At 60.1% G+C, this 56,397-nt stretch carries 59 protein-coding genes and 1 pseudogene (2 of these 60 running past the window's edge); 32 read left to right on the forward strand and 28 right to left on the reverse strand.

The features are described from left to right. Positions 1-56 carry the 5' portion of an alternative ribosome rescue aminoacyl-tRNA hydrolase ArfB gene (gene arfB / locus QOM08_RS21725; protein ID WP_047226974.1) on the reverse strand. Its footprint begins 358 nt before the window's first position, so only the first 56 of its 414 coding nucleotides appear in the window; the start codon lies at positions 54-56; its stop codon lies off the left edge, out of view. A 222-nt stretch (positions 57-278) separates the two neighbouring features. After that, positions 279-1,700, reverse strand: a complete 1,422-nt coding sequence (locus tag QOM08_RS21730; RefSeq protein WP_139049335.1) for an amino acid permease — start codon at positions 1,698-1,700, stop codon at positions 279-281. Between the two features lie 647 nt (positions 1,701-2,347). Here QOM08_RS21730 and QOM08_RS21735 point away from each other — a divergent pair. Together QOM08_RS21735 and QOM08_RS21740 are read left to right on the forward strand one after the other, a co-directional pair. Continuing rightward, the gene (locus QOM08_RS21735) at positions 2,348-2,485 is read left to right on the forward strand and encodes a hypothetical protein (protein ID WP_003178782.1); all 138 of its coding nucleotides are present in this window, start codon (positions 2,348-2,350) and stop codon (positions 2,483-2,485) included. A 90-nt stretch (positions 2,486-2,575) separates the two neighbouring features. After that, positions 2,576-3,541, forward strand: a complete 966-nt coding sequence (locus tag QOM08_RS21740) for a leucyl aminopeptidase (protein ID WP_107321996.1) — start codon at positions 2,576-2,578, stop codon at positions 3,539-3,541. Between the two features lie 220 nt (positions 3,542-3,761). Here QOM08_RS21740 and rluB read toward each other — a convergent pair whose 3' ends face one another. From rluB to QOM08_RS21770, 6 genes are all read right to left on the reverse strand, one after another. Further along, on the reverse strand, positions 3,762-4,997 hold the full coding sequence (gene rluB, locus QOM08_RS21745; protein WP_316912115.1) for a 23S rRNA pseudouridine(2605) synthase RluB: 1,236 nt from the start codon (positions 4,995-4,997) through the stop codon (positions 3,762-3,764). A gap of 142 nt (positions 4,998-5,139) precedes the next feature. Continuing rightward, positions 5,140-5,331 (reverse strand): DUF1289 domain-containing protein, encoded by a 192-nt coding sequence (locus QOM08_RS21750; RefSeq protein ID WP_047226978.1) that lies wholly within the window; start codon positions 5,329-5,331, stop codon positions 5,140-5,142. Positions 5,332-5,466: 135 nt separating this feature from the next. Beyond that, the gene (gene scpB, locus QOM08_RS21755; protein WP_316912116.1) at positions 5,467-6,426 is read right to left on the reverse strand and encodes an SMC-Scp complex subunit ScpB; all 960 of its coding nucleotides are present in this window, start codon (positions 6,424-6,426) and stop codon (positions 5,467-5,469) included. A gap of 11 nt (positions 6,427-6,437) precedes the next feature. Further along, positions 6,438-7,136, reverse strand: a complete 699-nt coding sequence (locus tag QOM08_RS21760; protein WP_160893268.1) for a segregation and condensation protein A — start codon at positions 7,134-7,136, stop codon at positions 6,438-6,440. Between the two features lie 132 nt (positions 7,137-7,268). After that, a complete protein-coding gene (locus QOM08_RS21765) occupies positions 7,269-7,898 on the reverse strand; it encodes an L-threonylcarbamoyladenylate synthase (RefSeq protein WP_047226981.1) in 630 nt (209 codons plus the stop codon). A gap of 13 nt (positions 7,899-7,911) precedes the next feature. Continuing rightward, positions 7,912-8,775, reverse strand: a complete 864-nt coding sequence (locus tag QOM08_RS21770; protein ID WP_139049332.1) for a PHP domain-containing protein — start codon at positions 8,773-8,775, stop codon at positions 7,912-7,914. 87 nt (positions 8,776-8,862) lie between these two features. Between QOM08_RS21770 and QOM08_RS21775 the strand changes: the two genes are divergently transcribed. From QOM08_RS21775 to QOM08_RS21825, 11 genes are all read left to right on the forward strand, one after another. Further along, entirely contained in the window at positions 8,863-9,459 is a 597-nt protein-coding gene (locus tag QOM08_RS21775) for a septation protein A (RefSeq protein ID WP_047227122.1), read from the forward strand. A gap of 1 nt (position 9,460) precedes the next feature. After that, positions 9,461-9,760, forward strand: coding sequence for a YciI family protein (locus QOM08_RS21780; protein WP_107321994.1), 300 nt, complete (start codon positions 9,461-9,463; stop codon positions 9,758-9,760). Positions 9,761-9,867: 107 nt separating this feature from the next. Continuing rightward, positions 9,868-10,278 carry a translation initiation factor 2 gene (locus QOM08_RS21785; protein WP_047226984.1) on the forward strand — a complete coding sequence of 137 codons (411 nt, stop codon included), beginning with the start codon at positions 9,868-9,870 and terminating at the stop codon, positions 10,276-10,278. A gap of 7 nt (positions 10,279-10,285) precedes the next feature. Beyond that, the gene (locus QOM08_RS21790) at positions 10,286-10,963 is read left to right on the forward strand and encodes a response regulator transcription factor (RefSeq protein ID WP_047226985.1); all 678 of its coding nucleotides are present in this window, start codon (positions 10,286-10,288) and stop codon (positions 10,961-10,963) included. 253 nt (positions 10,964-11,216) lie between these two features. Next, on the forward strand, positions 11,217-11,663 hold the full coding sequence (locus QOM08_RS21795) for a Spy/CpxP family protein refolding chaperone (RefSeq protein WP_047226986.1): 447 nt from the start codon (positions 11,217-11,219) through the stop codon (positions 11,661-11,663). A gap of 67 nt (positions 11,664-11,730) precedes the next feature. Then, entirely contained in the window at positions 11,731-13,071 is a 1,341-nt protein-coding gene (locus tag QOM08_RS21800; protein WP_139049330.1) for a sensor histidine kinase, read from the forward strand. Between the two features lie 202 nt (positions 13,072-13,273). Beyond that, positions 13,274-14,701 carry a di-heme oxidoredictase family protein gene (locus QOM08_RS21805; protein WP_410479095.1) on the forward strand — a complete coding sequence of 476 codons (1,428 nt, stop codon included), beginning with the start codon at positions 13,274-13,276 and terminating at the stop codon, positions 14,699-14,701. A gap of 29 nt (positions 14,702-14,730) precedes the next feature. Then, positions 14,731-15,795, forward strand: coding sequence for an imelysin family protein (locus QOM08_RS21810; RefSeq protein ID WP_047226990.1), 1,065 nt, complete (start codon positions 14,731-14,733; stop codon positions 15,793-15,795). Positions 15,796-15,797: 2 nt separating this feature from the next. Beyond that, positions 15,798-16,895, forward strand: a complete 1,098-nt coding sequence (locus tag QOM08_RS21815) for a DUF1513 domain-containing protein (protein WP_047226991.1) — start codon at positions 15,798-15,800, stop codon at positions 16,893-16,895. Positions 16,896-17,028: 133 nt separating this feature from the next. Further along, a complete protein-coding gene (locus tag QOM08_RS21820; protein ID WP_047226992.1) occupies positions 17,029-18,177 on the forward strand; it encodes an efflux RND transporter periplasmic adaptor subunit in 1,149 nt (382 codons plus the stop codon). A gap of 13 nt (positions 18,178-18,190) precedes the next feature. Next, a complete protein-coding gene (locus QOM08_RS21825; protein WP_316912117.1) occupies positions 18,191-21,217 on the forward strand; it encodes a multidrug efflux RND transporter permease subunit in 3,027 nt (1,008 codons plus the stop codon). Positions 21,218-21,313: 96 nt separating this feature from the next. Here the strand turns inward: QOM08_RS21825 and QOM08_RS21830 are convergent, their stop codons facing one another. The 5 genes from QOM08_RS21830 to colR form a co-directional block, all read right to left on the reverse strand. Continuing rightward, positions 21,314-21,541, reverse strand: a complete 228-nt coding sequence (locus QOM08_RS21830; protein ID WP_076383717.1) for a hypothetical protein — start codon at positions 21,539-21,541, stop codon at positions 21,314-21,316. Between the two features lie 2 nt (positions 21,542-21,543). Continuing rightward, positions 21,544-22,248 (reverse strand): lipopolysaccharide kinase InaA family protein, encoded by a 705-nt coding sequence (locus QOM08_RS21835; RefSeq protein WP_188251993.1) that lies wholly within the window; start codon positions 22,246-22,248, stop codon positions 21,544-21,546. Between the two features lie 4 nt (positions 22,249-22,252). After that, positions 22,253-22,921: a class I SAM-dependent methyltransferase gene (locus QOM08_RS21840; RefSeq protein ID WP_139049326.1), complete on the reverse strand. Its 669-nt coding sequence runs from the start codon at positions 22,919-22,921 to the stop codon at positions 22,253-22,255. A 141-nt stretch (positions 22,922-23,062) separates the two neighbouring features. Further along, positions 23,063-24,340, reverse strand: coding sequence for a sensor histidine kinase (locus QOM08_RS21845; RefSeq protein ID WP_139049325.1), 1,278 nt, complete (start codon positions 24,338-24,340; stop codon positions 23,063-23,065). Beyond that, positions 24,330-25,013: a two-component system response regulator ColR gene (gene colR, locus QOM08_RS21850; RefSeq protein WP_047226998.1), complete on the reverse strand. Its 684-nt coding sequence runs from the start codon at positions 25,011-25,013 to the stop codon at positions 24,330-24,332. The genes QOM08_RS21845 and colR overlap by 11 nt, the downstream gene beginning before the upstream one ends. A 238-nt stretch (positions 25,014-25,251) precedes the next feature. Here colR and QOM08_RS21855 point away from each other — a divergent pair, with 238 nt between their 5' ends. Continuing rightward, complete coding sequence (locus tag QOM08_RS21855; RefSeq protein WP_139049324.1) at positions 25,252-25,992, forward strand: phosphatase PAP2 family protein; 741 nt, start codon at positions 25,252-25,254, stop codon at positions 25,990-25,992. Between the two features lie 201 nt (positions 25,993-26,193). Here QOM08_RS21855 and groL read toward each other — a convergent pair whose 3' ends face one another. From groL to QOM08_RS21875, 4 genes are all read right to left on the reverse strand, one after another. Then, a complete protein-coding gene (gene groL, locus QOM08_RS21860; RefSeq protein WP_047227000.1) occupies positions 26,194-27,837 on the reverse strand; it encodes a chaperonin GroEL in 1,644 nt (547 codons plus the stop codon). Positions 27,838-27,887: 50 nt separating this feature from the next. Continuing rightward, positions 27,888-28,181, reverse strand: coding sequence for a co-chaperone GroES (locus QOM08_RS21865; RefSeq protein ID WP_047227001.1), 294 nt, complete (start codon positions 28,179-28,181; stop codon positions 27,888-27,890). A gap of 244 nt (positions 28,182-28,425) precedes the next feature. Beyond that, entirely contained in the window at positions 28,426-28,902 is a 477-nt protein-coding gene (locus QOM08_RS21870; RefSeq protein ID WP_092393136.1) for an FxsA family protein, read from the reverse strand. Between the two features lie 66 nt (positions 28,903-28,968). Continuing rightward, positions 28,969-29,700 (reverse strand): HugZ family protein, encoded by a 732-nt coding sequence (locus tag QOM08_RS21875; RefSeq protein ID WP_076383714.1) that lies wholly within the window; start codon positions 29,698-29,700, stop codon positions 28,969-28,971. A gap of 163 nt (positions 29,701-29,863) precedes the next feature. Between QOM08_RS21875 and QOM08_RS21880 the strand changes: the two genes are divergently transcribed. After that, on the forward strand, positions 29,864-30,622 hold the full coding sequence (locus tag QOM08_RS21880; RefSeq protein WP_047227004.1) for an SDR family oxidoreductase: 759 nt from the start codon (positions 29,864-29,866) through the stop codon (positions 30,620-30,622). 128 nt (positions 30,623-30,750) lie between these two features. Here the strand turns inward: QOM08_RS21880 and apbC are convergent, their stop codons facing one another. Continuing rightward, positions 30,751-31,845 (reverse strand): iron-sulfur cluster carrier protein ApbC, encoded by a 1,095-nt coding sequence (gene apbC, locus QOM08_RS21885; RefSeq protein WP_107321989.1) that lies wholly within the window; start codon positions 31,843-31,845, stop codon positions 30,751-30,753. A 329-nt stretch (positions 31,846-32,174) separates the two neighbouring features. Between apbC and metG the strand changes: the two genes are divergently transcribed. From metG to QOM08_RS21925, 8 genes are all read left to right on the forward strand, one after another. Continuing rightward, entirely contained in the window at positions 32,175-34,220 is a 2,046-nt protein-coding gene (metG, locus tag QOM08_RS21890) for a methionine--tRNA ligase (protein ID WP_047227006.1), read from the forward strand. A gap of 129 nt (positions 34,221-34,349) precedes the next feature. Beyond that, the gene (locus tag QOM08_RS21895) at positions 34,350-34,922 is read left to right on the forward strand and encodes an electron transport complex protein RnfA (protein WP_316912119.1); all 573 of its coding nucleotides are present in this window, start codon (positions 34,350-34,352) and stop codon (positions 34,920-34,922) included. Then, entirely contained in the window at positions 34,919-35,926 is a 1,008-nt protein-coding gene (gene rsxB / locus QOM08_RS21900) for an electron transport complex subunit RsxB (RefSeq protein WP_316912120.1), read from the forward strand. The genes QOM08_RS21895 and rsxB overlap by 4 nt, the downstream gene beginning before the upstream one ends. Next, a complete protein-coding gene (locus QOM08_RS21905) occupies positions 35,913-36,899 on the forward strand; it encodes an RnfABCDGE type electron transport complex subunit D (RefSeq protein WP_173406633.1) in 987 nt (328 codons plus the stop codon). Before rsxB ends, QOM08_RS21905 begins: the two co-directional genes overlap by 14 nt. Further along, on the forward strand, positions 36,896-37,507 hold the full coding sequence (locus QOM08_RS21910) for an RnfABCDGE type electron transport complex subunit G (RefSeq protein WP_173406632.1): 612 nt from the start codon (positions 36,896-36,898) through the stop codon (positions 37,505-37,507). Before QOM08_RS21905 ends, QOM08_RS21910 begins: the two co-directional genes overlap by 4 nt. Further along, positions 37,500-38,033 (forward strand): Rnf-Nqr domain containing protein, encoded by a 534-nt coding sequence (locus QOM08_RS21915; protein ID WP_316912121.1) that lies wholly within the window; start codon positions 37,500-37,502, stop codon positions 38,031-38,033. The genes QOM08_RS21910 and QOM08_RS21915 overlap by 8 nt, the downstream gene beginning before the upstream one ends. After that, positions 38,030-38,668: an endonuclease III gene (nth, locus tag QOM08_RS21920; protein WP_139049309.1), complete on the forward strand. Its 639-nt coding sequence runs from the start codon at positions 38,030-38,032 to the stop codon at positions 38,666-38,668. Before QOM08_RS21915 ends, nth begins: the two co-directional genes overlap by 4 nt. 107 nt (positions 38,669-38,775) lie before the next feature. Further along, positions 38,776-38,958, forward strand: a complete 183-nt coding sequence (locus QOM08_RS21925; protein WP_047227013.1) for a PA3496 family putative envelope integrity protein — start codon at positions 38,776-38,778, stop codon at positions 38,956-38,958. 56 nt (positions 38,959-39,014) lie between these two features. On the opposite strand, the gene QOM08_RS21930 is transcribed toward QOM08_RS21925, so the two are convergent. After that, positions 39,015-39,641 (reverse strand): response regulator transcription factor, encoded by a 627-nt coding sequence (locus QOM08_RS21930; RefSeq protein ID WP_047227014.1) that lies wholly within the window; start codon positions 39,639-39,641, stop codon positions 39,015-39,017. 468 nt (positions 39,642-40,109) lie between these two features. On the opposite strand from QOM08_RS21930, the pseudogene QOM08_RS21935 reads away from it, so the two are divergent. Continuing rightward, positions 40,110-40,367 (forward strand): annotated as a pseudogene (locus tag QOM08_RS21935) (hypothetical protein); the annotation flags it as partial. 244 nt (positions 40,368-40,611) lie between these two features. Here QOM08_RS21935 and QOM08_RS21940 read toward each other — a convergent pair. Together QOM08_RS21940 and QOM08_RS21945 are read right to left on the reverse strand one after the other, a co-directional pair. Then, complete coding sequence (locus QOM08_RS21940) at positions 40,612-41,829, reverse strand: argininosuccinate synthase (RefSeq protein WP_024779511.1); 1,218 nt, start codon at positions 41,827-41,829, stop codon at positions 40,612-40,614. Between the two features lie 127 nt (positions 41,830-41,956). Continuing rightward, positions 41,957-42,919: a flagellar protein MotY gene (locus QOM08_RS21945; protein WP_047227015.1), complete on the reverse strand. Its 963-nt coding sequence runs from the start codon at positions 42,917-42,919 to the stop codon at positions 41,957-41,959. A gap of 190 nt (positions 42,920-43,109) precedes the next feature. Here QOM08_RS21945 and pyrC point away from each other — a divergent pair, with 190 nt between their 5' ends. Both pyrC and rnt read left to right on the forward strand, forming a co-directional pair. Then, the gene (gene pyrC / locus QOM08_RS21950; RefSeq protein WP_047227016.1) at positions 43,110-44,156 is read left to right on the forward strand and encodes a dihydroorotase; all 1,047 of its coding nucleotides are present in this window, start codon (positions 43,110-43,112) and stop codon (positions 44,154-44,156) included. Then, positions 44,153-44,830 (forward strand): ribonuclease T, encoded by a 678-nt coding sequence (gene rnt, locus QOM08_RS21955; RefSeq protein ID WP_047227017.1) that lies wholly within the window; start codon positions 44,153-44,155, stop codon positions 44,828-44,830. Before pyrC ends, rnt begins: the two co-directional genes overlap by 4 nt. Positions 44,831-45,046: 216 nt before the next feature. On the opposite strand, the gene QOM08_RS21960 is transcribed toward rnt, so the two are convergent. Beyond that, positions 45,047-45,649 (reverse strand): peroxiredoxin, encoded by a 603-nt coding sequence (locus QOM08_RS21960; RefSeq protein ID WP_047227018.1) that lies wholly within the window; start codon positions 45,647-45,649, stop codon positions 45,047-45,049. A gap of 303 nt (positions 45,650-45,952) precedes the next feature. Here QOM08_RS21960 and QOM08_RS21965 point away from each other — a divergent pair, with 303 nt between their 5' ends. Further along, the gene (locus QOM08_RS21965) at positions 45,953-46,171 is read left to right on the forward strand and encodes a bacterioferritin-associated ferredoxin (protein WP_047227019.1); all 219 of its coding nucleotides are present in this window, start codon (positions 45,953-45,955) and stop codon (positions 46,169-46,171) included. 199 nt (positions 46,172-46,370) lie between these two features. After that, positions 46,371-46,844, forward strand: a complete 474-nt coding sequence (gene bfr / locus QOM08_RS21970) for a bacterioferritin (RefSeq protein WP_047227020.1) — start codon at positions 46,371-46,373, stop codon at positions 46,842-46,844. 196 nt (positions 46,845-47,040) lie between these two features. Here bfr and grxD read toward each other — a convergent pair whose 3' ends face one another. The 4 genes from grxD to QOM08_RS21990 all read right to left on the reverse strand — a co-directional run bounded on the left by grxD (position 47,041) and on the right by QOM08_RS21990 (position 50,183). Beyond that, complete coding sequence (gene grxD, locus QOM08_RS21975) at positions 47,041-47,382, reverse strand: Grx4 family monothiol glutaredoxin (RefSeq protein WP_316912122.1); 342 nt, start codon at positions 47,380-47,382, stop codon at positions 47,041-47,043. Between the two features lie 100 nt (positions 47,383-47,482). Then, the gene (locus tag QOM08_RS21980; RefSeq protein WP_316912123.1) at positions 47,483-49,591 is read right to left on the reverse strand and encodes a molybdopterin oxidoreductase family protein; all 2,109 of its coding nucleotides are present in this window, start codon (positions 49,589-49,591) and stop codon (positions 47,483-47,485) included. Between the two features lie 131 nt (positions 49,592-49,722). Beyond that, complete coding sequence (locus QOM08_RS21985) at positions 49,723-50,010, reverse strand: hypothetical protein (protein ID WP_047227023.1); 288 nt, start codon at positions 50,008-50,010, stop codon at positions 49,723-49,725. A 47-nt stretch (positions 50,011-50,057) separates the two neighbouring features. Further along, a complete protein-coding gene (locus QOM08_RS21990) occupies positions 50,058-50,183 on the reverse strand; it encodes a hypothetical protein (protein ID WP_257220644.1) in 126 nt (41 codons plus the stop codon). Between the two features lie 194 nt (positions 50,184-50,377). Here QOM08_RS21990 and argF point away from each other — a divergent pair, with 194 nt between their 5' ends. Together argF and QOM08_RS22000 are read left to right on the forward strand one after the other, a co-directional pair. Next, the gene (gene argF, locus QOM08_RS21995; protein WP_316912124.1) at positions 50,378-51,298 is read left to right on the forward strand and encodes an ornithine carbamoyltransferase; all 921 of its coding nucleotides are present in this window, start codon (positions 50,378-50,380) and stop codon (positions 51,296-51,298) included. Further along, the gene (locus QOM08_RS22000) at positions 51,295-52,404 is read left to right on the forward strand and encodes an ABC transporter ATP-binding protein (protein ID WP_047227025.1); all 1,110 of its coding nucleotides are present in this window, start codon (positions 51,295-51,297) and stop codon (positions 52,402-52,404) included. The genes argF and QOM08_RS22000 overlap by 4 nt, the downstream gene beginning before the upstream one ends. A gap of 105 nt (positions 52,405-52,509) precedes the next feature. Here the strand turns inward: QOM08_RS22000 and QOM08_RS22005 are convergent, their stop codons facing one another. Together QOM08_RS22005 and ybaK are read right to left on the reverse strand one after the other, a co-directional pair. Then, a complete protein-coding gene (locus QOM08_RS22005; RefSeq protein ID WP_047227026.1) occupies positions 52,510-53,319 on the reverse strand; it encodes a PhzF family phenazine biosynthesis protein in 810 nt (269 codons plus the stop codon). 171 nt (positions 53,320-53,490) lie between these two features. Further along, positions 53,491-53,961: a Cys-tRNA(Pro) deacylase gene (gene ybaK / locus QOM08_RS22010; RefSeq protein WP_076383708.1), complete on the reverse strand. Its 471-nt coding sequence runs from the start codon at positions 53,959-53,961 to the stop codon at positions 53,491-53,493. A gap of 320 nt (positions 53,962-54,281) precedes the next feature. Here ybaK and QOM08_RS22015 point away from each other — a divergent pair, with 320 nt between their 5' ends. Together QOM08_RS22015 and glpK are read left to right on the forward strand one after the other, a co-directional pair. Further along, positions 54,282-55,133 (forward strand): MIP/aquaporin family protein, encoded by an 852-nt coding sequence (locus tag QOM08_RS22015; protein WP_047227028.1) that lies wholly within the window; start codon positions 54,282-54,284, stop codon positions 55,131-55,133. A 75-nt stretch (positions 55,134-55,208) separates the two neighbouring features. Then, positions 55,209-56,397: the 5' portion of a glycerol kinase GlpK gene (glpK, locus tag QOM08_RS22020; protein WP_139049301.1), read on the forward strand. The gene runs 317 nt beyond the window's last position; the window shows 1,189 of its 1,506 coding nt (coding positions 1-1,189); its start codon is at positions 55,209-55,211; its stop codon lies beyond the right edge, outside the window.

Below are 56,397 nucleotides of genomic sequence, written 5' to 3' on the forward strand. Positions count from 1 at the left end.
GCCGTCAGCTCGATCTCGGCGTCCGGGATGTGCACAGTGTTGGAAATTGCCAGCATGGAAAAAGAGGTCCGGTATCAGGACCCACAGAATACCGCGAATCCCCAAGACAGCGACCAACCCTTGTGGGAGCGAGCCTGCTCGCGATGACGGTGGGTCAGCTTGCATCAATGCTGAATGTGCTGGCGCCATCGCGAGCAGGCTCGCTCCCACAGGGATCAGCATGAGTCTGAATACAACAAACCCGGCCAAGTGCCGGGTTTGTTGTATTTCAAGGATGCTTACTTGGCAGCAGCGGCCACAGCCATGTCCTGCCGGGCACTGCGCTTGTTCTTGATCAGGTAGCACACCCACATGAACACCACCCACACCGGAATCGCGTAGACCGATATCTGGATGCCGGGAATCAGCAGCATTACCCCAAGAATGAACACCACGAACGCCAGGCAGACATAGTTGCCGTACGGATACCACAGCGCCTTGAACAGCGGTTTCTGGCGGGTCTGGTTCATGTGCTGACGGAACTTGAAGTGCGAATAGCTGATCATCGCCCAGTTGATCACCAGGGTCGCGACCACCAGCGACATCAACAACTCCAGCGCATGCTGCGGGATCAGGTAGTTAAGCAGCACCGCCACCAGCGTGACCGCAGCAGAAGCCAGGATCGAACGCACCGGCACGCCACGCTTGTCGATCTTGGCCAGGGCCTTGGGCGCATCGCCCTGTTCGGCCATGCCCAGCAGCATGCGGCTGTTGCAGTAGGTGCCGCTGTTGTACACCGACAGCGCGGCGGTCAGCACTACGAAGTTGAGGATGTGCGCCGCCGTATTACTACCCAGCATCGAGAACACCTGCACGAACGGGCTGCCGCTATAGGCATCGCCGGAGGCATTGAGTGTGTTCAGCAGGCTGTCCCATGGGGTCAGGGACAACAGCACCACCAGGGCACCGATGTAGAAAATCAGGATCCGGTAGATCACCTGGTTGATGGCCTTGGGGATCACGGTTTTCGGTTTGTCGGCCTCGGCAGCGGTGAAGCCGAGCATTTCCAGGCCACCGAAGGAGAACATGATGATCGCCATCGCCATCACCAGACCGCTCACGCCGTTGGGGAAGAATCCACCGTGGGCCCACAGGTTGGTCACCGAAGCTTGTGGGCCACCGTGGCCGCTGACCAGCAGATAGCTGCCCAGGGCAATCATGCCGACAATTGCCACGACCTTGATGATCGCGAACCAGAACTCGGCCTCGCCAAAGACTTTGACGTTGGCCAGGTTGATGACGTTGATCAGGACGAAGAATGCTGCCGCCGAAGCCCAGGTCGGGATGTCCGGCGCCCAGTAGTGGATGTACTTGCCGACCGCGGTCAGCTCCGACATGCCCACCAGGATGTAGAGAATCCAGCAGTTCCAGCCCGACAGGAAGCCGGCGAAACCGCCCCAATACTTGTGGGCAAAGTGACTGAAGGAGCCGGCCACTGGCTCTTCGACAATCATCTCGCCCAACTGGCGCATGATCATGAAAGCAATGAAGCCGCAAATGGCGTAACCGAGGATCATCGACGGGCCGGCTGACTTCAGCACCCCCGCCGAGCCGAGGAACAGGCCTGTACCGATCGCGCCGCCGAGGGCGATCAGTTGAATGTGTCGATTTTTCAGGCCGCGTTTCAGCTCGCCTGAATGCGTATTTTCTACAACGGTCATGCGTCACCTATTTGTTTTTATCTGTGACGAAATCGAACCCGACACGCTCGTGGCGTGGCGGAGTGAACAAGGGGGATAACCTTGAAAATGCGTGGGTACGCGAAGGGTCACAGTAAAACGCGGCGCATTGTACACCGCTGCCCCACTGCGACCAGACACCTGCGCACCCCGTACTTCAGGTCTGCCGCGCATCTGACCCGTCCCGCCGGTTTGAAACAAGCGCTGCAAAGTGTCGGAAACCCCGTCAAACCGACCTTCTCGGCAGTTTTTTCTTACAGCACAGCCAAACGCCGGTACAGACCGATTTGATAGGCAAAAATCGTCAGCATTTCTTTACAAACCGTAACGCAAACTTTCCGTGTGGGAATTTTCTGTAAGCTGACTGCAAATTGACGGTAGCTAGCTACCTAAGCAAAAAACTACACAGCCAACTGTTTTTGAATAACTAATTTCTTCGGTAAAAATGGAATAAAAAGTTCAAACGAAAAAAATAAAATATTTTTTTGCATTCCAAAAAACCCTCGACTAGGTTTTCAGCGACTTGCCAAGGCGTCGTGCCGGCAGGTTTTGCGCAGCCGCTTCCGGTCAGTTCTCCATCGCGGAATCGACTTCGCAATTTTCCGTAAAAGTCATCTAGGAGATTCACTATGCAAGCACTGGACAAAGACTTGGAAACCGAACTGCAACTGGACGAATGGTTTGAAGCACCGACCCACGAAGCCGCAGTTGAAATGATGCAAGCCGACGCCGTTGTTCCGTTCGGCACGGCGATGTGGCCTCTGTAAGCATCGCCCGGCGGAGGCGATCCGGCCGGTCGGCTCCGCCACTTTGCAGATTTCAGGGAAGCCAAACACCACTGTCAGGGAAGAATAAGCATGGACACGCAACGAGCCATCTCACATTTCCTTTACTACCTTGAACATCATCCCGCCCTGGCCGGCATCCAGCCAGCCAAGGTGTTGCTCGGCCATACCGCCGACTACGAAGCACTGACCGGGGCCATTGCCGAACAGGCTGGCAGCGGTTCACCCTTCCGGTTCAGCACCATGCGCCTGGACCTTGAATCCACGGAGCGACTGTCCAAGGCGATTGCCGACAGCGATCTGTACATTTTCTTCTACGACTCTTCCACCCTGCCCAACCCACGCCCCGACGGCCCGGACTTTGTTCGCGCGCTGCAAGGCGTGATGGCGGACAACTGGAAGAAATCGCTGCTGTTCAAGGACTACGGCGACTATTTCTACGACACCTTCAGCGTGATTCCCCAGCGCATCGCCGGGCTCAACAGTCATCTGATCCGGCGCATGTCCCAAGCAACGACGTTGAGTTTTCAGGATGACCACGGTTCGTATTTCGATACGGCCCTCAACAGCGTCAAGAAATGGACCGACATCAACGGTGTTGGCAACTACGACCTGGCACCCGGCGAAATCGCTACCCACAGCGACACCATTAACGGTCAGGTGAAGTTCGTCGGCACTTTCCTGAGCACCATCCCGTTCGCCCGCAAATACGGCGTACTGCAATCGCCGCTGGAGTTGTGGATCGAAGACTCCACCATTCAGAAAATCGCCAGCGATGTGCCGGGCCTGGAACACGACTTCAATAAATACCTGGACGCCAACCCGTCCAACCGGCGTATCGAGGAACTGGGCATCGGCACCAACGAAGGGGTCAAGAGCCTCTATGCCCGCAATGCCGGTTTCGAGGAGCGCCATTGCGGCCTGCACCTGGGGCTGGGTGGCGGGGCCAAGGGCAGCCATCATCTGGATCTGATTTTCGAGAGCGGTGTGTTGGCGTTGGATAACGAGCCGATGTTTGATGGGCGGTTTGTGCTTTAGGTTGGGATTTCTGTAAGGCTGATGCCGCCATCGCGAGCAAGCTCGCTCCCACGGTTGAGCTTCAGCGAATGGAAGATCTGCGACCGACACCGTCCCAGTGTGGGAGCGAGCTTGCTCGCGATGGCGGACTATCTGTACCGCATCACTAAAACCAAGCCAAAAAGAACGCCAACCACAAGGGGTTGGCGTTTTTTCTTGCAGCTAGAACCTCACAACTGCCTCACTCCGGCTTACGACGCCCAAACCCCGGACGCTGCCCCGAACCCGCTGGGGCACCGCGACGTTTGCCCGATGGCGCGTCGCGGTCGACCAGGACGATGCCCGGGCGCTTTTTCGCTGCGGGTTTGGCCGGACGCTTGGTGTCGGCCGGGCGATCCGCCACCGGCGTACCACGACCGGCCGGAGCACCGCGACCTTCGTTGCGCTCGGTACGACCGTTGGCCGGGCGTGGCGTGCGCGGGCCGCGTTCGCCGTCCTGACGTGGCGCAGGCTTGCGGGCCGGGCGTTCGCCTTCGATCTGCGGCTCGCGCGACGGACGCGGACCTGCGGCCGGGCCATCAGCGGCAGGACGCAGCGTACGCACGCGCTCGGTCTTGCCCATCGGACGCGAGGATTTACGCTGCATGCGCTCCAGCTTGTCCTTGCTCTTGGCGGTCATCTGCGGCATCGCTACCGGCTTGAGGCCGACTTCGGCCGCCAGGATGTCGACTTCGTACTGGCTCATTTCGCGCCAGCGGCCCATCGGCAGGTCGGAGTTGAGGAACACCGGACCGAAACGCACGCGCTTGAGGCGGCTGACCACCAGCCCCTGGGATTCCCACAGGCGCCGTACTTCACGGTTGCGGCCTTCCATCACCACGCAGTGGTACCAATGGTTGAAGCCTTCACCACCGGGCGCCTGCTTGATGTCGGTGAAACGCGCCGGGCCGTCTTCCAGCACAACGCCGGCCTTCAGGCGCTCGATCATTTCGTCGTCGACTTCACCACGTACACGCACGGCGTATTCGCGGTCCATCTCGTAGGACGGGTGCATCAAGCGGTTGGCCAGCTCACCGTCGGTGGTGAACATCAGCAAACCGGTGGTGTTGATGTCCAGGCGACCGATGTTGATCCAGCGGCCTTCTTTCGGACGCGGCATTTTGTCGAACACGGTCGGACGGCCTTCCGGGTCGTCACGGGTGCAGATCTCGCCGTCGGGTTTGTTGTACATGATCACGCGGCGCACCGTTTCGGCGGCCTCTTCGCGCTTGATCACCTTGCCATCGATGGTGATGGCGTCATGCATGTCGACACGCAGGCCCAAGGTGGCATCTTTGCCGTTGACCTTGATCCGGCCCTGGGTGATCCAGGTTTCCACGTCGCGGCGCGAGCCGACGCCGATACGGGCGAGGACTTTTTGCAGTTTCTCGCCTGCTGGGCCGATTTCCTGGCTGTCGTTCTGGTCTTGGTCTTTCATTCTGGGCACCTCCCGGTGTGGTCGGGTCAGGCGTGGCCTGACACTTTGAAAACGGGTCTATGACGAAGGGATCGCCAAAGGGTCGCGAATCATACGCTCGTTAAGGCATTTGCGCATCAGAGACTAGCTGATCGACGAACCTTCAGCGTTTTTTCCGCCGACCGGTGGCGCCCAGTTTGATCAGGCGCAAGGCCGCTTCGGCCAACACCGTGCGCTTGTCATCCTTGTCGAGTTTCTTCCAGGCTTTGATCTCGCGCTTGCTGCGGCCACAGCCGATGCAGATGTCGTCGTCGAACTTGCAGAGGCTGATGCAGGGGTCTTTGGTGGAACTCATGGTGCACCGCATGACTTAATGTGGGAGCGAGCCTGCTCGCGATAGCGATTTCACCTTCAAAAATGATGTTGGCTGACAGACCGCCATCGCGAGCAGGCTCGCTCCCACAATGGGGCGGCGCTGCGTCAGCCGTGATCAATCGTCGAACTGGCGTCGTTCGTTTTCAATCGCTTCGGCCAGGGCGCGGGCCTCGGCTTCTTCATCGCTGAGCTCAGGCTCGGGTTCGCGTGGTTCGAGGGCGGCGACGGCGGCCAGCAGTTTTTCCCGGGCCGCGGCTACGCCAAGAATGTCTTCTTCTGGTTCGGGGTCAGGTTCGGCCTGAAGTTCAACTTCGCTGCCCGGTTGCGCGGGCTCATCCGTTTCGCCGTCAAGCTCCGTTGCCTCACGCAGCAGATCGTCGAAATCGGTCTTGAGCCCCTCTTCCATGGTGTCCAGTTCCAGCAACAACGAATGGAAACTGGTTTCTTCCTTGGGTTCCTCCGGCTCGGCGCTGGCGTCGGCCAGTTCCTGCAAGCTTTGGGGCACCGGGGCGTCGTCGAATTCCAGCATCGGCTCGGGTTCCAGCTCCCGCAGTTCGGCCAGCGGCGGCAGGTCGTCGAGGTTCTTGAGGTTGAAGTGATCGAGAAAGGCCTTGGTGGTGGCAAACATCGCCGGTTTACCCGGCACGTCGCGATAGCCAACGACCCGGATCCACTCGCGCTCAAGCAGCGTCTTGACGATGTGGCTGTTGACCGCCACGCCCCGCACATCTTCGATTTCACCTCGGGTGATCGGTTGGCGATAAGCGATCAATGCCATGGTTTCGAGCATGGCACGGGAATAGCGCTGAGGCCGCTCTTCCCACAGACGCCCGACCCAGGGCGAAAATTTCTCGCGGATCTGCAGGCGGTAGCCGGAAGCCACTTCCTTGAGTTCGAACGCCCGCCCCTCGCAGGACTTACCCAGGAGCGCCAGGGCTTTCTTGAACACGGCCGGCTCGGGCCGTTCACCTTCTTCGAAGAGTTCGAACAAGCGCTCCATCGATTGCGGTTTTCCCGAGGCCAACAGGAAAGCTTCAAGCAACGGCGCCAGCTCGCGGGGTTCAGTCAGATTCATTGATTTGCTCGTTATTCGGCTCGTGCCCGCACGTGGATCGCTGCGAACGGCTCATTCTGCACCAGCTCGACCAAGGATTCCTTGACCAATTCCAGGACCGCCATAAACGTCACCACCACGCCCAGCCGCCCTTCTTCGGCGGTGAACAGCTCGACGAAGGGCACAAAGCCGCCGCCCTTGAGCCGCTCCAGCACATCGCTCATGCGCTCGCGGGTGGACAGGGCTTCGCGGCTGACCTGGTGACTTTCAAACATGTCGCCCCGGCGCAGCACCTCGGCCATGGACATCAGCAACTCTTCGAGGCTGACATCCGGGAGCAATTTGCGCGCTCGCGCCTCGGGTGCATCGAGCTTGGGCACCACCACATCGCGCCCGACCCGGCTCAAGCCATCAATGCCTTCGGCCGCCACCTTGAAGCGTTCGTATTCCTGCAGGCGGCGGATCAGTTCGGCGCGCGGATCGTCTTCCTCCTCCTCGATTTCTGCCGAGCGTGGCAGCAGCATTCGCGACTTGATCTCGGCGAGCATGGCCGCCATCACCAGGTATTCGGCCGCCAGTTCCAGGCGCACCGACTGCATCAACTCGACGTAGCCCATGTACTGGCGGGTGATTTCCGCCACGGGGATGTCGAGGATGTTGATGTTCTGTTTACGGATCAGGTACAGCAGCAGGTCCAGCGGGCCTTCGAAGGCTTCAAGGAATACCTCCAGCGCATCCGGCGGAATGTACAGGTCCAGGGGCATTTCCATGACCGCCTGGCCATAGACCATGGCGAACGGCAGCTCTTGCTGAGCGCCGGCCTGGCTGTCGGCGCTCTCAACGGCGGTTTCCACTGCGGACACTCAGGCCTCGACCAGGAACGGGGCTGGATCGCCGCAACCGATACGCACCACTTGCGGCTCGCCATCGGCCAGGTTGATCACCGTGGACGCCTTCATCCCGCCGAAACCGCCGTCGATGATCAGGTCGACCTGATGCTCGAGCAATTGGCGCATCTCGTAAGGGTCATTCATCGGCTCCGTCTCGCCGGGCATGATCAAGGTCACGCTCATCAGCGGTTCACCCAGCTCGGCCAGCAACGCCAGGGCAATGGGGTGGCTGGGCACCCGCAGGCCGATGGTGCGTTTTTTCGGGTGCAGCAACAGCCGCGGGACTTCCCGGGTGGCGTTGAGAATAAAGGTGTAAGGCCCAGGGAGGTGGGCTTTGAGCAGGCGGAAGGTGCCGGTGTCGATCTTGGCGAACAGGCCCAACTGCGACAGGTCGCTGCAAATCAGCGCAAAGTTGTGCTTGTCATCCAGCTGACGCAGGCGTCTTACCCGCTCTACAGCGTTCTTGTCGCCGATCTGACAGCCGATGGCGTAGGAGGAATCGGTGGGATAGACCACCACACCACCGCCCCGAATGATTTCCACCGCCTGTTTGATCAGGCGCGCTTGCGGGTTTTCCGGATGAATCTGGAAAAATTGACTCACGTGTTCTACCTGTTCAGACGGTGGCGGTAACGGGATCATGTTTGAATCTACACCATAGTGGTGGCAGATCTTCCGGCAACGGGCGATATTCGCCTATCTCGGACCAGCCTCCAGGGCCATGAAAATCACTGCCGGCGGTCACCAGCAGGCCGAACTCACGGGCCAGAATCGCCAGGCTGCCGACCTGCTCGGCAGGCTGATGGCCATTGACCACCTCGATGGCGTGGCCCCCTGCTTGAATATAGTCGGCCACCAGGCGGCGGCGCTTGCTGCGGGTGAAATCATAGTGCCACGGATGCGCCAGGCTGACCCAGGCCCCGGCGGATCGCAGGGTTTGGACGGTCTCTTCCAGGGTCGGCCAGTGTTGCTTGACGTCCCCGAGCTTGCCGGCTCCCAGCCATTTGCGAAACGCTTCGGCGCGGTCCTTGACGAAACCTTCGCGCACCATCCAGTCCGCGAAGTGCGGACGGGCCGGGGCGTTGCCACTGTCGCCCAGTTCCTGCTGGATCTGCCGGGCGCCCTCAAGCGCACCAGGCATGCCCTTTAGCGCAAGCTTGCGGCTGATCTCTTCGGCACGCAGCCAGCGGCCGTCGTGCAGTTGCGCAATGGCCTGGACCAGTGACGGCGCATTTACATCAAAACCGTAACCCAGCACGTGAATAGTCGCGCCGCCCCAGGTGCAGGACAATTCGACCCCGTTGACCAGTTGCATGCCCAGCGTCGTCGCCGCGCTACGGGCCTCGTCGAGGCCTTCGAGGGTGTCATGATCGGTCAGGGCCAGGACTCGCACGCCGTGCTCGAACGCCCGCGCCACCAGAACCGCAGGCGCCAGGGCGCCATCGGAGGCCGTGCTATGGCAGTGCAAATCAACATTCACGAGAGTTTGTTACCTCAAATCAGCTGGCCCTATCGCGGCCAAGGATGTTTGTTATTATGCCGCCACATCCTGCTTCTGGCTGCCACTGTGAAACAATTCATCGACTTCATCCCGCTTCTGCTGTTTTTCATCGTCTACAAACTTGACCCACGGACCGTCGACATTGCCGGTCACTCCTTGACTGTAGGCGGTATCTACAGCGCCACCGCGATGCTGATCATCAGTTCGCTGGTGGTCTATGGCGCCCTGTTCGTGGCCCAACGCAAGCTGGAGAAAAGCCAGTGGCTGACCCTGATCGCCTGCCTCGTCTTCGGCAGCCTGACCCTGGCCTTCCACAGCGAAACTTTCCTTAAGTGGAAAGCCCCGGTGGTCAACTGGCTGTTCGCCCTGGCGTTCATCGGCAGTCACTTCGTCGGCGATCGCCTGCTGATCAAGCGCATCATGGGCCACGCCTTGAACCTGCCGGACGTCATCTGGACCCGGCTCAACATCGCCTGGATCGGCTTTTTCCTGTTCTGCGGCGCCGCCAACCTGTTCGTCGCGTTCACCTTCCAGAGCTACTGGGTCGACTTCAAGGTCTTCGGCAGCCTGGGCATGACGCTGCTGTTCCTGATTGGCCAGGGCATCTACCTGTCCCGTCATCTGCACGATGCCGATACCACCACGCCAAAAACCGAGGACTGACATGCTCTACGCAATCATTGCCACCGACGTCGCCAATTCCCTGGAAAAACGCCTGGCCGCCCGCCCTGAACACCTTGAGCGCCTGCAACAGCTCAAGGCCCAAGGCCGAATCGTGCTGGCGGGCCCGCACCCGGCGGTGGACAGCAACGACCCCGGCGCGGCGGGTTTCTCCGGCAGCCTGATCGTCGCCGAGTTCGATTCCCTGGCCGCGGCGCAAGCCTGGGCCGAAGCCGATCCGTTCGTGGCCGCCGGTGTCTACGCCAATGTCGTGGTCAAGCCGTTCAAGCAAGTCCTGCCTTAACATCCCGATGCGTGATGAGCCTTCGCGGCTCATTGCGCTCAATCGCTCATTGTTCTCGTTTACCTGCCGACAACCTGTCTAATCTCGATTGGAATTCAGGAGTTGCAATGCGCAAAGGTCCGCTGTGCCTGTTAGGGGTCATGTTGGTGATCGGGGCTCCCGCCCATGGGGAAGAAAGCACCGACGGCAGTCATTCGACGCCCTTGTCCTTGAGCGCAGGCAGTCAGATCACCGAATTGCAGCAACGCTTGAAAAACAGCGAACGCATGCGCGAGGAACTGACCCAGCAACTGCAAAACGCCAACAGCGAACGCGAGAGCGCGCTGGTGAGTCGATTGCGCCAGGAGAACCAGCGTCTGAAGCTGCAACTCAAGGAAGCCCAGGCCAGCCCCCTGCCACGCCTGCTGACCGATCAGCAGCAGTGGTTCGTCATTGGTGCCGGGGTAGCGCTATTGGCCCTGCTCTGCGGTATCTTTGCCAGCGGTGGACGTAGACAACGTCGGCAATGGCTAAATTGAGTGAGTCATGAGCGAGCTGTTACTGATTGATGATGACCAGGAGCTGTGTGAGCTCCTCGGCAGTTGGCTGGGTCAGGAAGGTTTTCTGGTCCGGGCCTGTCACGATGGCCATAGCGCCCGCAAGGCCTTGGCCGAAACCGCCCCGGCGGCGGTGGTGCTGGATGTGATGCTGCCCGACGGCAGCGGCCTGGAACTGCTCAAGCAGTTGCGCAACGATCATCCGGAGCTGCCGGTGCTGATGCTCTCGGCCCGTGGCGAACCGCTGGATCGCATCCTGGGCCTGGAACTGGGGGCCGACGATTACCTGGCAAAACCCTGCGATCCACGGGAACTGACCGCCCGCCTGCGCGCGGTCTTGCGCCGCAGTCATCCGACGGCGGTGTCCAGCCAGATCGAACTGGGCGACCTGACCTTCAGCCCGGTGCGAGGCGTGGTCAGCATCGATGAGCAGGAGCAGACCCTCACTGTTTCCGAAAGCCGCCTGCTCGAAGCGCTGCTCAAGCAGCCGGGCGAGCCACTGGACAAGCAGGAACTGGCGCAGATCGCCCTGGGACGCAAGCTGACCCTGTACGACCGTAGCCTCGATATGCATGTAAGCAACCTGCGCAAGAAAATCGGCCCGCACGCCGACGGTCGCCCACGCATCGTGGCTCTGCGTAGCCGGGGTTATTACTACAGCCTTTAAGCGCTGCGCCGCTGGGCTGTGGGCGCAAAGCATCGCTCGCGATGCAGGCGCCTTGGTTCCCTTAGAGACCGCGTTATCTTCATGGCGGGCAAGCCTTGCCCCCACAGGGCTTTGCGCTCGGTCCTGCAGATTTGTCAGGCCTGCATCAAAACGTCTTTACCCAAGCTTTACCCACCCCTGACCGCCGCTGACCTTGATCTGCGTAACCTGAACTCATCCGGAACTGACCGGGAACGAGACAAGGAGATACACCATGCGCAAGACCCTCATCGCTCTGATGTTCGCTGCTGCCCTGCCTACCGTCGCGATGGCCATGCCTGAAGGCGCCGGCCCGATGGGACCAATGGGCCCGATGGATGGCCCGCGTCATGGCGGCCAGATGCACGACAAAGGTCCGTACAGCCAATTGGACCTGAGCCGCGAACAACGCCAGCAGATCCGCAAGATCATGGGCGAACAGCGCCACGAGCGCCGCGAACTGGTAGAAAAGTACCTGGCCAAACTGTCGCCAGCCGATCAGAAAGCCATGAAAGATGAAATGGCCGCCCGGCACGAAAAAGTCGACGCCCAGATCCGTGGGTTGTTGAAGCCTGAGCAGCAAAAAGAGTTTGACGCCATTCAGAAGAAGCAGGCCGAGCGTCGGGCCGAGTGGGCCGAGTTCAAGGCCTGGAAAGCGCAACAACCGCAAAAGGCGCAATAATGCGCTGAAGCACCCCAGCCCAACGGCCAATCGCCGTTGGGCTTTCTTTGTTTTTCGAGGATTGATCGTGCGTTCACTGTTTTGGCGCATCCTGGCCAGTTTCTGGCTGGCCATCGCCCTGGTTGCAGGGCTTTCGATTCTGCTGGGCCACATGCTGAACCAGGACGCCTGGATCCTCAGCCGCCATCCGGGCCTCAACACCCTGGCCGAAGAGTGGACACAAACCTTCGAAAGCCAGGGCGAAGACGCCGCCGAGCAGATCCTGCAACAACGCAAGCATCAGTATCACATCAACGTCCAGGTGCTTAACGAGAGCGGTGCCCCAGTGGTACGCGGCACTTTCCCGCGTCGAGCACAGGCCTTCGAAGCGCGACAGAACGACAACGACCGACGCCTGCCCTGGCGGCGCTTGACCGACGAGTTCACCAGCGCCAAAACCGGCGACACTTACCTGTTCATCTACCGCATACCCCACCCCGAACTGGATGCCTGGCATCGCGGCAGCCTGCTCTGGCCTCTGAGTGCGCTGGGGATCGCGTTGGTGGTGCTGACGTTGTTCAGCCTGTTGGTGACCCTGTCCATTACCCGTCCGTTGAGCCGCCTGCGCGGTGCAGTGCATGATTTGGGGCAGACCACCTACCAGCAAAACAGCCTCGCCAAACTGGCCAATCGCCGGGATGAATTTGGTGTGCTGGCCACCGACTTCAACCGCATGGGCGCGCGCCTGCAAAGCCTGATCGCCAGCCAGCGCCAATTACTGCGGGATGTGTCCCACGAATTGCGCTCGCCCTTGGCCCGACTGCGCATTGCCCTGGCGCTGGCGGAACGGGCCAGCCCCGAGGAGCGGGAAAAGCTCTGGCCGCGCCTGACCCGCGAATGTGATCGCCTGGAAGCGCTGATCAGCGAAATCCTGGTGTTGGCCCGGGTCGATGCCGACAACGCCAGCGCTGAAGAGGTGGACCTCAACGATCTGCTGGTTACCCTGCAAAAAGACACACAGCTGGCCTCTCCAGAACAAAGCGTGCAATTGGACGTTGAACCGAACCTGACCCTCAAAGGTTGGCCGACCATGATTGAACGGGCCCTGGATAACCTGCTGCGCAACGCCCAGCGTTTCAATCCGGTCGGTCAACCGATCGAAGTCCGCGCGCTGCGCCAAGGAGAGCGGATCATGGTCAGCGTGCGCGATCACGGACCGGGGGTGGAGGCCGAACACCTGGGCCAGTTGGGCGAACCGTTCTACCGCGCCCCCGGCCAGACCGCCGCCGGCCATGGCCTGGGCCTGGCCATCGCCCGCCGCGCCGCCGAGCGTCATGGCGGCGCGCTGGTGTTGGCCAATCACCCCGAGGGCGGGTTCATCGCGAGTCTGGAACTGCCGTTGGTGCCGGGGGCGGTCGTTCAGCCCTAAGCCTGCGCATGGTGGGAGCAAGGCTTGCCCGCGATGGACGCGACGCGATGTTTCAGAAATCGACGCGCCTCTATCGCAAGCAAGCTTTGCTCCCACAGACCGAACTGCCCCCGCATCAAACCAAACGATAATTCCTCTTATTCAAACCCCTGCGCCCTGTTAGACTTTGCGCCCTCGTTTCACTCCTCTTCCAGGAAGTCCGATGCCGTCGTTGCCTCTTCGCTTATGCGCTCTGTTCATGGCCCTGGGCCTGAGTGCCTGCGATGACGCCCCGCGTTTTACCCAGGCCGAACCCGGCGAAGCCCGGTCCGGTGGCGCTGCGACGGTACGCAAGAGTGATCAGAACGCCTTTTCCCTGCCCTCGGCCAACCTGCCACCTTCGCGGCGCGTGGACTTCGCCGTGGGCAACAGTTTTTTCCGTAGCCCCTGGGTGATCGCGCCCTCGACCACCACCGCACGGGACGGTCTGGGGCCATTGTTCAATACCAACGCCTGCCAGAACTGTCACGTCAAGGACGGTCGCGGCCATCCGCCGGCACCGGACGCGGCCAGCGCGGTGTCGATGCTGGTGCGCCTGTCGATTCCCGATGCCCCGGCCTACGCCAAGGTCATTGAACAACTGGGGGTGGTGCCGGAGCCGACCTATGGCGGGCAATTGCAGGACATGTCCGTGCCCGGCGTTGTCCCCGAAGGCAAGGTGCGGGTCGATTACACGCCAGTCCCGGTGCGCTTCGACGACGGCACCGTCGTAGAACTGCGCAAGCCGCAACTGCAGATCACCCAACTGGGCTATGGCCCGATGCACCCCGACACACGCTTTTCGGCCCGCGTCGCACCGCCGATGATCGGCCTGGGGCTGCTCGAAGCGATTCCCGATGAAGCTATCCTGGCCAACGCCCAAGCCCAGGCGCGGGAGAACAACGGTATCGTCGGCCGGCCGAACCAGGTCTGGGACGATGTCCAGCAAAAGACCGTATTGGGGCGTTTCGGCTGGAAGGCCGGCCAGCCGAACCTCAATCAGCAGAACGTCCACGCCTTTTCCGGTGACATGGGCCTGACGACAAGCCTGCGCCCCTTCGACGATTGCACCCAGGCCCAGGTCGACTGCAAGCGCGCCCCGAACGGCAACGGCGCCGATGGCGAGCCGGAAGTCAGCGACAACATTCTGCGCCTGGTGCTGTTCTACAGCCGCAACCTCGCCGTACCGGCCCGGCGCGAGGTGAACTCGCCCCAGGTGCTGGCCGGCAAGAATCTGTTTTTCCAGGCCGGCTGCCAGTCGTGCCACACCCCGAAGTACACCACGTCCGCCAACGCTGCCGAACCGGAACTGGCGAATCAGGTCATTCGCCCCTACACCGATCTGCTGTTGCACGACATGGGCGAAGGCCTGGCCGACAACCGCAGCGAATTCAAGGCCAGCGGCCGTGACTGGCGGACCCCACCGCTGTGGGGCATCGGTCTGACCGAAGCCGTCGGTGGTCACACCCAGTTCTTGCACGACGGTCGCGCGCGCAACCTGCTCGAAGCCGTGCTATGGCATGGCGGCGAAGCGCAAGCGGCGCAGCGACAAGTTCTAGCGTTCAATGCCGAGCAACGCACTGCGTTGCTGGCGTTCCTGAATTCCCTTTAATCGCATTCTCCGAAAAACGGGAGCCCGACATGTTCCGTCCCAAGCTGTTGTTTACCAGCCTCGCCGCCATCGTCCTCGGCGCATGCTCGCCCCAGGATCCGCAAGCGGTCACCTCAGCGGCCATCGCCAAGCAAGTGATCCTGCCCACCTACAGCCGCTGGGTCGAGGCTGACCGGCAACTGGCAACCAGCGCCCTGGCCTTCTGCCAGGGCAAGGAAAACCTGGAGACCGCCCGCGCCGACTTTCTCAAGGCACAAAAAGCCTGGGCCGAGTTGCAACCACTGCTGATCGGCCCGTTGGCCGAGGGCAATCGCGCCTGGCAGGTGCAGTTCTGGCCGGACAAGAAAAACCTGGTGGGCCGTCAGGTCGAGCAACTGGTCAATAACCAGCCGCAGATCGACGTTGCCGGTCTGGCCAAGTCCAGCGTTGTGGTCCAAGGCCTCTCCGCCTATGAGTACCTGCTGTTCGACGCCAGGATCGACATGGCCGACAGCGCGCAAAAAGCCAAGTACTGCCCGCTGCTGATCGCCATTGGCGAACGTCAGAAGCAATTGGCCGAAGATATCCTGTCGCGCTGGAATACCAACGACGGCATGCTCGCCCAGATGAGCAAGTTTCCGAACGAGCGCTACGCCGATTCCCACGAAGCGATCGCCGATTTGCTGCGGGTCCAGGTCACTGCCCTGGACACCTTGAAGAAGAAACTTGGCACGCCGATGGGCCGCCAGAGCAAGGGCGTACCACAACCGTTCCAGGCCGATGCCTGGCGCAGCCAGTCGTCGCTGCAAGGCCTGCAAGCCAGCCTGAGCGCGGCCAGGACCGTCTGGGTCGGCGTGGATAACAAGGGCCTGCGCAGCCTGTTGCCAAGCGAACAGAAACCCTTGGCCGACAAGATCGACGCGGCCTACGACACCTCGTTGAAACTGTTCGCCGACAGCCAGCGCTCGCTGGTCGAAATGCTCGCTGACGACGCCGGACGCCAGCAACTCAACGAACTGTACGACAGCCTCAACGTTGTCCATCGCCTGCACGAAGGCGAATTGGCCAAGGCGCTGGGCATTCAATTGGGCTTCAATGCCAACGACGGTGACTGATCATGTTTCGACGTCAGGCTCTGGCACTGGGCAGCCTGCTGCTCGGCGCCGTTACCCTGGGCGGCTGGACGCTGTTCAAGCAACAGGACAAGCATCCGCTCCTGCTTTCGGCACGGGACGATAGCGACGGCAAGCACTACGCCGTGGGCTATCGACTGGACGGCAGCCGGGTGTTCGCCACCCAGGTCAAGCAGCGCTGCCACGACATCATTGACCATCCGACAAAACCGATTGCGCTGTTCGTCGCTCGTCGCCCAGGCACCGAAAGCTACCTGATCGACCTGCGCGACGGTTCGCTGCTGCAGACCCTCACCTCGTTGCCGAACCGGCATTTTTATGGGCACGCGGTGATTCATAAAAGCGGCGAATGGCTGTACGCCACCGAGAACGACACGACCGATCCAGGCCGCGGCCTGCTGGGCGTGTACCGTTTTGAAGGCGAACGGTTGGTGCACAGCGGCGAACTGTCGACTCACGGCATCGGCCCTCATCAAGTGTCATGGATGCCCGACGGCGAAACGCTGGTGGTCGCCAACGGCGGCATCCGCACCGAGGCCGAAAGCCGCGTCGAGATGAACCTCAATGCCATGGAGCCGAGCCTGGTACTGATGCAGCGCGATGGCACACTGCTGAGCAAGGAAACCCTCGCCCAATCGATGAACAGCGTGCGCCACATGGGCATCGCCAGCGACGGCACCATCGTTTGCGGCCAGCAATTCATGGGCGATGCCCACGAATCCTCCGAGCTGCTGGCAATCAAGCGTCCGGGCCAGCCGTTCCAGGCATTCCCGGTGGCCGAGCATCAATTGCAGGCCATGGGTCATTACACCGCCAGCGTTGCCGTACACAGCGACCTGCGCCTGGTGGCCCTGACAGCGCCCCGTGGCAACCGCTTTTTTATCTGGGACCTGGACAGCGGCGAAGTACGCCTGGATGCGCCTCTGCCGGACTGCGCCGGTGTGGGTGCGGTGGCCGACGGTTTCGTCGTGACATCGGGTCAGGGCCGTTGCCGCTTTTACGATTGCCGGCAGGCACAACTGGTTGCAAAACCACTGGATCTGCCCGCAGGGCTCTGGGACAACCATTTGCATTTGATCTGACAAGCGGGCGGCGGGCCTTCAGGAAAAATCCTTACACATTACCGATGAACATCGTTTTGAATCGGTCGCGTACTCGGAGTAATGTGCCCGCCTGTCTGTATTTTCTCTCGGCTTATTTCCAAGGAAGTGGAACATGCTGCGACGCCGCATGCTGATCATGTTGGGTGTTGTCCTGCTGGTGGTATTGCTACTGGCCGGCTACAAGGGTTTCTCCGTTTACCAGCAGATCCAGATGTTTTCTGCCCCCAAACCGCCGGTCAGCGTCGCCGTGGCCACGGCTGTCGAGCAGCCTTGGCAAACCCGCCTGCCCACCGTCGGCAGCCTCACCGCACTGCAAGGCGTAGACCTGAGCCTGGAAATTGCCGGGACGGTGCAGAAGGTGCAGTTCCAGTCGGGGCAAAAGGTCAAGGCCGGCCAGCCACTGGTGCAACTGGACAGTGACGTCGAAAGCGCGCTGCTGGAAACCGCCGTGGCCGACCTTAACCTGTCGCAACTGGATTTTGGCCGGGGTCGGCAACTGGTGGGCAGCCAGGCGATCTCCAAGGGCGAATTCGACCGGCTCGCGGCGCAGTTGAAAAAGAACCAGGCCACGGTCAACCAGCTCAAGGCTTCGCTGGCCAAGAAACACATCGTTGCGCCGTTCAGCGGCACCATCGGCATTCGCCAGGTGGACGTCGGCGACTATCTGGCCAGCGGCACGGTGATCGCCACCCTGCAGGACCTGAGCAGCCTGTATGTGGATTTCTACCTCCCCGAGCAAGCGGTACCCAAGCTCGCGGTGGGCCAGGCAGTCAACGTCAGTGTCTCGGCCTATCCCGGCCAGACCTTCGTCGGCGCCATCAGCGCGATCAACCCCAAGATCGAAGACAGCACTCGCAACGTGCTGGTACGCGCTACCCTGGGCAACCCCGACGGCAGGCTGTTGCCCGGCATGTTCGCCAGCCTGCAGGTGATCTTGCCGGACAAGGCCAACGCCATCGTCGTGCCGGAAAGCGCCGTGACCTACACCCTCTACGGCAACTCCATGTACGTCGTGACGCAGAAGAAAGCCGACGACGGCACCGTCGAGAAAGATGACAAGGGCCAGCCGATCCTGATCGCCGAACGGCGATTCGTCGAAACCGGTGAGCGACGCGACGGGCTCGTGCTGGTTTCCAAAGGCGTGCAGAGCGGCGAACAGGTCGTGATCGCCGGCCAGATCAAACTGGATAACGGCACGCCCATCGCCATCAGCGACGACAAGACCCTGACCGAACAGAACAGCCCGCCCCCTGCGGACTGATCAAGGAACCCTCATGGCTTTTACTGATCCGTTCATCCGCCGTCCGGTGCTCGCCACCGTGGTCAGCCTGTTGATCGTGCTGCTGGGTTTCCAGGCCTGGAGCAAGCTGCCCCTGCGCCAGTACCCGCAGATGGAGAACGCCCTGATCACGGTGACCACCGCCTACCCCGGGGCCAACGCCGAGACCATCCAGGGCTATATCACCCAGCCGATGCAACAGAGTCTGGCCAGCGCCGAGGGCATCGACTACATGACCTCGGTCAGCCGTCAGAATTTCTCGGTGATATCGGTCTACGCCCGCATCGGCTCCAACAGCGACCGGCTTTTTACCGAGCTGCTGGCCAAGGCCAACGAGGTCAAGAACCAACTGCCCCAGGACGCTGAAGATCCGGTGCTCAGCCGCGAGGCCGCCGATGCCTCGGCACTGATGTACATCAGTTTTTTCAGTAAGGAACTGAACAACCCGCAGATCACCGACTACCTGTCACGGGTGGTCCAGCCCAAGCTGGCGACATTGCCGGGCATGGCCGAAGCGGAGATCCTCGGCAACCAGGTCTTCGCCATGCGCCTGTGGCTGGATCCGGTCAAGCTGGCCGGTTTCGGCCTCACCGCCGCCGACGTGACCGATGCCGTGCGCCAGTACAACTTCCTCTCGGCCGCCGGTGAGGTGAAAGGCGAATACGTGGTCACCAGTATCAACGCCAACACCGAACTCAAGTCCGCCGAGGCCTTCGCGGCGATTCCGCTCAAGACCGATGGCGACAGCCGCGTGCTGTTGCGCGATGTGGCCCGGGTGGAGATGGGCGCCGAGAACTACGACACCATCAGTTCCTTCGGTGGCACGCCCTCGGTGTACATCGGCATCAAGGCCACCCCCGGCGCGAACCCGCTGGACGTGATCAAGGAAGTGCGCAGGATCATGCCGGATCTGGAGGCCCAACTGCCGGCCAACCTCAAGGCCGAGATCGCCTACGACGCCACCCTGTTCATCCAGGCTTCCATCGACGAGGTGGTCAAAACCCTCTTCGAGGCGGTGCTGATTGTCATCGTCGTGGTGTTCCTGTTCTTGGGCGCCCTGCGTTCGGTGGCCATCCCGGTGGTGACCATCCCGCTGTCGATGATTGGCGTGATGTTCTTCATGCAGTTGATGGGCTACTCGATGAATCTGCTGACCCTGCTCGCCATGGTGCTGGCAATTGGTCTGGTGGTGGACGACGCGATCGTGGTGGTGGAAAACATCCACCGGCACATCGAGGAAGGCAAAAGCCCATTCGACGCTGCAATTGAAGGTGCCCGGGAGATCGCTATGCCGGTGATCTCGATGACCATCGCGCTGGCGGCGGTGTACGCGCCGATCGGTCTGCTGGAGGGGCTCACGGGGGCGCTGTTCAAGGAGTTCGCGCTGACGCTCGCCGGCGCGGTGGTCATTTCCGGGATCGTCGCACTGACCCTCTCGCCCATGATGTGCGCCATGCTGCTGCGTCACGAAGAGAACCCCTCGGGACTGGCGCATAGACTGGACGTGGTTTTCGAACGTCTTAAAAACCGCTACCAGCGCATGCTTCACGGCATGCTCAATACCCGGCCTGTGGTGTTGGTGTTCGCGGTGATCGTGCTGCTGCTGATTCCGGTGCTGATCATGTTCACCAAGTCCGAGCTGGCCCCCGATGAAGACCAGGGCATCATCTTCATGATGGCCAATGCCCCGCAGCCGACCAACCTCGACTACCTGAACAGCTACACCGATCATTTCATCACCATCTTCAAGGAGTTCCCGGAGTACTACTCCTCGTTCCAGATCAACGGATACAACGGCGTGCAATCGGGCATCGGCGGCTTCCTGCTCAAACCCTGGAACGAACGCAGCCGCACCCAGATGGAAATCCTGCCTGAAGTCCAGGCCAAGCTGGAGAACATCCCCGGCCTGCAAATATTCGGTTTCAACCTGCCCTCCCTGCCTGGCACCGGCGAAGGCTTGCCATTTGCGTTCGTCATCAACTCGCCCAAGGACTACGCAACGCTGTTGCAGATTGCCGAGCGGGTCAAAAAGCGCGCACTGGAATCCGGCAAGTTCGCTTTCATGGACGTTGACCTGGCTTTCGACAAACCCGAAGTCGTCGTGGACATCGATCGTGCCAAGGCCGCCCAGATGGGCGTCTCGATGCAAGACCTGGGCGGCACACTCGCCACCCTGCTGGGTGAAGCCGAGATCAACCGTTTTACCATCGAAGGGCGCAGCTACAAGGTCATCGCCCAGGTCGAACGGCCGTTCCGGGACAATCCGGACTGGTTGAACAACTACTACGTAAAAAATACCCAGGGTGAATTGCTGCCGCTGTCGACGTTGATCAAAGTCAGCGATCGGGCGCGACCACGGCAGTTGAATCAGTTCCAGCAACTCAACGCGGTGACGATCTCGGGTTTTCCCATCGTGAGTATGGGCGAGGCCATCGAGACGGTCCGCCAGATTGCCCAAGAAGAGGCTCCGGTAGGGTTCGCTTTCGACTACGCAGGGGCGTCGCGACAGTTCGTTCAGGAAGGCAGCGCGCTGTGGGTCACCTTTGCCCTGGCGCTGGCGATCATCTTCCTGGTGTTGGCCGCCCAGTTCGAAAGCTTCCGGGACCCGCTGGTGATTCTGGTGACGGTACCGCTGTCGATTTGCGGCGCCTTGATTCCGCTGTTCCTCGGCTGGTCGAGCATGAACATTTACACCCAGGTAGGACTGGTGACGCTGATCGGCCTGATCAGCAAGCACGGGATCCTGATCGTTGAGTTCACCAACCAGCTGCGCAGGGAACAGGGGCTAACCCCACGGGAGGCCGTGGAGCAAGCCGCATCGATTCGTTTGCGTCCCGTACTGATGACCACCGCGGCGACGGTATTTGGCATGGTGCCATTGATCCTCGCTACCGGGGCCGGGGCGGTGAGCCGCTTCGACATCGGCTTGGTGATCGCCACCGGGATGTCGATTGGCACGTTGTTCACACTGTTCGTATTGCCCTGCGTGTATACGTTGCTGGCCAAGCCGGACAAAACCTAACGCGCGACCACTGGCCCTGTAGGCGCTGCCGAAGGCTGCAATCGCCAAAAACAAAGGCCTCGCATATGCGAGGCCTTTGTTTGGGCTCTCTGTCCATCAACTCTGGGGCCTCATGCCTTGGGAAAGACTGAACATGAACAGCAACAGATCGTCGTCCGGCCGGATCGCCTCGCTGGCCTTGGCCACACGTGGCAAAGGGCAGTGCGCGTCCGGGTGGGAAGCACTGAGGATCTGCGAACGGGGCTGCTCCCATACCGCCACCGCCATAGAAGTAACTGCCAGGGCTCCTACGAGAAATAAACCTCTAGCAATTTCTAATTTCATCGCTATAAACCTTTGATAGCGCTGCCAAACGCCGCTTTGTAAAAGTAGACGAGTTTTTCCCATTCTGAATCGCTGAACGACGAATGGCGTCGCAGTTGTTTCATGTCATGGGACGCTGCGGTCCAGGAAGTCAGACGTTGACGGGACTTTTCCAAATCCAGCAAGGCCACTTCGGCTCGAGCGGACTCACCCTCTCCAGTCACGCGCACAAATACATGCTTGATATAGAGGCAGCCATGCTGCCAACGCCCCTTATGCATGCGAGCCAGGTTCTCTGCCAATGCCTGGAGAATTCGGTCATGCCCCGCTTCGCCATGACGCTCGCGCCCGCCTGCGGCATACCAGTGATCCAACTCCACGAAACCGTCCAGCGCATGAGTCACAAGCAGCGCACGCCACTTGTGAATCGGGTCCCGCTGTGCGCCACAGAAGATGACCTTTGGAACACTGACGTCGAGTCGGCTCAATGCCAGCAGGGCATCTTGCTCACGTAACACGGTTGGGCGGCCAAACGGATGCAACCAGCTACGGTAAATATGCCCTGTCTGACGCTTGGCATAGAGCAGATCGCCGCCGTTGTTGATCCGCTGCACTCCGCTTTCACCACCACGACGCACATTGGGTTGTTCCACCCATTCACCCTGCTGATTCCAGAAGTGTTCGAAGCCGCAGCGGGGGACCGCAGTTGTCTCTACTGCCACAACCATGCTGTTACCTCTTGCGTAATACATAAACTCGCCACATGGCATAGAGCGGCAGGAAGTCCAGTCGTTCCTGAATGCGGAAACCAGCCTGTCGAAATTCACCCTCGACTGTAGCGGCCGGTAACACAAATCGATTCTGGTAGCCTTTCTGCCCACGCGTGTGCTCCAGACGCTTACGTCTCCAGGCCTTGAAATTTCCATCGACCCACAATGAAACGATCACGCTATCACGAGTGACACGTTCGAATTCCCGCAGAATCGCCAGTCGATGCGCAGGTTCACCGATGTGGTGGAGCAGGCGCATGCAAAAAATGCTGTCGACGGCGTTATCAGGCAAGGCAATGTCGAACGCAGAAGCGTGCAAGGGTTGTACCCGTTTTACGACATCGGCGGGTTGAGCGTTCAACGCAGTCTTGAGCATGGCTGTGGAATTGTCCGCACCGATGATCACCCGGTTCGGTTTTTCGGCCAGCACAGGCCATAAACGCCCGGCACCACACGGCAAGTCCAGCACCAGGCCAGGGTCACCTGCCAACGCCAAAGCCATGCGTGCCAGTTGTTCATCACGGCGGTGGGAAAGACGCCGGCTCAGACCGGCCTGGTGTTTATGCAGGTATTGGTGGGCGTGCTTTTCGTCATATTTTTCGGAAAAGTCGAGCTTGATAGGGTTGGACATTGACGGGAGCCTCCATGAGGTAATGGCTCCCACGTTAGGGATGGACATGTGCACGCCAAGTCATCCCTTTGTGAAAACTTCATCATGCAGGCACTCGAGGGTTTTCAGGATATGTCCAACATGCAGGCCTTAGCGCCGTGCTCAGTTGCGAGGATGCAACTCAACCTCAAAATGACAGCCATTGGGCTCCATGGTGCTGAGGCTCACGGTCCAGCCCTGGTTCTCGCAAATCCGCTGGACCAATGAAAGCCCCAACCCAAGCCCTTCGCCGCGCTTTTCGTTACCTCGCACGAACGGTTCGAACATCGCCTCGCGTTTTTCTTCGGGAATGCCCACGCCACTGTCCTCGACCACGAAGCCGGTCGGGGACAGCGTGAGGCGAATGAAGCCCTGATCGGTGTAGTGCAAGGCGTTGCGCAGCAAGTTGCCCATGACGGCGGTCAGGAACGTGGCGTTATACGGGGTGTCGGCGGTTTGCCCCGGCTCGAAGATCAGGGTCAGGCCCTTGGCTTCGATCGGCGCACGCCACAGCCCAACGAGGTCCTCGGCCACCTGCCCTAGCGTCAACCGGGGCGACATGCCGCTGTCTTCGCGCTGGGTCCTGGCGAGCATCAGGAAGGTTTGCACCAGCTCGCGCATTTCTTCACTGGCCCGACTGATCCGCTCGACCTGTTTGCGACCGCGCTGATCCAGGGCCGGGTTCTCCAGCAACAGCTCACAGGAGCTGGCCAGGACCATCAACGGCGTGCGTAGCTCATGGCTTACGTCGCTGGTGAACAACCGTTCACGCGTCAGGGCCTGGCGCAGTCGCCCCAGCGTAGCGTCGAACGCCACGGCCAGTTCTCCCACTTCATCGGCGGCATAGTCAGGGGCGAGCGGCGGGGCCAGCCCGAGTAGCTGGTCGCGATGGCGCACTTGCCGGGCCAGACGCACGACCGGCGCCATCACCCGGCGAGCCAGGACCCAACCCAGGAACACCGCCAGTGCCAGGCTGAGCACGAAGCCCACCAGCACCACGGCGAACAGCACCCGTTCGCGCTCTTCGAAATCGCTCTGGTCCTGCAGCAGCACGTAGTGTCGACCGTCAACAATCTCGACCATGGCGTGATACGACAATTGCGCGCGAAAGACCTCGTGGAAACCACGATCCAGGTGACGCAGATCCTTGGGCAAATCGAAGTCACCCGGGCCGCCACTGAAATAGAACAACTGATCAGGTTCCGGACGATGACTCCAGTCCGAAACGCTGTCCATCAGCAGCAGGCGTTGCAGGTCACCCCCAAGCCCGGCGGAAATCAGCCTTTCTTCCACCAAGTGAACCGTCGCCACGATGCCCATGGCGAATGCCCCGGCGACCAACGCGCTCATCAGCGCAAAGGCGATGATGATCCGTTGGGCAAGGCTCTGCTTAAACTCCATCTCGGCCCTCGGCCAGGCGATAACCCACGCCATGCACGGTGTGCAACAGCGGTTTGTCGAACGGTTTGTCGATCACCTGACGTAATTGGTGAACATGGCTGCGCAGACTGTCGCTGTCCGGGCAATCATCGCCCCACAAGGCTTCTTCGAGGATTTCCCGGCGCAGCACGTGGGGGCTTTTCTGCATCAAGACCGCCAGCAGCTTCAGGCCTACCGGGTTGAGCTTCAGCAGTTTGCCTTCGCGGGTGACTTCCAGGGTATCGAGGTCGTAACTCAGGTCACCGACCTGCAAGGCGCGCCGCCCGCCGCCCTGGGCCCGACGCATGACCGCTTCGATCCGCGCCGCCAGCTCCGACAAGGCAAAAGGTTTGACCAGGTAATCATCGGCGCCGGACTTGAACCCTTGCAGGCGATCGTCCAGTTGATCCCGGGCGGTGAGCATGATCACCGGTGTATCACGTCGGGCGTCCTCGCGCAGGCGCTTGCACAAGGTGTAGCCGTCGATGCCCGGCAGCATGATGTCGAGCACGATCAGGTCATAGTGCTCGGTCGCGGCCAGGTGTAACCCCGACAAACCATCCTGGGCACAATCGACGGTATAGCCTTTGAGCCCCAGGTAATCGGCCAGATTGGCCAGGATGTCACGGTTGTCTTCAACCAACAGAATTCGCATGGGCATCTCCTCTGCGCACGTGGACGGTCATCGTGGCCCGCGCAGCTTAAGGCCAAGTGTGAATCACGGCTAGGGTTGTATCGGCGGTCGTAGCGAGCAAGCCCGCTCTCGCAAGGGTCGCGCGTGGATTGCCCGGACATTGACGAGTTTTTCACCCGGCATTCACGCCTCGCCCACGGTGCCCGGACCAGACTGCGCGCAACGCGCTGCTCAAGAACACTCCACCAAAGGTACTGCCATGGTTTCCACCACCACCCGTCCCGCCTCCAGGCCACTGAACTTCCGGGTAGCCCTGGGCCTGCCCGCTGCAATCGCGGTGATCCTGGTGCTGCTGGAACTGACCACGCTGGACATGGATCTGGCCAGGCTGTTCTACGACCCAGCCGACGGGTTCATCGGTCGGCACAGTTTTTTTCTGGAAGACATTCTGCATGACCGGGCCAAACAGGTGGTCATCGCGTTTTCTGTGCTGTCGATTCTCGGGTTCATCTGCACGTTCTTCCTCACCCGACTCAAACCGTTCAAACGCGAACTGGGCTGCCTGGTGCTCTCCCTGGCGCTGGCAACTTCTTTCGTCACGCCGATGAAAGCCGTAACGGCAGTACAATGCCCCTGGAGCCTGAAGGAGTTCGGAGGCAAGCAAACCTACAGCGAACTGCTGAGCCCGCGCCCGGCAACTGACAAACCCGGCCGATGCTGGCCCGGCGGTCACGCTGCCACCGGGTTTACGCTGTTCGCGTTGTTCTTCGTACTGCGCGACCGCCGCCCTCGCCTGGCCCGCCTGGCCTTCATATTCGCTGCCTCCCTGGGAACGCTGTTCTCCGTGAGCCGCATGATGCAAGGGGCGCACTTCTTTTCCCATAATGCGTGGACAGCGGTGTTCTGTTGGCTGATTTGCCTGGGGTGTTATTACTACGTGCTGTACCGGCCGGCCTCTACAGCGAAGCGAGCGGCGACAACCCAACCCGTCAATGCTTGAACACCAATCTGAATGTGGGAGCGAGCCTGCTCGCGATAGCGTCGGATCAGCAACATTGAGGGTGACTGTTACACCGCTATCGCGAGCAGGCTCGCTCCCACAGGGATTGGTGCAATTTCAATGAGCGGGGTAAACCCGAGGCATTAAAAAACCCCGCCTGCTTTCGCAGACGGGGTTTTTCAGTACAGGGGTAAGGCTGGCTTACATCATGCCGCCCATGCCACCCATGCCGCCCATGTCTGGCATACCGCCGCCAGCTGGAGCGTCTTCCTTGATTTCAGCGATCATCGCCTCGGTGGTGATCATCAGGCTGGCAATCGACGAAGCCGCTTGCAGAGCCGAACGAGTCACTTTGGCTGGGTCCAGGATACCCATTTCGATCATGTCGCCGTATTCGCCGGTCGCAGCGTTGTAACCGTAGTTACCCGAACCCTGCTTGACCTTGTCGACCACAACGCTTGGCTCGTCGCCGGAGTTGGCAACGATCTGGCGCAGCGGTGCTTCAACAGCGCGACGCAGCAACTGGATGCCCACGTTCTGGTCATCGTTATCGCCTTTGAGCTCGCTGATGGCCTGCAGGGCACGAACCAGTGCCACGCCGCCGCCAGGTACCACGCCTTCTTCGACGGCTGCGCGGGTTGCGTGCAGGGCGTCTTCAACGCGGGCTTTCTTCTCTTTCATTTCAACTTCGGAACCGGCGCCAACCTTGATCACTGCAACGCCGCCCGACAGCTTGGCCAGACGCTCTTGCAGTTTTTCACGGTCGTAGTCGGACGAAGTGTCGGCCACTTGTGCGCGGATCTGAGTAACGCGAGCCTGGATATCAGCCTCGACGCCAGCGCCGTCGATCACGGTGGTGTTTTCCTTGGACAGGATTACGCGCTTGGCGTTACCCAGGTGCTCCAGGGTGGTGCTTTCCAGGCTCAGGCCGATCTCTTCGGAGATAACGGTACCGCCGGTCAGTACGGCGATGTCCTGCAGCATGGCCTTGCGACGGTCGCCGAAGCCAGGTGCCTTGACGGCAGCGACTTTAACGATACCGCGCATGTTGTTCACAACCAGAGTCGCCAGGGCTTCGCCTTCAACGTCTTCAGCCACGATCAGCAGTGGGCGGCCGGCTTTGGCAACGGCTTCCAGCACTGGCAGCATTTCGCGGATGTTGGAGATTTTCTTGTCGACCAGCAGGATCAGCGGGCTCTCAAGCTCGGCAACCATGGTGTCCGGCTTGTTGACGAAGTACGGCGACAGGTAGCCACGGTCGAACTGCATGCCTTCAACAACCGACAGTTCGTTTTCCAGGCCCGAGCCTTCTTCAACGGTGATCACGCCTTCTTTACCGACTTTTTCCATGGCTTCGGCAATGATGTCGCCGATGGAGTTGTCGGAGTTGGCCGAGATGGTGCCGACCTGAGCGATAGCCTTGGTATCAGCGCATGGCTTGGACAGGGCTTTAAGCTCTTTGACGATGGCGATGGTCGCCTTGTCGATGCCGCGCTTGAGGTCCATCGGGTTCATGCCGGCAGCGACAGCCTTGAGGCCTTCGTTGACGATCGATTGAGCCAGTACGGTCGCGGTGGTGGTGCCGTCACCAGCATCATCGTTGGCACGGGAGGCAACGTCTTTGACCAGTTGCGCGCCCATGTTTTCAAAGCGGTCTTTGAGCTCGATTTCCTTGGCTACGGAAACGCCGTCCTTGGTGATGGTCGGAGCGCCGAAGCTCTTCTCGATGATCACGTTACGGCCTTTAGGGCCCAGGGTCGCTTTTACTGCGTCAGCCAGGACGTTGACACCGGCGAGCATTTTCTTGCGGGCGGAATCGCCGAATTTAACTTCTTTAGCAGCCATGATCGATATTCCTTAAATACTTTGTAGTAACGGGAAAATGAGCGGGGGAATCAGTCTTCCAGGACAGCGAGGATTTCGTTCTCGCTCATCACCAGCAGGTCTTCGCCGTCGACTTTCACTGTGTTGCTGCCGGAGTAAGGGCCGAACACAACCTTGTCACCCACTTTCACGGCCAGCGCACGTACTTCACCGTTTTCCAGAGCCTTGCCTGGGCCTACAGCGAGAACTTCACCGTGGTTGGCTTTTTCAGCAGCCGAACCTGGCAGGACGATACCGCCAGCGGTTTTCTTCTCTTCTTCGCTGCGACGGATGACGACGCGGTCATGCAGAGGACGAAGCTTCATTGTCGATCTCTCCTAATTTTGGTTTTCATCGGCCGGTGTAGTCCCGGCGGGTTTAACAAAAGCCGGCGGAGCCGGATGCGGTTCGTCAAGCGAACCGCAGAAGTCTGTCCAGTGTCGCCACCGGAAACCTTGCGGTGACCCATACATAAGGGCGTACAAGCCGATTTCAAGGGTCGGGTAGAAAATTTTTTACTTCACGAAGCCGAAAACGAACACGGCACCCGAAGGTGCCGTGTCGCTGGTTTTACTTGGGATCGCGGTGCTCGAACTCGCCTTCGATCACATCCGGTTCGCGGCCCACAGGTTCTCGTGGAGTCGGCCCGCCACGGGGCTGAAGGTCGTCGGCGAAGGCTCGCTGGCGAATCGCCTGTTCTTCGGCACGCTGGCGCATTTTATTGGCCAGCAGCCGACGGGTGAACGGCAGCAGCATGACCAGGCCCAGCACATCGCTGATAAAGCCAGGCAGGATCAACAGACCGCCACCCAAGGCCAGCATCAGGCCTTCGAGCATGGTCTGGGCAGGCAGCTCGCCACGGTTCAGGCTTTCACGGGCACGCAGAGCCGTGGCGAGGCCGGCGATGCGCAGCACGAACACGCCGAGCATCGAGCCGAGAATGACCAGCAGCAGCGCCGGGAAAAACCCGATCGCCCCGCTGACCTTGACGAATACGAACAGCTCCAACACCGGGAACAGCAGAAAGAGCAACAAAAAAGGGCGCATCAAAAGGTTCCTCAACGCAAGAATGCCTTGCTATCAAACCCTAAATGACGTCGCCCTTTCGTGAATTCAAGCGTCAGCCTCAGCATTTTTTGGCCATTGCTCGGCGTGAGCCAGATAAACCAAGGCTTCGCGCACTTGTGTCGGCGTATTGCAAGGCGCTGGAAACGCCAGCCAGTACAGGGCCTGACCGATCCGCAAGTGCATGCCTTCGCTGTCGATACCGGCCAGTTGCGCAGGTTCGGTGGCGGGCAGACCGGCCAGCTCGACGTAATGCGCGATGGCCTTGGCATGGTCGGCATTCATGTGGTCGATCATGCTGGCTTCGGCCTTGCCGGCGAAGGGGTTGGCCAGGGTGATCTGGTCGATCCAGTGAATGGCCCCAAAGCCACCGATGTAACGATGACGCACCGGGTTGAGCACCCAGAAATCGAAGTCATGGGCCTTGTGGTAGTTCTGCGACTCCGGGAAATAACGGTAGTAACGCTCAGCAGCGGCGTCGATGGCGAGGTTGTCTTCCAGCTTGCGCGCCTCGGCCAGATAAGTCAGGCGCCCTACGGCCTGCACATCCTCGGCCCCCCGCTCACCTACGAGCATTGAACACTTGGGGTCTTTTTGCAGGTTGTGGGTGTGTTGGGCGATACGGCTGATCAGGATCAGTGGACGGCCTTGGTCGTCCAGGCAATAGGGCACCACGGAGCCGAACGGGAAACCGGGCATGGATTTGGAATGGGTGGAGAGCACTCCACGGTATTCCTTGAGCAGCAATTCTCGTGCATGCTTGGCAGCTTCAACGCTCAATTTATGACTCCTTTGATCAAATCCGTCTGGAAACGGTCAGGCGACTGGAGCAAAGTACCAGCGCGCCTTTAGGCAGTTCTCGTGTGCAACCGGGCTACGCCGTCGCAGATCGAGAGGCCAGTAAAAGGACATCCTCCAACCGCTCTGCAATCTGGACATGCCAATGCAACTCACCGACAAAGTAATCATTATCACCGGCGGTTGCCAGGGTCTGGGCCGCTCCATGGCCGAGTATTTCGCCGGCAAAGGCGCCAAGCTCGCCCTGGTGGACCTCAATCAGGAAAAACTCGACCAGGCGGTTGCCGCCTGCGTGGCCAAGGGTGTCGAGGCCCGGGCTTATCTGTGCAACGTCGCCAATGAGGAGCAAGTGAGCGACATGGTCGCCCGGGTCGCCGAGGACTTCGGCGCGATCCACGGCTTGATCAACAACGCCGGGATCCTGCGCGACGGCTTGCTGCTCAAGGTCAAGGACGGCGAAATGAGCAAAATGAGCCTGGCCCAGTGGCAGGCGGTGATTGACGTCAACCTAACGGGTGTCTTCCTGTGTACCCGCGAAGTGGCAGCGAAAATGGTCGAGCTGAAGAACAGCGGCGCGATCATCAACATTTCGTCGATCTCGCGTGCCGGCAACGTCGGCCAGACCAACTATTCGGCGGCCAAGGCCGGCGTGGCGGCCGCCACCGTGACCTGGGCCAAGGAACTGGCACGCTACGGCATCCGTGTCGCCGGCATCGCGCCGGGCTTCATCGAAACCGAAATGACCCTGGGCATGAAACCCGAAGCCCTGGAAAAAATGACCTCTGGCATCCCGCTCAAGCGCATGGGCAAACCCGAGGAGATCGCCCATTCGGCGGCGTACATCTTCGAGAACGACTATTACACCGGCCGGATCCTGGAGATGGATGGCGGGTTGCGGATCTAAAAACCGACACACAACCACTGTGGGAGCGAGCCTGCTCGCGATGGCGCCGGGTCAGTCAACTTTGATGTGACTGATACACCGCTATCGCGAGCAGGCTCGCTCCCACAATGGATTGTGTTACGGCTTATTCAATCGTCGCTCATGGTGATGTTCGGCATCGCCGGTGACGCAGCCTCTTGCAGCACGATCCGCGCGCCGACGTGGCGAGCCAGTTCCTGATAGACCATGGCGATCTGGCTATCCGGCTCGGCAATGACCGTGGGTTTGCCGCCGTCGGCCTGCTCGCGAATCAGCATCGACAGCGGCAGCGAGGCCAGCAGTTCGACGCCGTACTGGCTCGCCAGTTTTTCTCCGCCGCCTTCACCGAACAGATGCTCGGCATGTCCGCAGTTCGAGCAGATGTGCACGGCCATGTTTTCCACCACACCCAGTACCGGGATGTTCACTTTGCGGAACATCTCCACACCCTTGCGGGCGTCCAGCAGGGCCAGATCCTGCGGCGTGGTGACGATCACCGCACCGGCCACCGGGACTTTCTGCGCCAAGGTCAGTTGGATATCCCCGGTGCCTGGTGGCATGTCGATCACCAGGTAATCCAGATCGCCCCAGGCGGTCTGCGTCACCAGCTGCAGCAAGGCGCCGGAAACCATCGGCCCGCGCCAGACCATCGGCGTGTTGTCATCGGTCAGGAAGGCCATGGACATGACTTCCACGCCATGGGACTGGATCGGAACGAACCATTTCTGGTCCTTGACCTGCGGCCGGGTGCCCTCGGCAACGCCGAACATGATGCCCTGACTCGGGCCGTATATGTCCGCGTCGAGAATCCCGACCTTCGCGCCTTCACGGGCCAGGGCCAGGGCCAGGTTGGCGGCGGTGGTGGACTTACCCACGCCGCCCTTGCCCGAGGCCACAGCGATCACGTTCTTGACGTTCGCCAGCCCCGGCACTTGCGCCTGGGCCTTGTGGGCAGCGATCACGCTGGTGACGTCGACTTTGGCGCTGGCTACACCGTCCATGGACTCGATCGCCATTTGCAGCATTTGCGCCCAACCGCTCTTGAACAGATCGGCGGCGTAGCCGATTTCCAGCTGGACGCTGACGCGATCACCCTGGATGTCGATGGTGCGCACGCATCCGGCGCTGACCGGGTCCTGGTTCAGGTAAGGGTCGGTGTACTGGCGAAGGACGGCTTCCACCGCTGCGCGATTGACGGCGCTCATGGGCAACTCCGATAGCAAGACTTGAAAAACAGGCCGCTATCCTACGCCCCACGCTGCCGCGTGGCGACTTGATTACTGTCGCGCGAACACCTTTGTGGCGAGGGGATTTATCCCCGTTGGGGCGCGCAGCGGCCCTAAAACCTGCTGCTACAGTGTGTCAGAGTGCTCTATTTTGGACTGCTGCGCAGTCCAGCGGGGATAAATCCCCTCGCCACAGGTTGTGTCCATACCGCCCCCAGCAATGCATCCGGAAACAGGCCAGTGGGGTGAAATATATTTCCCAGCGCTTTATAGTGGCCGACCTCCGTTTCATCAAGTAGCCGAGCCCCATGTCCGAGCCACGCAAGATCCTCGTCACCAGCGCCCTGCCCTATGCCAATGGTTCGATTCACCTCGGCCATATGCTGGAATACATCCAGACCGATATGTGGACGCGCTTCCAGAAGCATCGCGGCAACCAGTGCATCTATGTCTGCGCCGACGACGCCCACGGTTCGGCCATCATGCTGCGCGCGGAAAAAGAAGGAATCACCCCGGAGCAACTGATCGCCAACGTCCAGGCCGAACACAGCGCCGACTTTGCCGATTTCCTGGTGGACTTCGACAACTTCCACTCCACTCACGCCGAAGAAAACCGTGAGCTGTCGAGCCAGATCTACCTGAAGCTGCGTGACGCCGGGCACATCGCGACCCGTTCGATCACCCAGTATTTCGACCCGGAAAAGAAAATGTTCCTGGCCGACCGCTTCATCAAAGGCACTTGCCCGAAATGTGGCACCGAGGACCAGTACGGCGATAACTGCGAAAAATGCGGCGCCACCTACGCACCGACCGACCTGAAGGACCCGAAATCGGCGATTTCCGGGGCGACGCCAGTGCTCAAGGACTCCCAGCACTTCTTCTTCAAGCTGCCGGACTTCCAAGAGATGCTGCAAACCTGGACCCGCAGCGGCACGTTGCACGACGCGGTGGCCAATAAGCTCGCCGAATGGCTCGACTCCGGCCTGCAAGAGTGGGACATTTCCCGCGATGCGCCGTACTTCGGCTTCGAAATCCCCGGCGAGCCCGGCAAGTATTTCTACGTATGGCTGGACGCGCCCATCGGCTACATGGCGAGCTTCAAGAACCTTTGCGACCGCACGCCGGAGCTGGACTTCGACGCGTTCTGGGGCAAGGACTCCACGGCCGAGGTGTATCACTTCATCGGCAAGGACATCGTGAACTTCCACGCGCTGTTCTGGCCCGCCATGCTCGAAGGCGCCGGTTTCCGTAAACCGACCGGTATCAACGTCCACGGTTACCTGACCGTCAACGGCCAGAAAATGTCCAAGTCCCGCGGTACCTTCATCAAGGCCCGGACCTACCTGGACCATCTGTCGCCGGAATACCTGCGCTACTACTACGCGGCCAAGCTCGGCCGTGGCGTGGACGACCTGGACCTGAACCTTGAAGACTTCGTGCAGAAGGTCAACTCCGACCTGGTGGGCAAGGTAGTCAACATCGCCAGCCGTTGCGCCGGCTTCATCCACAAAGGCAACGCCGGTGTACTGGTGGCCGGTAACGCCGCGCCGGAGCTGACCGAGGCCTTTCTGGCGGCGGCCCCGAGCATCGCCGAAGCCTACGAGGCCCGTGACTTTGCTCGGGCGATGCGCGAGATCATGGCCCTGGCCGACCGCGCCAATGCCTGGATCGCCGACAAGGCGCCGTGGTCACTGAACAAACAGGAAGGCAAGCAGGACGAAGTCCAGGCGATCTGCGCCCTGGGTATCAATCTGTTCCGCCAACTGGTGATCTTCCTCAAGCCGGTGCTGCCGTTGCTGGCCGCCGATGCCGAAGCTTTCCTGAACGTCGCACCGCTGACCTGGGACGATCACCAGACGCTGCTGAGCAACCATCAACTGAACGAGTTCAAGCCGCTGATGACTCGCATCGACGCCACCAAGGTGCAAGCCATGACCGACGCCTCGAAAGAAGACCTGGCCGCCAGCCAGACCGACACCGGTGCCCCGGCCGGCAATGGCGAGCTGACCAAGGACCCGTTGTCGCCGGAGATCGATTTCGACGCCTTTGCCGCCATCGATCTGCGCGTAGCCCTGATCGTCAAGGCTGAAGCCGTGGAAGGCGCCGACAAGCTACTGCGCCTGACGCTGGACATCGGTGATGAGCAGCGCAACGTGTTCTCCGGCATCAAGAGCGCCTATCCAGACCCGGCCAAGCTCGAAGGCCGGCTGACGATGATGATCGCCAACCTCAAGCCACGCAAAATGCGTTTCGGCATCTCCGAAGGCATGGTGATGGCGGCAGGTCCCGGCGGTGAAGAAATCTACCTGCTGAGCCCCGATAGCGGCGCCAAGCCGGGTCAGCGGATCAAATAACGCGACCACGCGCGGTACCGATCCCACAGTCGCCGGCAGGCGACTGTGGGATTTTCATATCTGGCCCACCCTGACGGTGTGCCGGATAATGCCTACCCTCTAACGACAGGTTCTCGTTCCCGCACGCCCATGACCGAAATCGTTCTTACACTGTTCAGCGCCGCCCTGATCAACAACCTTGTGTTGCATTGGCCGCTGGGCGTCAATCCGCTGCTGGCGGCCAATGGAAGAAGGCAAGTCCACGCCCTGGGCCTGGCGACGACATGCCTGATGCTGATGGTCGGCACCTTGGGTTATCTGATCGATCGCTGGCTGCTGGTTCCGGCCAATCTGACCTCGCTGCGCCTGTTGGCATGGCTGTCCTTGAGTGTGTTGCTGATTGCACCGTTGCTGCACCGGCTGGGGCGCTGGCTGCCGACGCTGCCGTTCGATGGTTTGTGGCCACTGCTGCTGGGCAATGCCGGCATACTGGGCATCACGCTGCTCAACAGCCGGAATGACCACGGCCTGGGCCTCGCCGTCGCTGCGAGTCTGGGCGCCGGCCTGGGTTTCTGGCTGGTGTTGAGCCTGTTCGATGATTTGCGTCAGCGCACCTTCGATAACGATATCCCCAGGCCCTTTCGTGGTCTGCCGATCCAGTTGATCGGCGCAGGGCTCATGGCGGTGGCATTTCTTGGATTGCGCGGGCTGGTCAAAGCATGAGTCTGATTCAACGTATCGACGCCCTGCTGCCGCAGACCCAATGCGGCAAGTGCGGCCACCCCGGGTGCAAGCCCTACGCCGAAGGCATCGCCCAGGGCGAACCGATCAACAAATGTCCGCCCGGTGGCCGTGAAACCATCGCCGCCCTGGCCGAGCTGATGAAAGTGCCCGTGCTTGAGCTCGATACCAGCCGTGGTTCAGCCCCGGCGCAGATCGCCTTTATTCGCGAAGCCGAATGCATCGGCTGCACCAAGTGCATCCAGGCCTGCCCGGTAGACGCGATTGTCGGTGCGGCGAAGTTGATGCACACCGTCCTGGTCGACGAATGCACAGGCTGCGATCTATGCGTGGCGCCCTGCCCGGTCGACTGCATCGAAATGCACCCATTGCCCACGGCAACCGTGGTGCCGGTGGTCGGTGGCCTGGCCTTCAGCGTCGAAGAGCAGCAAGCGCGCACCGACAAGCGCGACCATGCCCGGCGGCGCTTCGAACAGCGCAACGCACGTCTGCGCCGCGAAGAGGAGCAGCGCCACGCCGAGCGTCTGGCCCGTACACAGCGCGCCTCACAGCCCCAAACCCAGTCCGTCGACCCCGTGCAAGCGGCACTGGAGCGGGTACGGGCGCAAAAAGCCGCCAACGCCGATGCGGCCTTGAAAAAAGCCAAGGTCGACCTGGCCATGAGCCGGGCGCAGTTGAACAAATCCTTGAAAGCATTCGGCCACCCGCCGACCTTCGAACAACAGTCGCAATTGATCGTGCTACAGCGCCAGTTCGAAGCGGCGCAACAAGCCTTGACGCAATTGGAAGGGACGGTCCAGCCCACTGTTTCAACCCCCGCCCCCACTCAAAGTGCCGAGCTGAAACGGGCCAAGATCCAATTGGCCATGCGTCGCGCCGAACTCAGCAAGGCCAGGGCCGCAGGGGCGTCGGATGAACAAATAGAGCCCCTGGAGCAAGCGGTGAAAGACGCCGAACGCCAGGTGGATGCTCATGTCGCTCCCTGAGCCCATGGACGAACGGCTGCGGCAGGCGATGCTGCGGGTGCTACTGGCGACACTGCCCGGCATTCTGGCGTTGACGTGGTTTTATGGCTGGGGCGTGGTATTCAACCTGTTGCTGGCGGGCCTTAGCGCGTTGGCCGTCGAAGCACTGGCGCTGCGCTTACGGCGCCGGCCGCTCAAACCGGCACTCAACGATGGCAGCGCGCTGGTGAGCGCCACGCTGTTGGCGCTGGCCTTGCCAGCGTATTGCCCCTGGTGGCTGACCGTCACAGCCACGGCTTGCGCCTTGCTGTTCGGCAAGCACCTGTGGGGCGGTGTCGGCAATAATCCATTCAACCCGGCGATGCTCGGCTACGCCCTGGTGCTGATCGCGTTTCCCCAGCAACTCAATCAATGGCCGGCGCTCCACGGCATGAGCCTGTCCGACGGCCTGCAACAGGTGTTCGCGGTTCACCCTGGGCCTGATGGGTGGGCAGCAGCAACGGCCCTGGACAGCCTGCGAATCAACAAAAGCCTGACCATCGATGAGCTGTTCGCCGCCAACCCGGCGTTCGGACGCTGGGGTGGGCGCGGCGTCGAGTGGGTCAACCTGGCGTTTCTGGCCGGAGGACTGTTCCTGCTGCACCAACGGGTGTTCAGCTGGCACGCGCCGGTGGGCATGCTCGCCGGCCTGTTCATCATCAGCTTGTTGTGCTGGAACGGATCGGGCTCCGACTCCAATGGCTCGCCGTTGTTTCATCTGCTCACGGGTGCGACCCTGCTCGGTGCGTTTTTTATCGTGACCGAACCGGTCTCGGGCGCCAAAGCGCCCCTCGCTCGCCTGCTGTTTGGCGCAGGCGTGGGACTGCTGACTTACCTGATCCGGACTTGGGGTGGTTACCCGGACGGCGTGGCGTTTGCGGTGCTGCTGATGAACCTCGGCGTGCCCGCACTGGAGCGCTTCGCCGAGGCGCGACACAGGCCGCAGCCCCTATGAAAAACTACCGTGGCGTTGCCATCCTGGCTTTGCTGATCGGTCTCGGCATTGGGGCCACTTACCTGACTCAGCTCAGCACCGCAGGGCGCATCAAGGGTCAGCAACAAGACCTTGCGAACCGAACCTTGCTCGACGTGCTGCCGACCGACCGATACGACAATCAGCCATTGGCACAACCTGTCGTAACGACCCCGGTGACCTTGGCCCATAGCACGCTGCTGGGCGGATACCTGGCCACTCGCGCCGGCCTGCCCAGCGCAGTGTTGTTACGCAGTCAGGCCCTGGGCTATGAAGGCAGCATCCAATTGCTGGTCGCTATCGACCCGCAAGGGCGGTTGCTGGGCGTGAAAACCCTGCGCCAGTCGGAAACGCCCGGCCTGGGCGCGGCCATCGCTGACTGGCCAAATCCCTGGCTGCAATCCTTCAACGGTAAGTCGCTCCAGGCTCCCACCGACAGCGGCTGGGCGTTGAAAAAGGATCAGGGGCAGTTCGATCAACTGGCCGGCGCGACCGTCACATCCCGATCGGTCCTGCAGGCTGTTCACGATGCACTGCGTTACTTCGACGAGCATCAGGCTCAACTGACCGGAGTGATCATTGATGAATAAGCCATTGGTCCTGACCCGCGGCCTGCTGCTCGTGCCCTTGGTCGGCGCCAGCGATTCGCTGGCAAACGCGCTGGGCTTATGGCTGGCCTGGGTACTGATCAGTGCCGGCCATGGCTTGGCCATGGGGCTGGTACGGTCCCACCTGACAGCGCCTCAGCGACTGCTCGCTTCCATTGTGCTGGCCGCCACCCTGACGGCTTGCGCAGGCCTGGTGGCGCAGGCCTGGATGCTGGAAATGTATCAGCCGCTGAGCCTTTACATTGGCTGGATCGCTTTGAGCTGTGTGGCGCTGGAGCATGACGACATCTTCGTCGGCTCACGCCTGCCCGAACATCTCAGGCTGGCAGGCGTGTTCGGCCTGCTGATGATCGGCTTGGGCGCCCTGCGCGAGCTGATTGGCAACGCAATATCACTGGCCTTGCTCGCCCCTGGCGGGTTTATTCTGCTCGGTCTGTTGCTGGCAGCGCACCAGGCCTGGACGGACGCCAGCCCCCCTTCAACGATCGAGGAAACGCCGCGCCCATGAACGCCGCAAAACGCCTGGAAATATTCCGTCGCTTGCACGAAGACAACCCGGAACCGAAGACCGAACTGGCCTACAGCTCGCCGTTCGAACTGTTGATCGCGGTGATTCTGTCGGCCCAATCCACCGACGTCGGCGTCAACAAGGCCACGGCCAAGCTGTTCCCGGTGGCCAACACGCCGCAGGCGATTCACGCGCTGGGTGTCGAAGGGCTGTCCGAGTACATCAAGACCATCGGCCTGTTCAACAGCAAGGCAAAAAACGTGATCGAGACTTGCCGACTGCTGATCGAGCGCCACAACGGCGAAGTCCCACAGACTCGCGAAGCGCTGGAAGCGCTTCCAGGGGTCGGTCGCAAAACCGCCAATGTGGTGCTCAACACCGCATTTCGCCAACTGACCATGGCCGTCGACACTCACATTTTCCGCGTCAGCAACCGCACCGGGCTGGCGCCGGGCAAAAACGTGGTGGAGGTGGAGAAAAAGCTGATGAAATTCGTACCCAAGGCATTTCTACTCGATTCCCATCACTGGCTCATCCTTCACGGACGTTACGTCTGCCTGGCGCGCAAGCCCCGCTGTGGCAGCTGCCGGATCGAGGACTTATGCGAATACAAGCACAAGACCTCCGACGATTGAGGCGCTATTGCTTTTATTGATTTGTCGATTGAAAAAATCTTTTTTACCCGCCCGTGGTTTATCGATATAAGGAGCGCCAATGGCAGTTTAAGCCTGGAGTCGATCCCATGAGTGCTGACAAAGAACAACTGGATGTAGAAGACGATTTCATCGCCGTTGAGGCCGACGATGTGGAACCTGTGGTCGTCGAAACAGCGAAAACCAATCTGAGCAAACGTCGCACGATTGATAATCTGCTGGAAGAGCGCCGCTTGCAGAAACAACTGGCCGATTACGACTTTGACCTCTGACACGTAAAAGCCTCCCGAATGGAGGCTTTTTACTGAGTACGCGCGGCCGGAAAAACTCACACTAACCCGTTACGCTGCGCCAGTTCGATCAGATCAACCAGCGAGCGGGCATTGAGCTTCAACAACAAGCGTGTCTTGTATGTACTGACGGTCTTGTTGCTCAAGAACATCCCATCGGCAATTTCCTTGTTGGTCTTTCCGCGAGCCAGTTGCTGCAAGACCATCATCTCTCGCCCGGACAGTCGATCGACCATATCGGACTCGCTTGCGTTACCCAGACTCGAACGCACCGTATGCAGCGCCTGATTGGGGAAATAACTGTACCCCGACAGCACCGCCTTGATTGCACTGAGTAACTCGGTGAGGTCCTGCTGCTTGCACACATAACCGGCTGCCCCCGTCTGCATGCAGCGCATCGAAAAATGCCCAGGTGCCTGGGAAGTCAGCACCAGAACTTTCAAAGGTGAAGGGTTGGCGGTCAGGCGTGCGATGACCTCCAGTCCATCCAGTTTCGGAATGCCGATATCCAGAATAACGATATCAGGCATAAGTTCACGGGAAAGTTGCAACGCATCGACGCCATTATCGGTTTCGGCAATAACTTCATATCCATGACGCTCCATTAGCAAACGTACAGCAAGACGAATGACGGGATGATCATCCACGATCAGCACTTTATTCATGGGCAAATCCAACTTCGCTGTTCGAATTTTTAGAGCACGCACAATAGCCTAGTCAATTCTACCTTGGCATGCCGCCCCCCCTGACCGCTCGCACCGAGAGACGCAACCTACAAGCGATACAGAAAAATCCTACAAATCCCCTTGGAAATAATGCGCCATAAATTTGTTTACAGAGGCAAATGGATGCATCAGGGGATCCGCGCCCCTCTAAACAAGCGCCTTTTTCTGCATCCACCCTCGTCCCCCAATAGCAAAAAAACACTCGCTTCATAAAAAGTAACTGAATTATTTACCAACACAACCACATTGGTTTTATTTAAATAAAATTGAATTCACATAAGGAATAAGCGAAATTTATTCAATCCCATTTATGAGGAGACACCACAATCAATACCCTCACCGCAAACTTTAATGACTCACACCTTCCTAATGCAATCACCGAGCCTGAATATGTTATGAGCATCCACCATGAACAAACCGTCGAAAATCATCACCAACCCCATGACGCTAATCGCTATATTCGCAACTTTGTCCGAGACTTCGGCAGCCATCTCCCTGCCTTTCCTCGACGATCAGGACCGTGAGTACTATCTTTGGTTTCTGATCAGCTTTCCGTTCTATCTATTATTTCTTTTTTTCATCACCCTGAACTTTAACTATCGCTCGTTATATTCACCCTCGGATTTTCGCAAGAGCAAACACTTCATGAAAATCATGGATGATTCGAGCTGTCGGCGCGAACGGCTTTTCCGCCGGGCGACCAAGGGCAAAGGATGGCTGATCACTGTTCATCCACAAAAAAAACAGCAACGACTGTTCATTTTGGTTATCCCCCGGCCACCGGAAGGCCTGGCCGAGGCCGATCGATCCAAACGCGCAAAACGGCGCCACAACGAATGAGCAGCACAGGGGAAAGGGTCCCCCAAAAAAAACGGCCTGCACATGGCAGGCCGTTTTCATGGAGCCAGGATCAGAACAGCTTGCGACCCTTGTTCGCCGCGATGCGCATGCGCAGGGCGTTGAGCTTGATGAAGCCAGCAGCGTCGGCCTGGTTGTAAGCGCCGCCGTCCTCTTCGAAAGTCGCGATGTTGGCATCGAACAGGGAGTCGTCAGACTTGCGCCCAGTGACGATGACATTGCCCTTGTACAGTTTCAGGCGCACGACGCCATTCACGTTGACCTGGGAGGCATCGATCATCTGTTGCAGCATCAGGCGCTCCGGACTCCACCAGTAACCGGTGTAGATCAGGCTGGCGTACTTGGGCATCAACTCGTCTTTGAGGTGAGCCACTTCGCGGTCCAGGGTGATCGACTCGATCGCGCGGTGAGCACGCAGCATGATGGTGCCGCCCGGGGTCTCGTAGCAGCCGCGGGACTTCATGCCGACATAACGGTTCTCGACGATGTCCAGACGACCGATGCCGTGTTCGCCACCAATACGGTTCAGGGTCGCCAGCACGGTGGCCGGGCTCATTTCCACGCCGTCCAGCGCGACGATATCGCCGTTGCGATAGGTCAGCTCCAGGTATTGCGGGGTGTCAGGAGCCTTCTCCGGGGAGACGGTCCAGCGCCACATGTCTTCTTCGTGCTCGGTCCAGGTGTCTTCCAGCACGCCGCCTTCATAGGAGATGTGCAGCAGGTTGGCATCCATCGAGTACGGGGATTTCTTCTTGCCGTGGCGTTCGATCGGGATGGCGTGCTTCTCGGCGTAGTCCATCAGCTTTTCACGGGACAGCAAGTCCCACTCGCGCCACGGCGCGATGACTTTCACGCCGGGCTTGAGGGCATAGGCACCGAGTTCGAAACGCACCTGATCGTTGCCCTTGCCGGTGGCACCGTGGGAAATGGCGTCGGCACCGGTTTCGTTGGCGATTTCGATCAGGCGCTTGGCGATCAACGGACGGGCGATGGAGGTACCCAGCAGGTACTCGCCTTCGTAAACAGTGTTGGCGCGGAACATCGGGAATACGAAGTCACGGACGAACTCTTCGCGCAGGTCATCGATGTAGATCTCTTTGACGCCCATGGCCTGAGCCTTGGCGCGTGCAGGCTCGACTTCTTCGCCCTGCCCCAGGTCAGCGGTGAAGGTCACCACTTCACAGTTATAAGTGTCCTGCAGCCACTTGAGGATCACCGAAGTGTCCAGGCCGCCGGAATACGCCAGAACGACCTTGTTTACGTCCGCCATGCCATCACTCCACGGGTTGTACGGAAAGCCGGGAAGTTTAACGTCCAGCGCGGATAATTTACAGGGGCGCGACAGCTTATGACGACGAAGCGACAGATTATGTCGAGCGCGCGACGATCCTCACGGGTCAGGATGTCCGCGCGGCGGTGGCTGCAGTGGGCTGGGCCGGTGTCGCGGTCGGCGTCGGAGCCTTGGCAGGGGGCGCGGCGGGTGTAGCCTGCGGTGCCGGCGCTTCAGGCACCGCCACACGCTCCAGGCGCACGGCCACACGACGGTTCTTGGCGCGGTTGGCGGCACTGGTGTTGGGCACCAGGGGGTAACGTTCGCCGTGGAACCGCACGGTGATCTGCGACTCTTGAAAGCCGTTGGCCTTGAAGAAGTCCTGGACCGCCAGGGCACGGCGACGAGACAGCTCACGATTGGTCAATCGATTGCCGCTATTGTCGGAGTGACCGTCGAGTTCGACATGGTTGACGGTCGGGTCGGCTTTGATGAAGTCGATCATCACCTGCAACTGAGCCTTGGCCCGGGCATCGAGCTCAACGCCTTCGCCGGGAAAGCCGATCTGGGATTGCTTCACCTGCTCGAAATTCTTCGGCAACAGTTTTGCCACGCAGCCCTGGTAATCACTGAAGGCCTTGTTGAAGCGCACGGGCAGCAGCCGGACTTCCGAAACCCGCCCGTCCCCAGTGTTACGCCGTACCACTGGGCTGCGCCCTTCCATCAGCCCGCTGATCAAGCGGCCCGCCTGGACCTGAGAGCTGTTGAACAGCACATCGCCGCTGCCGAGCCTGACCGAGCCCAGGTTGATGTCGCCCCGTCCCGGCTGCCAAGGCGCGGCGGCCGCCAGCAGGATGGCCGAACCACCACCGAGCATCGGGTTATGGGACTTGAGCCGGAAGATCGCCTGCTCGCCGGCCCGGCGCACGAATTCGCCGCTGCCGAAATCGGTGACCGGCTGACTCAGCCGGCACTCGAACTTGTCGCCTTCGACCGTCCACTCAATGCTCTCCAGACGGGTCTGGAAAGTGAGCGCCATGGCGGGAAGGCTGGCAAACACACTGAGCAAGGCTAAATAACGCTGGCGCACGGGCGGCTCCAATGGCTTTTATACAAAGATCGACACACGTTGAGAGTATGACGCCTGTCCGGGGCGCCTTACGGATTCGTGGCACACCTGTAGGAGCTATCGGTAACTTGCGCCAGAACTTGATAGCGGGTGCCTGAATCGGTCTTTTCCGGTAGCATTCCCCAGAGTTTGACCCGCCTGGAAGCCCCCAATGTCCGACCGCCTGACCCTGCTGCGTCCCGACGACTGGCATATTCATCTTCGCGATGGTGCTGTGTTGACCCATACCGTCGCCGATGTCGCGCGCACCTTCGGGCGCGCAATCATCATGCCGAACCTGGTTCCGCCAGTGCGCAACGCCATCGAGGCCGACGGCTATCGCCAGCGAATCCTGGCCGCACGCCCGGCCGGCAGCCGTTTCGAACCGCTGATGGTGCTTTACCTCACCGACCGTACGCAGCCCGAAGAAATACGCGAGGCCAAGGCCAGCGGCTTCGTCCATGCCGCCAAGCTGTACCCCGCCGGCGCCACCACCAACTCGGACTCCGGCGTCACCAGCATCGACAAGATTTTCCCGGCGCTGGAGGCCATGGCCGAAGTCGGGATGCCGTTGCTGATCCACGGTGAAGTCACTCGTGGCGACGTCGACGTGTTCGACCGCGAAAAAATCTTCATCGATGAGCACATGCGTCGCGTCGTGGAACGCTTCCCGACGCTCAAGGTGGTGTTCGAACACATCACCACCGGTGATGCCGTGCAGTTCGTCAACGAAGCCCCGGCGAACGTTGGCGCGACCATTACCGCGCATCACCTGCTGTACAACCGCAACCATATGCTGGTGGGCGGGATCCGTCCGCACTTCTATTGCCTGCCGATCCTCAAGCGCAACACCCATCAAGAAGCCTTGCTCGACGCTGCCACCAGCGGCAGCGCCAAGTTCTTCCTCGGCACGGACTCGGCGCCCCATGCCCGGCACGCCAAGGAAGCGGCCTGCGGTTGCGCTGGCTGCTACACCGCCTATGCCGCCATCGAGATGTATGCCGAGGCGTTCGAGCAGCGCAATGCGCTGGACAAACTCGAAGGTTTCGCCAGCCTCCACGGCCCGCGCTTCTATGGCCTGCCGGTGAACACCGATCGTATTACCCTGGTTCGCGACGAGTGGACCGCCCCCGCCAGCCTGCCTTTTGGCGAGCTGACTGTTATCCCGCTGCGCGCCGGTGAAAAACTGCGCTGGCGCCTGCTGGAGGAAAGTGTGTGAGTGAAGATCATTTCGACGACGAGCTGGACGGCAACGGTGGTTCGGGCGCTGCCCGTCACCCCATGGCAGCCCGCTTCCGGGGCTACCTGCCGGTCGTGGTCGACGTAGAAACCGGCGGTTTCAACTCCGCCACCGATGCGCTGCTGGAAATCGCTGCGACCACCATTGGCATGGACGAAAAAGGTTTTGTGTTCCCTGATCACACCTATTTCTTCCGCGTCGAACCGTTCGAAGGCGCCAACATCGAGGCGGCAGCCCTGGAGTTCACCGGGATCAAGCTTGATCACCCATTGCGCATGGCGGTGAGTGAAGAGACGGCCCTGACTGACATTTTCCGAGGCGTGCGCAAGGCTTTGAAGGCCAACGGCTGCAAACGGGCGATCCTGGTCGGCCACAACAGCAGCTTCGACCTGGGCTTTCTCAATGCGGCGGTGGCGCGCCTGGATATGAAGCGCAACCCGTTCCATCCGTTTTCCAGCTTCGACACCGCGACGCTTGCCGGCCTGGCGTACGGCCAGACCGTGTTGGCCAAGGCCTGCCAGGCAGCCGACATCGACTTTGATGGCCGTGAAGCCCACTCGGCCCGCTACGACACCGAGAAGACGGCCGAGCTGTTCTGCGGCATCGTCAATCGCTGGAAAGAAATGGGTGGCTGGCAGGATTTCGACGACTGACATAAACCAAACTGGCCTCTGTGGCCTCTGTGGCCTCTGTGGCCTCTGTGGCGAGGGAGCTTGCTCCCGCTTGAGTGCGAAGCGCTCACAAAATGTTGGGGGCGGCTGCGCCACCCAGCGGGAGCAAGCTCCCTCGCCACAGGGTCTGTGCTCTGTCTAGAAACGACCATAAAAAAACCGGCCCATCGAGGGCCGGTTTTTTTGTGCCTGTTGCGCTTACAGCTTGTCGCTGTGCTCGCCCAGGTAGGCGGCAACGCCTTCAGGGGATGCGGTCATGCCTTTGTCGCCTTTCTTCCAGTTGGCCGGGCAAACTTCGCCGTGCTCTTCGTGGAACTGCAGCGCGTCGACCAGACGGATCAGCTCTTCCATGTTACGGCCCAGCGGCAGGTCGTTGATGATCTGCGAACGGACAACGCCCTTGTCGTCGATCAGGAACGCGCCACGGAAGGCCACGCCGCCTTCGGACTCAACGTCATAGGCCTTGGCGATTTCGTGCTTCATGTCGGCAGCCATGGTGTATTTCACCTGGCCGATACCACCAGCGTTGATAGCCGTGTTGCGCCAGGCGTTGTGGGTGAAGTGCGAGTCGATCGAAACGGCAACCACTTCAACGTTGCGGGCCTTGAAGTCGTCCATGCGGTGATCCAGCGCGATCAGCTCGGATGGGCAGACGAAGGTGAAGTCCAGCGGGTAGAAGAACACCAGGCCGTATTTGCCTTTGATGGCCGAGGACAGGGTGAAGCTGTCGACGATTTCGCCGTTGCCCAGAACGGCTGGAACGGTGAAGTCAGGGGCTTGTTTGCCTACGAGTACGCTCATTGGATATCTCCTGGTGAATAACGTGAAAACAAGGTCCGGGCCAGCCTGCCACCCTCAGGCGACAGCCCTGTGACACGAACCCGCTTGCAAGGGCCGATCATCATACACCGCGAATTTGGACTGTCTTCAACGGTTTTTCGGCGAGTCCAAAAATCCTTTCCCTTGGCATGCCCCCTCATTGGCCCTGGATAAAAAACCGTTCGTCAGCTCTGGCCCAAGGGTTTCAGAAACCACTTTGACAATCATTCTCGTTAACATTAAGATCCGTCTCAATTGAGTCACAACCAGCGACGGTTCTTACTTATGTATGTTTGCCTCTGCACTGGCGTCACCGACGGACAAATCCGCGAAGCGATCTATGAAGGCTGCTGCAGCTACCGCGAAGTCCGCCAAGCCACCGGCGTAGCCAGCCAATGCGGCAAATGTGCGTGCCTGGCCAAGGAAGTGGTTCGCGAAACCCTTGCCAAAATGCAAACGGCCCAGGCCTCGATTCCCTATCCGGTAGAATTTACTGCCGCTTAAATCCAGCTTCTTGAAGAACCGGGCTCAATGTCCGGTTTTTTTATGCCTTTAAATCAAGCGCTTAGCCTCTAGACGCGGAACACAAACATTCTTATTCCGATTAATTTTCATTTATTATTCAATAACTTAGGTTTGACACTCGTCAGTGCGCGGCTCAAACTCAGCCCTATACACAGCTATTACAGGGCAGGCCCTCACCATGAAAGGCGACGTTACAGTCATCCAGCATCTCAACAAGATCCTCGCCAATGAGCTGGTCGCGATCAACCAATACTTCCTGCATGCGCGCATGTATGAGGATTGGGGCCTGAACAAGCTGGGCAAGCACGAGTACCACGAGTCCATCGACGAGATGAAACACGCGGACAAGCTGATCAAGCGCATCCTGTTCCTCGAAGGTCTACCGAACGTCCAGGACCTGGGCAAGCTGCACATCGGCGAACACACTCAGGAAATGCTCAAGTGCGATCTGACGATCGAGCGTGCCGGCCACGCCGACCTGAAAGTCGCCATCGCCCATTGCGAGAGCGTTGGCGACTTCGGCAGCCGCGAACTGCTTGAAGACATCCTCGAGTCCGAGGAAGAACACATCGACTGGCTGGAAACCCAACTGGGCCTGATCGACAAAGTGGGTCTTGAGAACTACCTGCAATCGCAGATGGGCGAAGAGTAACTTCCCCAAAAGCAAGCCAATAAAAAGCCCCGCCCTCTTTCCAGAGGCGGGGCTTTTTACTGCCTGGATTTCCAGGCCACAGCGCAAAACCTTTGTGGGAGCGAGCCTGCTCGCGATAGCGGTCATCAGTCACCAACACGTTGACTGACACGCCCTCATCGCGAGCAGGCTCGCTCCTACATTGTTTGTCCGTGAATCAGGCTTCTGTCTTGTTCGCAGCCGCTTTTTCGGCAGCAGCCTTGATCGTGGCCTGCAAAGAGCCGTCGGCCGCCATCTCGGTCATGATATCGCTACCGCCGATCAGCTCACCGGCCACCCACAGTTGCGGGAAAGTTGGCCAGTTGGCGTACTTGGGCAGGTTGGCGCGGATTTCCGGGTTCTGCAGGATGTCCACGTAGGCAAACTTCTCGCCACACGCCATCACAGCCTGAGCAGCCTTGGCCGAGAAGCCGCACTGTGGCGCATTCGGCGAGCCTTTCATGTAAAGCAGGATGGTGTTGCTGGCAATCTGGTCTTTAATCGTTTCGATGATATCCACGGAGCACCTCGGCTTAAAACTTTGCGACTTCAGTTGTCGACACGGTGGCGCATTGTAACGGAAAGCCGAGCACGCTGCTCGGTCTCCCCGAGAGACAAATTCACGCAGCTACCACCTTCACCGGAACCCCATTGAGCGCTGCATTGCCAGACACCTCATCCAGCTGACAGTCATCGGTCAGGTCATTGGCGCTCGAACCGGGCTGGGCGCTGGCAATGGTCATCTGCACGCCCGGCCGGGCATGGCCCCAACCGTGGGGCAGGCTGACCACGCCTTTCATCATGTCCAGGCTACCCTGCACCTCGACTTCAAGCATACCCACCCGCGAACTGACTTTCACCCGCTGCCCGTCGCTCAACCCGCGACTGCTCAGATCCTCCGGGTGCATCAGCAATTGATGACGCGGCTTGCCCTTCACCAGGCGGTGGAAATTGTGCATCCAGGAGTTATTGCTGCGCACATGACGTCGGCCAATCATCAGCAACTCATCCGCCTGTGGTGCCTGCAACCCGGCAAAGCGCGTGAGGTCGGCAAGAATGACCGCCGGTGCAGCCTGCACTCGCTGGTTTTCGGTTTTCAAGCGTGGCGCCAGGTTGGGCTTGAGGGCGCCCAGGTCGATGCCATGGGGATGGTCGAACAAGGTCGCCAGGGACAGCTTATGCGGCGAGGCGTCGCCATAGGCGCCGGCACGAAGGCCGAAATCGATCATTTGCGCCGGCGGCATGGTCGGTTTGAGTTCCTTGCCGGTTCTGGCAGCGAAAGCCTTGGCCAGACCGACGAAAATTTCCCAGTCGTGCAGCGCCCCTTCGGGCTTGGGCAGGATCGCTCGGTTGAAACGGGTCACGTTGCGCACCGCGAACAGGTTGAACGTGGTGTCGTAATGGTCGTTTTCCAGGGCCGAGGTGGATGGCAGGATCAGGTCGGCGTAGCGCGTGGTTTCGTTGATGTACAGATCGACGCTGACCATGAACTCCAACCCGTCCAGCGCCTGCTCCAGTTGCCGTCCGTTGGGAGTGGACAGCACCGGGTTGCCCGCCACGGTGACCAGCGCACGAATCTGGCCTTCGCCCTCGGTGAGCATTTCCTCGGCCAGAGCCGAAACCGGCAACTCGCCCGCGTACTCGGGACGCCCGGACACCCGGCTTTGCCAGCGATTGAAATGCCCTCCCGAGGTGGTCGCAACCAGATCCACCGCAGGCTCGGTACACAGGGCCCCACCGACCCGGTCAAGATTGCCGGTCACCAGGTTGATCAGCTGAATCAGCCAGTGACACAGCGTGCCGAACGCCTGGGTCGAGACGCCCATCCGTCCATAACAGACCGCTGAAGGCGCGGCAGCGAAGTCCCGGGCCAACTGCCGGATCTGCGTAGCCGGCACAGCACAGAGCGGGCTCATCGCTTCAGCCGTGAAGGTCGCGACGGCCTGGCGCACGTCTTCCAGGCCATCCACCGGCAGGTGGCTGTCACGGGTCAAGCCCTCGCTGAAGAGGGTATTGAGCACACCAGACAGCAAAGCGGCATCGCCACCCGGGCGCACGAACACATGCTGGTCGGCAATAGCCGCCGTTTCGCTGCGACGCGGATCGACCACCACCACTTTACCGCCACGGGCCTGGATCGCCTTGAGGCGTTTTTCCACGTCCGGCACGGTCATGATGCTGCCATTGGAGGCCAGCGGGTTGCCGCCCAGGATCAACATGAAGTCGGTGTGATCGATGTCCGGTATCGGCAACAACAGGCCGTGACCGTACATCAGGTGACTGGTCAGGTGGTGAGGCAGTTGGTCCACCGAAGTCGCCGAAAACCGGCTGCGCGTCTTCAGCAGGCCCAAAAAATAGTTGCTGTGGGTCATCAGCCCATAGTTATGCACACTGGGATTGCCCTGGTAGACCGCTACCGCGTTCTGACCGTGGCGTTCCTGGATGCCCGCCAGACGTTCGGCCACCAGCGCGAAGGCATCGTCCCAGGCAATAGGCTGCCACTCGCTACCGACCCGGCGCATGGGCTGGCGCAGGCGATCCGGATCGTTCTGGATATCCTGCAGCGCTACCGCCTTGGGGCAGATGTGGCCGCGACTGAAGCTGTCCAGTGGATCGCCCTTGATCGAGGTGATCGCCAGGCCCTGGCCTTCGGTCTCGGTGGTTTCAAGGGTCAAGCCACAGATGGCTTCGCACAGATGGCACGCACGGTGGTGGAGAGTCTTGGTCATGGCCAGCCTCTATTTTATTCGTAACGGGCGCTTTCGGCCGCGGGAACAAAACTATGGCGCGTGATCCACCCCTGCGCCAGCGACGTTCGTCCTGTGAATTGCCGTGCATCAGGCCCGCCGATGCAGTGAGCTCAAGGCTGCTCGGAAGGCGGCGCCAGCAACTGGATTTCCTCGATGGTTTCCACTTGCTCGTGAGCAATGGGCACGCCCGTCAACTCTCCGATCAATCGCCAATGCTCGTCGAGCCCGCTGCTGATGGTGGCCATGCGATCGATCATGCGTCGACCTGCTGCCTTGGTCACCTCGTCATCGCTGCGCAGCAACTCGAATGACATGGACGTCACCGAGGCGGTCAGGTGAGTCAGGGAGCGCGCTGTCAGCCCCAGTAGTTCCATCAGTTGTTGCTCTTTCGAATCCATTTCGGGGCTCCTGCGTCTGAGGTTCATTTATAACCCAGGCCCTGGCATTAGGAAATATTCACGCCCAGGAACAGGCCGGCCAAATCATTCAATAACGCCCCGGTTTGATTGCCAAGCTGCGCAAGGCCGGTGTACAAATGGGTGGCTGCTGTCAGGAAACCGGCTTCATACATGTCTTCGCCAACCTGCTATGACCTCGCTGAAATCCCCTAAAACTGTAGCCCTATTGGTAAGACGCGACATTTCCTTATAAGATCGCGCCTTCCCCTATTTCGTCGCCCCGTGCGGCTTTTGCCGCAGGTCTCGCCCGTTTTTTCATGAAACAAGGCTTTGAGCATCTGCGATCAGTGACAAAAGGTAGTCAATCATGAGCGCAAGGCACTTTCTCTCCCTGATGGATTTCACGCCCGACGAGTTGCTCGGCGTGATCCGTCGAGGCGTGGAGCTCAAGGACCTGCGTAATCGCGGCGTACTGTTCGAGCCCCTGAAAAACCGTGTGCTGGGGATGATCTTCGAGAAGTCATCGACCCGCACCCGTATTTCTTTCGAAGCCGGCATGATCCAGCTCGGCGGCCAGGCAATCTTCCTGTCGCCCCGCGACACCCAGCTGGGCCGTGGCGAACCGATCGGCGACTGCGCCATCGTCATGTCGAGCATGCTTGATGCGGTGATGATCCGTACCTTCGCCCACAGCACGCTGACTGAGTTTGCGGCGCACTCGCGCGTACCGGTGATCAATGGTCTGTCCGATGACTTGCACCCCTGCCAGTTGCTGGCCGACATGCAGACGTTCCTCGAACACCGCGGCTCGATCCAGGGCAAGACCGTGGCCTGGGTCGGCGATGGCAACAACATGTGCAACAGCTATATAGAAGCCGCGATCCAGTTCGACTTCCAACTGCGCATCGCCTGCCCGGAAGGCTACGACCCCAGTGCCGAACTGGTGGCCAAGGCCGGGAGCCGGGTGACCATCGTCCGTGATCCGAAACAGGCCGTGTCCGGCGCGCATCTGGTGAGCACTGATGTCTGGACCTCCATGGGCCAGGAAGAAGAAACCGCCAAGCGTCTGAAACTGTTCGCGCCACTTCAGGTCAACCGCGCCCTGCTCGACCTGGCGGACGCTGACGTGCTGTTCATGCACTGCCTGCCGGCCCATCGCGGCGAGGAGATCAGCGTCGACCTGCTGGACGATCCACGCTCCGTGGCATGGGATCAGGCAGAAAATCGCCTTCACGCACAAAAGGCCTTGCTCGAGTTTCTGGTCGAGCCGGCGTACCACCACGCATGAGCCATACCCTGCTACTGAACCTGCAGAACCTGACTTGCGGTTATCAAAACCAGCGCGTCGTCCAGAACCTCAACCTGCACCTCAATGCCGGGGATATCGGTTGCCTGCTCGGCTCGTCCGGGTGTGGCAAGACCACGACGCTGCGAGCCATCGCCGGTTTCGAACCGGTACAGGAAGGTGAGATCCAGCTGGCGGGGGAAACCATCTCCCGCGCCGGCTTCACCCTCGCCCCGGAAAAACGCCGCATCGGCATGGTATTTCAGGACTATGCGCTGTTCCCTCACCTGAGCGTGGCGGAGAACATTGCGTTTGGCATTCGCAAGCATCCGGACAAGGACCGCGTGGTCGAGGAACTGCTGGAGCTGGTCAACCTGAAGAGCTTGGGCAAGCGCTTTCCCCATGAACTGTCCGGGGGTCAGCAACAACGTGTGGCCCTGGCTCGCGCCCTGGCGCCGGAACCGCAATTGCTGCTGCTCGACGAACCGTTCTCCAATCTCGATGGTGAGCTCAGACGCAAGCTCAGCCATGAAGTGCGGGACATTCTCAAGGTCCGCGGCACCAGCGCGATTCTGGTAACCCACGATCAGGAAGAAGCCTTCGCGGTGAGCGACCATGTCGGGGTATTCAAGGAGGGTCGGCTGGAACAGTGGGATACGCCCTACAATCTGTACCATGAACCGCTGACGCCATTTGTCGCCAGCTTCATTGGCCAGGGTTACTTCATTCGCGGCCAGCTCGACAGCCCGGAATCGGTGCAAACCGAGCTGGGTATCCTGCGCGGCAATCGGGCCTACACCTGGCCCATCGGTGGTGCGGTGGATGTGCTGCTGCGCCCGGACGATATCGTCTACGCACCGGACAGTCCGCTCACAGGCAGGATTGTCGGCAAGACGTTCCTGGGGGCTTCAACCCTGTATCGCCTGCAATTGCCGACCGGAGCGCAGCTGGAATCCATTTTCCCGAGCCATGCCGACCATCTGGTGGGGGACAACGTCGGCATCCGCGTAGCGGCTGAACACTTGGTGCTGTTCCAGGCGTCAGGGAGCACGGCGGCCCATATACCCCCCGTGGAAAGCGGCGTGCGGCGCTACAGTACTGCCAGCTAGAAGCAATTGTGGGAGCGAGCCTGCTCGCGATGGCGTAGGCATATTCAGCATCGATGCAAGCTGAACCAACGCTATCGCGAGCAGGCTCGCTCCCACATTTTGACCTCAGAGATTTGAGATGAGGTTACCGGCTCCCCCCAACATCAACGTCCCACTGGCCACCAACGTCGCATTCCCGCCAATCTTCACCCGCTCTCCCTCAAGTCGGCAGAACAGTTCGCCGCCCCTGGCCGAGCACTGATAAGCCGTCAGCCCCAGCTTGCCCAAGCGCCGAGACCAGTAAGGAATCAGGCTGCAATGGGTCGAGCCCGTGACCGGATCTTCATTGATGCCAATCGCCGGGGCGAAATAGCGCGAGACAAAATCATGCCGGCTTCCCGGCGCAGTCACGATTGCGCCCGGCCACGGCAGCTTCGCCAGGGCCGCCATGTCCGGCTTGCAATCGAGCACCGCCTGCTCCGACTCCAGCACGACAAACAGTTCGTTGGAGCTCAACACGTCCACCGCTTCCACGCCCAGGGCAGCCTGGACCACCAGGGATGCACCCAACTCGCTGGGGACGATGGCTGGAAAATCCAGCCATAGCCGATCACCTTCGCGAGTGACGCTCAACGCCCCCGATCGACAGATGAAGTCCAGTCGCTCGACGGTTTCGTGATAGACCTCGAACAGCACATGGGCGCTGGCCAAAGTGGCATGCCCGCACAACGGTACCTCAGTGGTGGGCGTGAACCAGCGGATATGCCAATGCTGGCCTTCACGCACCAGAAAGGCCGTTTCAGCCAGGTTATGTTCGGCGGCGATCCTTTGCATCAAGTCATCGGCCAGCCAGGCGTCGAGCCGATAGACCATCGCCGGATTGCCGCCAAACGGCCGATCACTGAACGCATCGACTTGATGAAACGCAAGCTGCATGGCACTTCTCCTTGTTATTGATGCATGAGCATGAGTGCCCAGCTACTGCTTTTCCAGTGACAGATCCGACGAATTTTCACCCTACAACCCAGGACGAAGGCCCCGGCAGCCACCCAAGCCTAAGCCCGACACCATGATGACAACGGTACTTGCTCACGCCCTGCGCCGGTTTCAAGCACGCCCGATATCCGCAAACGCCGCCCCGGTATGCTCGGCCAGTACCGCCGGCGCCAGCTCTACCTCCAGCCCGCGCCTTCCGGCACTGACAAAGATGCTGGCGAACGGCTGGGCAGAACTGTCGATAAAAGTGCGAAGACGTTTTTTCTGCCCCAATGGACTGATACCACCGAGCAGATAACCGGTCGAACGCTGGGCGGCCGCGGGGTCGGCCATCTCGACTTTCTTTACGCCGGCGGCATGGGCCAGGGCTTTCAAATCCAGGCTGCCGACCACGGGCACCACCGCCACCAACAACTCGTGTTTTTCGCTGGCCGCCAACAACGTCTTGAAGACCTGCGCCGGATCCAGTCCAAGCTTTTCTGCCGCTTCCAAACCATAGGAGGCTGCCTTGGGATCGTGTTCATAACTGTGAATGCGATGCTCGGCGCGCACCTTTTTAAGCAGATCCAATGCCGGGGTCATGATCGCTCCTGAGGAAATTCGAATAAGCGTGGCCGGATTCTAAGTCATCGTCGGCCAAAAGGCGCTGGAACTGGGCTGCCAACCCCAGTGACTTAGCGTGAGCAAAACAGTCATTCACACCACGAATAGTTTAAATGTGACCAACGGTTCACTTTCGACCTTTGACACCAGCGTTTCTTGTCTATATTTTTTCGAAACTGAAAACAGAAACGCAGGTCTCAACCAACACCCCGAGTTCAGGATGAGGATCCTGCCTCGGCGCTGAACGCGCGATCGGACTTTACCGGACGCGCCAGACAACAACAAAAACCGAGGTTTGAATGACAATTGCTTTACAACAGCCACCCCTTTCCAGCCAATGCTTGGCCGAATTCCTGGGAACTGCCCTGCTGATTTTCTTCGGCACTGGCTGCGTTGCAGCGCTCAAGGTCGCGGGTGCGAGTTTCGGTCTGTGGGAAATCAGTATCATCTGGGGTGTCGGTGTCAGCATGGCGATCTACCTCAGCGCCGGCGTTTCCGGCGCACACCTGAACCCCGCCGTCAGCATCGCGCTGTGTATTTTCACCGACTTTGAAAAGCGTAAGTTACCCTTCTACATTATTTGCCAGGTGGCCGGCGCCTTTTGTGGCGCGCTGCTGGTCTACACGCTGTACAGCAATCTATTCTTCGATTTCGAACAGTCCCGGCAAATGATTCGTGGCTCAGAAGCCAGCCTTGAACTGGCCTCGGTGTTTTCCACTTATCCACACCCGGCGCTGTCCACTGGCCAGGCCTTTCTGGTGGAGGTGATCATCACCGCCATTCTGATGGGCGTGATCATGTCCCTGACCGATGACAACAATGGCCTGCCCCGCGGCCCGCTGGCGCCACTGCTGATCGGCCTGCTGATCGCGGTAATTGGCAGCTCGATGGGACCGCTGACGGGCTTCGCGATGAATCCGGCGCGAGACTTCGGCCCTAAACTGATGACTTTCTTCACCGGGTGGGGTGAAATTTCCCTCACGGGTGGACGCGACATCCCGTACTTCCTGGTTCCGATTTTTGCACCGATCGTGGGTGCATGCCTGGGCGCTGCGGCCTATCGCGGGTTGATTGCCCGCCATCTGCCCAGCGCCGTGGCTGTTACAAAGGATGCAAAACCGGCCATTGACGGCAAACCCAGAACATCCTGAAACAATCGGCGCACACTCTGCCCGCTCAAGCGTGCGCCAGGCCTCACCCCTTATTCACGTCCCAAGGCAATCGACATGACCGACATTCAGAACAAGAACTACATCATTGCCCTCGACCAGGGTACGACCAGCTCGCGGGCGATCATTTTCGACCGCGACGCCAATGTGGTCTGCACCGCCCAGCGCGAATTCGCCCAGCATTACCCCCAGGCCGGCTGGGTCGAACACGACCCGATGGAAATCTTCGCCACCCAGAGCGCGGTGATGGTCGAAGCCTTGGCCCAGGCTGGCCTGCATCATGACCAGGTCGCCGCGATCGGCATCACCAACCAGCGCGAAACCACCGTGGTCTGGGACAAGACCACCGGCCGGCCGATCTATAACGCCATTGTCTGGCAGTGCCGACGTAGCACCGAGATCTGCCAGCAACTCAAGCGTGACGGCCACGAACCGTACATCAGCGAAACCACCGGCCTGGTCACCGACCCGTATTTCTCCGGCACCAAGCTCAAGTGGATCCTGGACAACGTCGAGGGCAGCCGCGAACGCGCACGTAACGGCGAACTGCTGTTTGGCACCGTGGACAGCTGGCTGATCTGGAAATTTACCGGCGGCAAAGTCCACGTCACCGACTACACCAACGCCTCGCGCACCATGCTCTTCAATATTCACTCGCTGGAGTGGGACGCGAAGATGCTCGAAATTCTCGACATCCCTCGCGAAATGTTGCCGCAAGTGAAGTCGTCCTCGGAAATCTATGGCCGCACCAAGAGCGGCATCGCCATCGGTGGCATCGCCGGCGACCAGCAGGCCGCCCTGTTCGGCCAGATGTGCGTGGAGCCAGGCCAGGCGAAAAACACCTATGGCACCGGCTGCTTCCTGTTGATGAACACCGGCGACAAAGCCGTCAAATCCAATCATGGCATGCTCACCACCATCGCCTGCGGTCCTCGCGGCGAAGTGGCCTATGCTCTGGAAGGCGCGGTATTCAACGGCGGCTCCACCGTGCAGTGGCTGCGCGATGAGTTGAAAATCATCAATGACGCCCTCGATACCGAATACTTCGCCAACAAGGTCAAGGACAGCAACGGCGTGTACCTGGTACCGGCCTTCACCGGCCTGGGCGCCCCCTACTGGGACCCCTATGCCCGTGGCGCGCTGTTCGGCCTGACCCGCGGCGTGCGGGTCGACCACATCATTCGTGCAGCGCTGGAGTCGATTGCCTACCAGACCCGCGATGTACTCGACGCCATGCAGCAGGATT

The sequence above is a fragment of the Pseudomonas sp. P105 genome (assembly GCF_032614175.1).
In the GTDB taxonomy this organism is placed as follows: Bacteria; Pseudomonadota; Gammaproteobacteria; order Pseudomonadales; family Pseudomonadaceae; genus Aquipseudomonas; species Aquipseudomonas rhizophila.

Coding starts and splice junctions, on each gene's coding strand:
- colR (WP_047226998.1), bottom strand. CDS start 25,013: ATGCGAATTCTGTTGGTTGAAGACAACCGTGACATCCTGGCCAATCTG.
- QOM08_RS21990 (WP_257220644.1), bottom strand. CDS start 50,183: ATGTATGAAGCCGGTTTCCTGACAGCAGCCACCCATTTGTACACCGGC.
- rluB (WP_316912115.1), bottom strand. CDS start 4,997: ATGAAAGACCAAGACCAGAACGACAGCCAGGAAATCGGCCCAGCAGGC.
- QOM08_RS21915 (WP_316912121.1), top strand. CDS start 37,500: ATGAATAAGCCATTGGTCCTGACCCGCGGCCTGCTGCTCGTGCCCTTG.
- QOM08_RS21810 (WP_047226990.1), top strand. CDS start 14,731: ATGTTCCGTCCCAAGCTGTTGTTTACCAGCCTCGCCGCCATCGTCCTC.
- QOM08_RS21965 (WP_047227019.1), top strand. CDS start 45,953: ATGTATGTTTGCCTCTGCACTGGCGTCACCGACGGACAAATCCGCGAA.
- QOM08_RS21905 (WP_173406633.1), top strand. CDS start 35,913: ATGTCGCTCCCTGAGCCCATGGACGAACGGCTGCGGCAGGCGATGCTG.
- QOM08_RS21825 (WP_316912117.1), top strand. CDS start 18,191: ATGGCTTTTACTGATCCGTTCATCCGCCGTCCGGTGCTCGCCACCGTG.
- QOM08_RS21960 (WP_047227018.1), bottom strand. CDS start 45,649: ATGAGCGTACTCGTAGGCAAACAAGCCCCTGACTTCACCGTTCCAGCC.
- QOM08_RS21750 (WP_047226978.1), bottom strand. CDS start 5,331: ATGAGTTCCACCAAAGACCCCTGCATCAGCCTCTGCAAGTTCGACGAC.
- pyrC (WP_047227016.1), top strand. CDS start 43,110: ATGTCCGACCGCCTGACCCTGCTGCGTCCCGACGACTGGCATATTCAT.
- QOM08_RS21730 (WP_139049335.1), bottom strand. CDS start 1,700: ATGACCGTTGTAGAAAATACGCATTCAGGCGAGCTGAAACGCGGCCTG.
- QOM08_RS21895 (WP_316912119.1), top strand. CDS start 34,350: ATGACCGAAATCGTTCTTACACTGTTCAGCGCCGCCCTGATCAACAAC.
- QOM08_RS21910 (WP_173406632.1), top strand. CDS start 36,896: ATGAAAAACTACCGTGGCGTTGCCATCCTGGCTTTGCTGATCGGTCTC.
- QOM08_RS22015 (WP_047227028.1), top strand. CDS start 54,282: ATGACAATTGCTTTACAACAGCCACCCCTTTCCAGCCAATGCTTGGCC.
- QOM08_RS21855 (WP_139049324.1), top strand. CDS start 25,252: ATGGTTTCCACCACCACCCGTCCCGCCTCCAGGCCACTGAACTTCCGG.
- QOM08_RS21790 (WP_047226985.1), top strand. CDS start 10,286: ATGAGCGAGCTGTTACTGATTGATGATGACCAGGAGCTGTGTGAGCTC.
- QOM08_RS21930 (WP_047227014.1), bottom strand. CDS start 39,641: ATGAATAAAGTGCTGATCGTGGATGATCATCCCGTCATTCGTCTTGCT.
- QOM08_RS21865 (WP_047227001.1), bottom strand. CDS start 28,181: ATGAAGCTTCGTCCTCTGCATGACCGCGTCGTCATCCGTCGCAGCGAA.
- metG (WP_047227006.1), top strand. CDS start 32,175: ATGTCCGAGCCACGCAAGATCCTCGTCACCAGCGCCCTGCCCTATGCC.
- apbC (WP_107321989.1), bottom strand. CDS start 31,845: ATGAGCGCCGTCAATCGCGCAGCGGTGGAAGCCGTCCTTCGCCAGTAC.
- scpB (WP_316912116.1), bottom strand. CDS start 6,426: ATGAATCTGACTGAACCCCGCGAGCTGGCGCCGTTGCTTGAAGCTTTC.
- QOM08_RS22005 (WP_047227026.1), bottom strand. CDS start 53,319: ATGCAGCTTGCGTTTCATCAAGTCGATGCGTTCAGTGATCGGCCGTTT.
- QOM08_RS21780 (WP_107321994.1), top strand. CDS start 9,461: ATGCTCTACGCAATCATTGCCACCGACGTCGCCAATTCCCTGGAAAAA.
- QOM08_RS21870 (WP_092393136.1), bottom strand. CDS start 28,902: ATGCGCCCTTTTTTGTTGCTCTTTCTGCTGTTCCCGGTGTTGGAGCTG.
- ybaK (WP_076383708.1), bottom strand. CDS start 53,961: ATGACCCCGGCATTGGATCTGCTTAAAAAGGTGCGCGCCGAGCATCGC.
- QOM08_RS21795 (WP_047226986.1), top strand. CDS start 11,217: ATGCGCAAGACCCTCATCGCTCTGATGTTCGCTGCTGCCCTGCCTACC.
- QOM08_RS21985 (WP_047227023.1), bottom strand. CDS start 50,010: ATGGATTCGAAAGAGCAACAACTGATGGAACTACTGGGGCTGACAGCG.
- QOM08_RS21820 (WP_047226992.1), top strand. CDS start 17,029: ATGCTGCGACGCCGCATGCTGATCATGTTGGGTGTTGTCCTGCTGGTG.
- QOM08_RS21785 (WP_047226984.1), top strand. CDS start 9,868: ATGCGCAAAGGTCCGCTGTGCCTGTTAGGGGTCATGTTGGTGATCGGG.
- QOM08_RS21840 (WP_139049326.1), bottom strand. CDS start 22,921: ATGTCCAACCCTATCAAGCTCGACTTTTCCGAAAAATATGACGAAAAG.
- QOM08_RS21835 (WP_188251993.1), bottom strand. CDS start 22,248: ATGGTTGTGGCAGTAGAGACAACTGCGGTCCCCCGCTGCGGCTTCGAA.
- rsxB (WP_316912120.1), top strand. CDS start 34,919: ATGAGTCTGATTCAACGTATCGACGCCCTGCTGCCGCAGACCCAATGC.
- QOM08_RS21845 (WP_139049325.1), bottom strand. CDS start 24,340: ATGGAGTTTAAGCAGAGCCTTGCCCAACGGATCATCATCGCCTTTGCG.
- QOM08_RS21735 (WP_003178782.1), top strand. CDS start 2,348: ATGCAAGCACTGGACAAAGACTTGGAAACCGAACTGCAACTGGACGAA.
- argF (WP_316912124.1), top strand. CDS start 50,378: ATGAGCGCAAGGCACTTTCTCTCCCTGATGGATTTCACGCCCGACGAG.
- QOM08_RS21815 (WP_047226991.1), top strand. CDS start 15,798: ATGTTTCGACGTCAGGCTCTGGCACTGGGCAGCCTGCTGCTCGGCGCC.
- QOM08_RS21805 (WP_410479095.1), top strand. CDS start 13,274: ATGCCGTCGTTGCCTCTTCGCTTATGCGCTCTGTTCATGGCCCTGGGC.
- QOM08_RS21940 (WP_024779511.1), bottom strand. CDS start 41,829: ATGGCGGACGTAAACAAGGTCGTTCTGGCGTATTCCGGCGGCCTGGAC.
- QOM08_RS22000 (WP_047227025.1), top strand. CDS start 51,295: ATGAGCCATACCCTGCTACTGAACCTGCAGAACCTGACTTGCGGTTAT.
- bfr (WP_047227020.1), top strand. CDS start 46,371: ATGAAAGGCGACGTTACAGTCATCCAGCATCTCAACAAGATCCTCGCC.
- QOM08_RS21925 (WP_047227013.1), top strand. CDS start 38,776: ATGAGTGCTGACAAAGAACAACTGGATGTAGAAGACGATTTCATCGCC.
- QOM08_RS21880 (WP_047227004.1), top strand. CDS start 29,864: ATGCAACTCACCGACAAAGTAATCATTATCACCGGCGGTTGCCAGGGT.
- nth (WP_139049309.1), top strand. CDS start 38,030: ATGAACGCCGCAAAACGCCTGGAAATATTCCGTCGCTTGCACGAAGAC.
- QOM08_RS21830 (WP_076383717.1), bottom strand. CDS start 21,541: ATGAAATTAGAAATTGCTAGAGGTTTATTTCTCGTAGGAGCCCTGGCA.
- QOM08_RS21980 (WP_316912123.1), bottom strand. CDS start 49,591: ATGACCAAGACTCTCCACCACCGTGCGTGCCATCTGTGCGAAGCCATC.
- QOM08_RS21740 (WP_107321996.1), top strand. CDS start 2,576: ATGGACACGCAACGAGCCATCTCACATTTCCTTTACTACCTTGAACAT.
- groL (WP_047227000.1), bottom strand. CDS start 27,837: ATGGCTGCTAAAGAAGTTAAATTCGGCGATTCCGCCCGCAAGAAAATG.